This window comes from Stenotrophomonas sp. PA-6-5C (genome assembly GCF_021605635.1).
Taxonomy (GTDB): domain Bacteria; phylum Pseudomonadota; class Gammaproteobacteria; order Xanthomonadales; family Xanthomonadaceae; genus Stenotrophomonas; species Stenotrophomonas lactitubi.
On sequence record NZ_WKEE01000012.1, the window covers coordinates 1 to 56156 of the forward strand.

The window sequence follows — 56156 nt, forward strand, 5'->3', positions numbered from 1 at the left end:
GGCCTGGGCGGGGCCTGCGCCGACAGGCGTGTCGGCCTGGGGCGCACCGCCGCCGGCTTCGACCAGGTAGCCGATGAAGGCTTCTTCCAGTGTCTGCGCCCCGCGTTTTTCTACCAGATTGGCCGGCGTGTCGCTATCGAGCACCTTGCCGGCATGCATCATCGACATGCGATCGCAGCGCTCGGCCTCGTTCATGAAGTGGGTGGAGATGAAGATGGTGACCTTGTCGCGACGCGACAGCTCGACCAGCAGCCGCCAGAAGGCATCGCGCGCGACCGGGTCCACGCCAGAAGTCGGCTCGTCAAGAATCAGCAACTCCGGCTTATGCACCATCGCCACGGCGAGCGACAGCCGCTGGCGCATGCCCAGCGGCATGCTCTCGGGCAGGCTGTCCTGCACCTCGCCCAGCCCGAAGCGCTGCTCCATCTCGGCCACCCGCGCGTCGATGTCCTCCTCGGGCACCTGGAACAGCCGGGCGTGCAGTGCCAGATTCTGCCGGACGGTCAACTCGCCATACAGCGAGAAGGCCTGGGACATGTAGCCGACCCGCCGACGGGTTGCGATGTCCCGCGGATCGATCTCGTGGCCGAACAGCCAGGCCCGGCCCTCGCTCGCCTCCAGCAGCCCGGTGAGCATCTTCATGGTGGTGCTCTTGCCGCAGCCATTGGAGCCGAGGAAGCCGAAGATCTCGCCGCGGCGAATGCGGAAGGAGACGTGGTCCACCGCGACGAAGTCGCCGAAGCGCATCGTCAGCCCATCGGCTTCGATGGCGATGTCGTCTTCCGAGGCTTGCAGCGGCGGGATCACCACCGGCTGGTGGCCACGCTTCTTGTCTTCGGGCAGCAACGCGATGAATGCGGCCTCCAGCGAATCGCTGCTGGTACGCGACAGCAGTTGCGCGGGCGTGCCGGTCGCCAGTACCTGGCCATCGTCCATGGCGACCAGCCAGTCGAAGCGCTGCGCCTCGTCCATGTAGGCCGTGGCGACGATCACGCTCATCGCGGGGCGATCGGTGCGAATGCGCGCGATCAGGTCCCAGAACTGCGCACGGGCCAGCGGATCGACGCCCGTGGTGGGCTCGTCCAGGATCAGGAGGTCCGGGTCATGGATCAGTGCGCAGCACAGGCCGAGCTTTTGCTTCATGCCGCCGGAGAGCTTGCCGGCCGGGCGCGCCAGGAACTTGTGCAGGCCGGTGGCTGCAGTGAGATCGTCGATGCGCCGGCGCCGCTCGGCCGCGTCGTGGCCGAACAGGCGCGCGAAGAACTGCAGGTTCTCTTCCACCGACAGTGTCGGATAGAGGTTCTTGCCCAGCCCTTGCGGCATATAGGCGATGCGCGGGCAGACCGCGTTGCGGTGGCGCCGGCTCGCCATGTCGCCACCCAGCACCTGCACGTGTCCGCCCTGCACTGCGCGGGCGCCCGCCACCAGCGACAGCAGGCTCGACTTGCCGACGCCATCGGGGCCGATCAAGCCCACCATGCGCCCCGCTGGGACGTCCAGCGTGATGCCGGCCAGCGCCCGGATCTTGCCGTAGTGCAGTTCCACCTGCTCAAGGCGGACGACGTCCGTGCTTGTGACCAGCGCCGATTGCGTCATGGCTGGACCTTCAGGGCGAGTCGGGCTGGCCACTCCTGCGAGTCATCGAGCCGCACCCAGGCCTCACCGGGCAAGCCAGTCTTCACGTACTCCAGGTGCTTGCGCAGCAACTCGCGGTCGATGTGTGCGCGCACGCGGAACATCAGCTTTTGGCGCTCGCTGGCGGTCTCCACCGTCTTGGGCGTGAACTGGGCAGCGCTGGCGATGAAGGAGACCTTGGCCGGAATCACGTAGTCCGGCGCCGCGTCCAGCACGATGCGCACCTCCGAGCCCAACGCCAGCCGTCCCGCCGCTTCAGTGGGCAGGAAGAAGGTCATGTAAACGTCCGACAGGTCGATCATGTTCATCACCCGGCCGCCGGCACCCAGCACCTCGCCCGGCTGCGCCACACGAAACTGCACCCGGCCGTCGCGCGGCGCCTTGAGCTGGCTGTCGTCGATCTCGGACTGGATGCGCTCCAGCGTGGCGTCCGTTGCGGCGACCTGGGACTGTGCGCTGGTCACTTGTGTTCGCGCGGCCGTGATGGCGGCATCGGCGGAGGCCACGCGCGCCCGGGCCGCAGCGACGGCGGCATCGGCGCTGAGCGCGCGGGCGCTGTCATCGTCGAGCGTCTGCGTGGAGGTGGCGCCTTCCTTGACGAGCGTCTCGGAACGGACGAGCCGCCGCCTGGCGGCATTGAGCTCGGCTTCGGTCTGGCGCATCTGGGCCACCAGCGCAGTCTTGTCGCTCTCGCGCATCGCCACCTGGGCCTGGGCGCTGGCCACGGCGTTGATCGCCTGTTGGCGCTGCGCCTGCGCTTCGCGCAACTGCGCCTCCAGGGTCTGCACCTGCATGGTGGCCAGTGTCTGGCCCGCCTTCACGAAGGCACCCTCGTCGACCAGGATGTCGCTCACCCTGCCTGCCAGCTTGGTGGCGATATCGACCTCGGTGGCCTCGATGCGTCCGTTGCCGCCGATGACGGAGCCGTCGTCTTGCCCGAGGGCAAAGTGTTGCCACGCGTACCAGCCAGCGGCGGCCAACGCGATCGCCACAACGGGGAGAATCAGTTTTTTGTTCAGAGATAGGGCCATGGTCATCAACGCGAATAAGGGGCGGTAGGAAGGGGCTGCGTGGACGACAGCGGCGCATCGCCGGAATCCTGCGTTCCACCGCCCAATGCGGCGTACAGCGCAATGCGGCTCGATAGCAATGCGCGACGTGTCTGAACCAGTTGCTGCTGGGATGAGATCAGGTTGCGCTCGGCATCCAGCACGTCGAGAAACGGAGACGCGCCGTTGTCGTAGCTCAGGCGGGACAGCCGCGCGCGCTCGATCTGCGTTTGGACGGCGCGCTGCTGGATACCGACCTGGCGTTCGAGCCAATGCTGCGCCGACAGCGCATCGGCCACGTCGCGAAAGGCGTTCTGCACCGTCTGCTCGTACTGCACCACGGCCAGGTTCTTGCGCACCTCGGCCAGCTCCAGGTTCGAGCGATTGCGTCCTGCATCGAAGATCGGCAGCGACAGGCTGGGCGCGAAACTCCAAGCGCGGTTGGCGCCTCGGAACAGCTGGTCCAGCTCCGTACTGGCGGCGCCGCCAAAGGCGGTGAGGCTGATGCGCGGGAAGAACGCCGCGCGTGCCGCACCGATGTTGGCATTGGCGCCCCGCAATTGGTGCTCTGCGGCAACGACGTCGGGCCTGCTGTACAGCAGGTCCGAAGGCAGGCCCGGTGACACCGGAGCCAGGATGTCCGCGTCGACTGCAGTGGCATCGTCCATCGGAATCGCGGCATCCGACAGATCGCCCACCAGGATGCTCAGGGCCAATCTTTGCGCGTCACGCTCCTGCTGCACCTGCACGACCAGGGACTCGGCCTGGGTCAGCAGGGTCTGCACCTGCGTCAGTTCAAGACGGGAAGCAGAGCCCACCTCCAGGCGCCGGGTGAAGATGCGCAGCGACTCGCGCTGGCTGGTTTCGCTTGCCTGTGCCAGCCGCAATCGCTCCTGCAATTCGCGCAGGCCCAAGTAGGCATCGGCCACCTCGGCGACGAGCGAGACGCTCACCGCACGACGGGCCGCGTCGGTGGCCAGGAAGCTCTGCAGCGCCGCTTCATTGAGGCTCGCGATGCGCCCCCAGAGGTCGATCTCCCAACTGCTCAGGCCCAGCCCGGCCTGGTACTGGCTGGCGGTGGCCGCTCGGCCGCTCAGGCTCAGGTCGGCCGGCGTGCGCGCCCGCGTGGCGTCCAGGCCCACGCCGATGGTAGGCAGCCGGTCGGCGCGCTGCACTCCGTAGGCGGCCTGTGCCTCCCTGACCCGCAGCACCGCAGTGCGCATGTCCGGGTTGTTCGCGAGCGCCTGCGCGATCAGCTGCGCCAGCACGGGGTCGGTGAAGTAGTCACGCCAGGCCAGGGTCGCGGCTGCGGTAGAACCCTGCGCCCCGGATGGCGTGCCGTGCGCGTACGCCGCGGGCATCGCCACGGCCGGCTTGTCGAGCGCAGGTGCCATCGAGGCGCAGCCGCTCATCAACAGGGCGGCGGCGCAGACGGCCAGTCTTAACGAATGGCTGTGCATGTGAGATCGAGTCCATCGAACAAAAGCAGGAGGCTGTGGCATCGACGCACAGCGCGGGCAAGACACGCTGTGGGGATTGCCCCTGAGCGTGGTGGGTGTGGACAACGGCGTCATGGCGGCGTCTGCCTGTACTGGTGCGCCAGCATCAGAGCTATGGCGCAGGACGCGACCCGTGCCTGGCGGCTGTCGGCGCGGCTGGTCAAGATCACCGGAACCTTGGCACCAAGCACGATGCCGGCACTGGCCGCCTGTCCGAGGTAGATCAATTGCTTGGCAAGCATGTTGCCGCTCTCCAAGTCGGGGACCACCAGGATGTCGGCCTGTCCTGCCACTGCCGAGACGATGCCTTTGGTTCGTGCCGCCACGGCCGAGATGGCGTTGTCGAACGCCAGCGGTCCATCCAGCACACCGCCGACGATCTGCCCTCGGTCGGCCATCTTGCACAGCGCCGCCGCGTGCAGCGTCGCGGGCATGGCCGGGTTGACAGTCTCCACCGCCGCCAGAATGGCGACCTTGGGATCGGCCACGCCGATGACGTGGGCCAGCTCGATGGCATTGCGCACGATGTCGGCTTTCTGCGCCAGGTCCGGTGCCAGATTGATCGCGGCATCGGTGACGATGAAGGGCCGGGGGTAACCAGGCGTTTGCAACACGAAACAGTGGCTGATGCGTCGCTTGGTGCGAAGCCGGCTGGCCGGTGCGAGGATGGCGGCCATCAGCTCGTCGGTGTGCAGGCTGCCCTTCATCAAGGCCTCGACCTCGCCATTGCCGGCCATCTCGACCGCGCGTTCGGCAGCTGCGTGGCTGTGCGGTACGTCGATGACCTCGATGCTGGTCAGATCCAGCCCGTGTTGCTGGGCAACCACGTCCAGCTTGGCGCGCGGGGCCACCAGGACAGGCTCGATCAGTCCGGCCCGGCGTGCATCCAGCGCGGCTGACAGGCTGGCTTCGTCGCAGGGATGTACGACCGCGACACGGATGGCGTCCAGCGTCTGAACGTGAGACAGCATGCGCTGCATGCTGCCGCCCACATCCACGCTCAGCCCGATATCGATCTGATCGTCGCCGCCGGGCACATCGCTGGGTGCCACCTCCACTTCGCCGTCGGCGACCGATATGCCGTCCTGGTTGGAGCAGGCACAGTGCAGGACCATGCGACCCGTTGCCGGATGGTGCTCGGTGACGGTTACCTCGGCCCGAAGGCGATCACCCAGACGGACCGGCGCCAGAAACCGCAGGCGCTGTCCACGGCAGACCAGACGGGTGCCGGACAGGCACTCGCCGATCGCCGAGGCGATCAATCCCCCGAGCCAGGTGCCGATGCCGACCCAGGCACTGCCACGCATGGAGGCCACGGTTCGCGTGTTCCCCTCTGCGGGAACGGTGTCACTGGCAAGCGCCACACCCAACTGAAGGTTGTCCAGGGTGAGCACACGCTCGACGCGCGCGGAGTGGCCCACGGAGATGCCGTCGGTACCGCGCTGCACTCCAGGCGGCGGGGATTGTTTGCTGGGATCGTTTGTCATGGTGTCGCACTCTGGTTGGCATATGGAGCAGGAGGATCTGTCGCCGGCGCGGCACCGCGCCCTGAGCACGGATCCCCCGAAGGCTCCCGTGCAACGGGGAACGGCTGTCTGGCCGACGTCTGAACAAGATCACTCACGCGTTGTGCTCCCTGGCCCCGGAATCGCCCGCTGGTGCTCGCGAAGAATGCGTCGCACCTCCAGGATCGCCTCCGGGGTCTCTTGCACGCTGTGGGAAAACGGGATGACCAGCTCCGATTGCGCGCCGGCAAGATGTGCGCTGCGGTATGGCACGAGGCCGTCATCGGAATCGACGAGGGCCCTGTCCGGCGTGTGGTTCGCAACGATGCTGTGGTAGCGCACGCTGGCAGAAATCGGGAGCTCGGCTGCGGCGCGGATGAAGGGGTCAGAATCCCTCAGGTTGTCGACCCCGTTGGGTAAGTAGGTCGGCAAGCTGGCTGGCGTGACCTCCTTGTCACCGATGACCTGCTGCAGTCGTACCGCCCGATTGACCACTTGTGCCGGCAACGTGATGAGTCCGGAGAGGAACCGCGAGAGCCGGTTGCCCGCGAATGGGGTCCCTCTGTGGGGCGCCGCAATGAAGATCGCGCGCGTCACGCCCGGGTATGGCTCGAAGCTCAAAAAGCCCTCGACCGCGGTTCGGAATCTCTCGAACCGCTCGCCCTCCAGTTGGCGGCCCGCCTTGACCGTATCGAGCAGCACACTGCCGGAGGACGAGACCAGCAATCGGCCCAGCACTCCGCCCATGCTGTGGCCGACGACGACAATGTCGCGCGAGGCGGCGGTGGCGCCCGAAGGATCGAAATGCTGGAAGGTCGCGGTGAGCGCGCTCCGAATCGCCGCGTGGTTGTACGCAAGAGGCGCATTGGTGGGGTAGTACACCTGCCAGACCTGGTAGCGCTGGCGCAACGCTTCATCGCCCATGATGTCATTGGCGACGTTGATCCAGGCCTCGGGACTGCTGGCCAATCCGTGCAGCATGATGATGACCCGGCGGTTGGGGTCGAAGGGCTGCATCAGATAGACATGCGGGGCGTCCAGGCTGCGGCTCCTGCCCAGGACCGTGCGCAGGGCCTGCACGGAAAACCCCGAGCGCGCCAGCCACAGACCGTAGGCGGAGGTGAAGTTGGCTGCGAGCGGCACCGAGGTGCCCTGGATCTGCAGGCCGTCGTGCCGGTAGGGGTCGTATCCGACCAGGGTGACTTCGCGAGCGCGAAGCACCTGCTCCAGCGTGCTTCCCGGAAAGGCCAGGATGGCCGTGACCGGCCGATATGGTGTCTCGCTATAGGCGTGCGCCGAAGCCGCGCGGTCCTCGTCCCCAGCACCGGTCGCCACCACGAGTTCGGCCCCGAAGCCGTCACGCCGGTAGATGCTTCGGATGCCCTGGAAGGTGAGCCGCGACGCCGGGAGCAGTTCGCTTGCACGTGGTGGGGGGCCGTTCTGGTACACGCCGGACATGTCTCCACGCAGCAGCCAATCGCCCACCTGGATGCTATCTCCGACATGCTGCCGCGCGTCGCGGTACTGCTCGAACAACAGCGCGGCCGCCTGCTGCGCCGCATAGTTGTAGTAGTCGCGAACTTGCGTCTGGCGATCCTCGAACGCCCGATCCCCCGGCAGGCGTGGGGTGAAGAACAGATAGGCGTAGGCATGGCGCGCCACCTGCAGATAGGCCCCCAACAGGCCCTCGAAGCGCTGGTGGCCGGTCACGCCTTGCCGCTCCTGGCGCATGGCTTCCTGCAACCACAGCTCCGCTGCCGTGGCGAGTTGACGTTCCATGCCAATGACATCGCTGCGCGTCAGCAACTGGGCGCAGTCGCTGACATTCTCCCGGCATCGCTCTGGCGAGATCGCAAGACTCGTGAGCACGTCGCGGGCCGAGGCGCTGAGCTTGCCGGTGGTCAGCACATCCCCGCGTCGCTGGGAGATGTAGTCCTCGGGGCTGACGGTTCCCACCTTGACACCGGCGCACCCCACACACAGCGACGCCATGACGGCCAGCAGGAGGCACCTGACGGGGCGTCTTTGCCTGCCAAGTACTCTCCTACGTGTCCGGGGCTGCGTCGCCAGTGTGTTGTGTGCCACGTCGTGTCATTCCCCTGATGTCGCAGCCGCCGTCGGCTTCTCAACCTGGGGGGCGTTGCCTACCACCTTCTGGATCGTCACGTAGCGGTTGTTCAGCCGCCCTTGGCTGGCCGTCAGGTCGCGGCGCGCCTGCAGGAAGCTGCGCTGGCTGTCGAGCACCGTGATGAAGTCGGCCGTCCCGCCGTCGTAGCGCGCCTGGGCCAGTTGATAGGCGTCTGCCGCACTGCGCACCCGGGCTTGCAATTGCTGCGCTTGCTGCTGCTCCGCGTTGTAGGCGCTAAGCGCGTCATCGATCTCCTGCCACGCCTGTAGTACCGTCTGTTGGTAGCTCACGGCCGCTTCCTGCTGCTCCAGCTCGCGCAGTTGCACCACGCTCCTGCGCCGGCCACCGTCGAACAAAGGCAGGTTCAGGCTGGGCCCGACCGACCAGGCGCGGCTGCCCCAGTCGGAGAACTCGCCACTCAGGTAGGACTCGTAACCAAAGCGCGCGCCAAGCCGGATGCTGGGGTACAGGTCCGCCCGCGCCACGCCGATGCTCGCGGTCGCCCGATGCAGCCGGGCTTCGGCGGCTCGGATGTCGGGTCGGCGCAGCGCCGCTTCCGAAGGCAAACCCAGCGCGAGATCGGGAAGCGCCGTCGTGCCGTCGCTGGCAGGGGGCGCTGCCAGCGTCTCGCGCAGCGCGCCGGGGCGCTCGCCCAGCAACAACGCGATCTGGTTGGCGCTCGCGCCTTCCTGGGCCAGCAGGCCGGGCAACTGCGCCTTGATGGCCGCAAGCTCCGCGCGTTGCTGCTCCAGGTTCAGGTGGTCGATGACGCCGCCATCCACCCGGGCCTGCAGGATGCCCAACCGATCCTCCAACGCCGTGATGTCCTCGCGCGCCAGGAGGATCTGGCGCTGCGTGGTGCGCAGTTCGAAGTAGTTGCGGGCCACATCGCTGACCAGTGTCAGCCGAGCAAGGTCCAGCAGTGCCGCCTGGCGGTCCACGTCGGCATCAGCGGCCTCGATGGAGCGCCGCACGCGCCCCCACAGGTCTACTTCCCATGATGCGTCGAAGCCGGCCTGATACAGCGTGAACGGCTCGCTCAACACATTCACCAGGCTCTCGCGATCGCCGCCGATCGCGTCGATCATGCGGGTGCCGGCACCGTACTCGCTCTGGCGCTGGCGATTGGCGCTCCCGCTGACACCTACCTCCGGCCCGCGCTGGGCGGCCGTCGTGCTGCGCTGGACGCGGGCCTGCGCAAAGTGCAGCGCGGCGGTCTGCAGGTCCGGGCTGGAAACCAAGGCCCGCTGCGTCAGGTTGTCCAGCACCGGATCGTTGAAGGCCTGCCACCAGTGCGGGGGCAGGGGCTGGTCGGCAGCGCCCAACGCGCGCAGGGAATCCTCGGCGCTGCGCCAGCTCGTCCAATCGTCCGGGGCCACGGGCGTCGGTTTCACGAAATCCGGCCCGACCGCGCAGCCGGCCAATGCCGCTGCCAGGGCCACCGCCAATGCGCAGTTCGCCAGGCCGCGGCGTGTTGGATGAGGAATGTGGCGCTGCAAATCGAACATACGGGTACCCGTGATCAAGAGAGACGGTTGCGGAACAGCCACGCCGCCAGCGGCAGCGTGATGGCGGCCAGCACGAGCAAGGGGATGAACTCCAGCGCCACGTCGCCGAAGCCCGCGCCTTCGAGATAGACGCGGCGCACGATGCTCATGCCGAACCGCAGCGGATTGACATAGGTGGCAAGCTGCAGCACTTGCGGCATGTTGCGCACCGGCGTGAGCAGGCCGGACAGCAGCATCAGCGGCATGATCAGCAAGAACGTGTAGAGCATCGCCTGCTGCATGGTCAGCGACAGGGCGGAGATCGACAGTCCGACCCCGACCGCCGCGATGGTGAAGGTGATGAGCCCGAGGTACAGCAGCCACACCGACCCGTTCATCGGGATCTCGAACCAGAACCGGATGATCAGGAAGATGACGGTGGACTGGATGAGCCCGACCAGGATCGCCGGGAGCGCCTTGCCGATCAGGATCTGCATCGGCGTGAGCGGCGTGACCAGCAACTGGTCGAACGTGCCTTGCTCGCGCTCGCGGGCCACCGACAGCGCCGATAGCAGCAGGGTCTGCATCATGCTCAATGCCGCGATCAGCGCCGGCATGAGGTTCCAGCGCGATTCCAGGTTGGGGTTGTACCAGGCGCGCCGCTCGATCGTGACGCCTTGTGCGCCGCTTCCGAGCGAGGCGTTGTAGTCGGCCACGATGGAGCCGACGTAGCCGGCGGCCGAGCCCGCGGTCGACGAATTGCGCCCGTCCAGGATGATCTGCAGAGGTGCCCGCTGTCCGGCCGCCAGGCGCGTATGGAAGTCCGAAGGAATGCTGACCACCATCAGCGCCTTGCCGGCGTCGACCTGGCCGGCGATCTGCTCGGGCGAGGTCAGCGTGGCCTCGCGTTCGAACACGCCGGTGCCGTCCAGCCGCGACAGCAGTTCGACCGACGCCGCGCTGCGGCTCTGGTCCAGCACGGCATACGGAACGTACTTGAGGTCGTAAGTCGCGCCGTAGCCGAACAGCAGGGCCTGCAGCAGCGCGGGCAGGAACAGGATGGCCCGGCTGGAGGGCTCCTTGACCAGCGCCAGGATCTCTTTTTTGACCAGGGCGCCGATCTGCGCGAGGGTGGCAATAAAGGACGTCATGGCGGTCAATCCAATGTCTTGCGCAGCGTGCGCCGCGTCGCGTAGGTCAGCACCACGGCGTATGCCGAGAGGATCAGCAGGCTGCGCACGATGGTGGGCCAGTGGTCGCCCGCTAGGAACAGCGTCTTGATCAGGCCCATGAAATGCGTGGCCGGCAACAACTGGCTGATCACCTGGATCACCACCGGCACGTTGCGCAGGTCGAACACGAAGCCCGACAGCATCATGGCGGGCATGAAGCTGGTCAGCAGCGCCATCTGGCTGGCCTGGAACTGGTTGCGCGTCTTGCCCGAGATGAACAGCCCCAGCAGCAGCGACACGGCGAGATACAGCATCGACGCCAGGACGATGATCCACAGCGAGCCGCGCATCGGCACCTCGAACAGGAACCGGGCGGCCAGCAGGCACAGCGTCAGGTCGATCGCGCCGATCGCCAGATAGGGCGTGAGCTTGGCGAGCACGAGTTCGGTCGGACGCACCGGCGTGACGAACAGCGATTCCAGCGTGCCGCGCTCCCACTCCCGGGCGATCAGCAGCGAAGTCAGGAAAGCCCCCACCAGCGTGAGCACGAGCACGATGAGGCCGGGGACCAGGTACCAGGAGCTGTTGTTGGCCTCGTTGAACCAGGTGCGCTGCACCACCTCAACGCTCGCGCCCGCTGGGGCCTTGCCGCCTGCGCGGTCTCCCTGGCGCTGCGCCCAGACGCCGATTGCACCGCTCACGTAGCCCTCGACAGCCGACGCGGTGGTCGACTCCACGCCGTTGAGCACGATCTGGATTGTCGCGTCGCCGGTCGCCAGGCGACGCGAGAAGTCCATCGGAATGCGCACGATCGCGTCGATCTCGCCGGCCCGCATGCGGGCTTCGGCCTGCGTCATGCTGGTGGTCAACGTCGGAGACAGGTAGGCGGAGCCTTGCAGGCCTGCGACGACCTCGCGTGCGGTGGGTGAGCTGTCTTCGAGCACCACCGCGATCGGCGCATTCTTCACGTCGAACGACAAGCCGTAGCCGAACAGCAGGATCAGTGCGACCGGAAGCAGCAGGCCGACGGCCAGGTTGCTCTTGTCGCGCAGCATCTGGCGCACTTCCTTGCGCAGCAGTGCGGTGAACCGCCTTGCGAAGCCGGAGGTGGTCACTTGTCCCCTCCTTGCGCGTGCCTGCTTTGGGCGCGGCCCTGTTCGACGACGGCGATGAAGGCACTGTTCATGTCGCCACCCGCTTCGCCGCCGGCTTGCTCTCGCACCTCTTGCGGCGTGCCGAGTGCCAGCATCTTGCCGGCGTCCTGGATCGCGATGCGGTCGCAGTACTCCGCCTCTTCCATGAAGTGGGTCGTGATGATGACGGTGACGCCCGACTGGGCGAGCGAGGTGATGGTGCGCCAGAACGAGCGGCGCGCCAGCGGATCGATGCCGCTGGTCGGCTCGTCCAGGAACAGGATCTCCGGCTCGTGCAGCAGGCCGGCCGCCATCGCCAGGCGCTGCTTGTAGCCACCCGGCAGTACCCCGCTCACGGCAGCGGCGTCCAACCCGAACTGTTCGATGGTCGCGGCCACCCGATCACGCATGGCAGCACCGCGCAGTCCGTAGGCGCCAGCGAAGAACTCCAGGTTCTCGCGCACGGTCAGGTTGCCGTACAGCGCGAACTTCTGCGACACATAGCCGATCCGTGCGCGCGCCTGGGCGCGTGCCGTGCGCAGGTTCAGGCTGGCCACTTCCAGGTGGCCGCTGGTGGCCGGCAGCAGACCACAAAGCATGCGGAACGTGGTGGTTTTGCCCGCGCCGTTCGGGCCGAGCAGCCCGAAGATCTCCCCGCGCGCAACCTCGAAGGATGTGCTGGCGACCGCGGTGAAATCGCCAAATTTGCGCACCAGGTCGCGCACGACGATCACCGGCTTGTCGTCGCTGCGCGCCGGCGCGACCTGCGGCGACGGCGCGGGCGCCTCGGCAGGGGCCTCCTTGTCCGCACCCTCGGCCTGCTGCTGGCGCAGCATCATCATGAACGCGTCTTCCAGGTCCTCGCTGCGCGGCCGGTGATCCAGGTCGCCGAGCAACGCATCGACGGCATCCGCCTGCGCCTCGGGCTGGCGAATGAACCACACCTCGCCGGCCTTGGGCACGGCGTCAATGATCAGCGCATCCTCATCGATCAGCCGCGCCTGCAGATCGCGCGCGGGCGTACCGGGTCGCGGTGTGGCGACGAAGGTGAGGCCGCGTGCGCGGCTGCGCAGCGCGTGCGGCGCCCCTTCGGCCAGCAACCGGCCCTCGTGCATCACGAACACCTGCGCGCAGCGCTCGGCTTCATCCATGTAGGCCGTGCTGACGATCACGCTGAGGTTCTCGTCCTCGACCAACTGCTGCACGATCTTCCACAGGTCGCGGCGCGACAGCGGATCGACGCCCACGCTGGGCTCGTCCAGCAGCAGCAAGTCCGGCGAGCGCACCAGCGTGCAGGCAAGACCGAGTTTTTGTTTCATGCCGCCCGACAGCTTGCCGGCCGGCCGTTCGGTGAAACGGGCCATGTCCGTCATTTCCAGCATGCGCCCGAAGCGCTCGCGGCGCACCTCCTGGGGCACCCCGTGCAGGTCGGCATACAGGTCCAGGTTCTCCTGCACGCTCAGGTCCTCGTACAGGCCGAATCGCTGCGGCATGTAGCTGATGCGGTCCTGGACCGACTGCGGATCCTTGGCGACGTCGCAACCCAGTACCTGCAACGATCCACCGTCGGGCGTGAGCAGTCCCGCCATCATGCGCATGAGCGTGGTCTTGCCGGCACCGTCCGGGCCGACCAGGGCGGTCAACTCGCCCGCCCTTATCGTCATCGACACGTCGTTTACCGCGCGCAACGGGCCGCCGCCCGGCGCATCGAAGGTCTTGCACAGGCCCTGAGCGTGGACCGGTGGGTGAACCGTTGCATTGCCCTCGTTCATCGCGCAGTGCCAGCCACCGCCAGATGGACCGTTGCCGGCTGCCCCAGCCGCAGCACGTCCTGAGGGTCGTCGACCAGCACTCGCACCTCGTAGACCAGGCTGGTGCGCAGTTCTTCGGTCTGCACCGATTTGGGCGTGAACTCGGCCACCGAGGAGATGTAGCCGATCTTGCCGGGGATAGGCTCGCCGGGGCGCCCATCGGCGACCACCTGTGCCTCCATGCCCGGCTTGACGCGGACCAGGTCGGGCTCGCCCACATAGGCGCGCACCCATTTGGGCTGGGTCAGCGCCAAGGCCAACACCGGACGTTGCGGCGTCGCCATGTCGCCGGGCTCCAGCAGCCGCGACCGCACCACCGCATCCGCGGGCACCTTCAACTCGCCCTGCGCGATCTGATGCTGAAGGAGCGCCAACTGTGCCTGCGCCGCTTTGAGCTGCGCCTGGGCGCCCGCGACTTCCTCCGCCCGGGGACCCAGTTCGGTCAGACGCAAGGCTTCGCGCTGCTCGGCGACCTTGGCCTGGGCGACCTGGTGATTACTCCTGGCGCGATCCAGGTCCTGAGCGCTGACGCCGCGCCCTTGGGTGTTGGCTGCGATGCCTTGCAGACGCTTGAGATCCTGCTCGGCTTGGGACGCATCCGCCTGCGCCGCGGTGACCCGACTGCGGGCCTGTGCGATCTCCTGGGGACGCGAGCCGGTCCGCAGCCGCAGCAGGGTCTGCTGCTGAACCTCGATCTGCGCCTGCGCCTGCTCCGCCTGCAGGGCCAGCGTGCGCGTGTCCAGCAGGCCCACAACCGCACCGGCCTTCACCCGGTCGCCTTCTTCGGCTCGCACTTCCGCCACGCGGCCACTGCCATCGAAGGCCAGCGAGATCTGGCGGATGTCCACATTGCCGTGCAGCACCAGCCCATCGTCACCGTCGCGCTGACTGAAGTGCCACGCAGCCCACGCCACGAGACCAACAGTGACGGCAGCGGCAAGGAGGATAAAAGGTTTCTTCATGTCAAAGGTCTCAGGAATCAGGATCGGACGGCAGAAGACTGCGGCGGGAGCGCCTTCATTAATTTGATTTTAGTTTTAAATTGGGTGAGAATGCAATCCATATCTGCTCTAGAGAGTCAAGGGATGAACAAGCCCGCACGCGGTCTTCGCTCGGATGGCGAAGCGACACGAGCCCGAATCCTGGAGGCCACAGGCGAACTATTCGCCACGACGGGCTACGCCGAAACCACCAACAAGGCCATCGCCGCCGAAGCGCGCGTGGATCTGGCCTCCATCAACTATCACTTCGGCAACCGCAGTGGTCTCTACCAGACCGTGCTGGCCGAGGCCCATCGGCGGCTGTTGGGAGTGAACGATCTGCGCGAACTGGTCGAGAGCGAGCTGGCGCCAACGTCGAAGCTGCGTTTTCTGATCGAGCAATTGGTCCAACGTGCGACCGAAGAGCCTCAAGCCTGGCACCTGCGAATCCTGGCCAGGGAAGTGCTGGCGCCGAGTTCACATCTGCAGGTGCTTTTTCAGAACGAAGCACTGCCGAAGATGGTGCTCGTCAAGCGCATGCTCAGTGAAATCACGAAGATCCCGGCTGAAGACCCCGCACTGACCAGGTGCCTGCTGAGTGTCGGCGCGCCTTGCCTGATGCTGCTGGTAGGTGGGCGCAGTTTTCCTGGACCTTTGCAGGAAGTGTTTCAGATGCCGCCAGCCACAGTTGTGGAACACCTTTTCCACTTCGCAATGGGGGGCATGCAGGCAATCGTCCAAGAATACGAGCAGGCGAAAAGCTGAGTCAGTCGTGAAGCTAACGCTAGGCTTAAACGGTAGTCCAACGAGGGATGACAGCGCAGGGAATTGGCATCTGCAACTAAAAAGGCGCTACAGATGGAGTTACGACACCTTCGATGCTTCGTTGCTTTGGCCGAGGAACTACACTTCACACGGGCTGCCGAGCGACTGCACATCGAGCAACCCCCCTTGTCCCGAGCGATTAAAGAACTGGAAGACGAGTTAGGAGTCGTTTTCTTCGACCGGGATAGACGGGGGACCCGCTTGACCCCAGCCGGTGCCGCCTTCCTGCAAGACATCCGTCGACTATTCATTATCCTCGAGCAGGCGCAAGACAACGCAAGGGCAATCGCGGCAGGTTTGCGAGGGAGTCTACGCATTGCTATATCTGACGGCGCTATTGATTCACGGCTGTCAGCTTTCCTAGCGCGTTGTCGCGCAGAGGAACCGGAGATCGAGATTCGCTTATGCGAAGTCCCCTTGGCCGAGCAGGTGCGAGGCCTGCGGGCCGGCGATTTTTCAATTGGCTTCGCACACGCTGCAGATGTCGGCGATGGCATCACTGCCCAAGCTATCTGGCACGACCCATTGGTAGTTGCCGTACCCGCCCGGCATGAGCTCCTCATCCACAAGGAGGTGCCGCTCGATGAACTCGGCAGCCATCCGCTCGTCTTGTGCGACCCACAGATATGTGAGGGCTACTGCCGAGAATTAGCACGGCTGCTTGGCCCTTTGGAAAATCGGCAGAACGTTGTCGAGCACGCAACCTCGTTAGACATGATGCTTACGCTGGTCGGCGCCGGTTATGGTGTCGGCTTCATGGCAGCCACCAAAATTCCGATTAGCCAACGACCGGACGTCGTGATTCGTCCCTTGGCCGTGGAGTCGGCGATCATCACAACTTATCTGCTTCGGCCCGACAGCGGCGATGTGCCGGCCTCACTGGAGCGGCTTATCGTTCGTCTACGCGAAGGTTTGGACGGATAGCTTCTCAGAAGTCAGCCTCAAACCTCGGCAGTAGGGGCCATATTGCGCTCCGTTGCAGCCATCAGTTTGGTGCCACTGATCCTGAGTGCCGCAGCAATCTTAAGTACCAAGCCTAAGGAGGGCAAATGCTCCCCCCGCTCGATCTTGCCCATGTGCGAACGCTCAATTCCGGCCAGTGCCGCCAGTTCCTCCTGAGCAACACCCTGATCCACACGAAACGCGCGTACGGCCTTCCCGAATGCCAGGGCTGGCTCGGCTTCATACCTGGTGGTGCCTGGGGGACGGCCTCGTTGAACAGTACGCTTCTGCATCAACAGAAGCGTCGAGCAGTCACGATAATTTAACCACGTTAAATTTAACTCACGGGTATCATACGGGGCTGTTTTCTTACTCAATTCTCTTCTTGGGGGCTCTTATGCACGACGCCACGCGTCGCCACCCCCGTCTCAGACTTGCCGTAGCACTGGGCGTACCCTCATCGCATCTTTCAGCGCTTCTCGCGCGACAACGCGCGGAAGAGCCAGACGTCGCCCTCTCGTTTTTTGAGGTTGCAGATGACGTTCTGCTTCAGGGACTTCGTGAAGGCCGCTACGACGCAGGGATGTCGCTTCAGGGGGCCAGCGACCCAGCCCTCAAGACGCAACCTTTGTGGGCCGAGAGCATGGCTGTCGCCGTGCCGCCGCGGTTGTATTCACAACTCGACAGGGCAAAGCTCACCATCGCCGATCTTCAGGACTACCCGATCTATCGCTGGCAGGCCGAGGATTGCCCTCTGCTGGACGAAAGACTGGCCTCCGTCATGCCACTGGACCAGGAGAACATCCTGCGGGTGACTTCATTCGAGATGCTGGCGCTATGGGTTGCAGCCGGCTACGGCGTCGGGGTATCCGCGCAATCGCGCATCGACCAAGGTCAGGGATGGGGGATCACCATGCGGCCGCTCTCTGACGGTCCCTATGAGATGGTGACGTATCTGCACCAGCCCCACGCGCAAGCCGACTCCATTTCGGAGCGGTTCGAGCGCAGAGCGCTGCAAATCACCGCGGCCGGCGCCACGTAACAGCGCCCCTATGGCCGGGGCCATTGACCCGACCATAGGATGATGATTGTGGGTCAGCCCCCCTCAAACACCACCGCGTTGTCCACCAGCTTACGGACGCTCTGCCGCACATCCTCGGGGATAGGCTGCAGGGCAACGGCCTCGGACTCCTCCTCATGGCGAGGATAGCCGCCCATAATGATCCGGATGATCACGGGCACATTGGTCGGCATAACCACATCAATGGCCGCGCGATCACCCAGGTCGGGGTGCGGCTGGGTCAGCATGCGGTATAGGTCCCACGAATCCGCGTGCGGGCACTGGTTCATGAGCGCCTGGGCCAGCCTGTGCTTGAGCGGCAGCAACTGCCAATCGGGAACCCGCTGCCCCCGGTTGCCCAGGCTGATGGACAGTAGCTTGCCCGCTTTCAACTCGCGGTTGATCTGGTCCTTGGACTTCCCGGCCAGCTTGCCGAACAGCGGGACCGGCAGATTGTTCGGCGACTCGTAGATGGCCAGCATTTCCGCGCGCTCGCGCTGGATGGCGGACACTTCCGGCTCCGGGGCATGCATAGGGGGTGGCGGCACCTGCGACAGTCGTCGGAACGTGCCTCCACCGTTGTTCGGGGTCACGACGATCGGTGTGGCCACTACTGGCGGCACACCAGGGATAGCGGGCTCGGCCACCGAGGGAACCGCGCCCACCGCTTCCTCCACTTCTGCCATCGCCGGCACCCCATCGATACGGATGGTCAGGTGCGCGCTCGCGGCTTCCAATTCGCCCTGTTCGAGCAAATCGAGGCGATCAGCCCAGTCCTGCATCATCCGGCGGCGCGGCTCCACGTACTTGGCGTGGTTGTAGGCCGAACTCACCTTGTTCGGATCTGAGTGCGAAAGCTGCGCGTCCACCCAAATCTTCGGGTACCCGATCTCGTTGAGTGCTGTCGAGATGGTGCCGCGGATACCGTGGCCGGTCAGGCGTCCTTCATACCCCATGAGCTGCACGGCCTTGTTGAGGGTGTTCTCGCTGATGCGCTTCTTGAGTTCGCTCCGATGCGACAGCAGGTATTTCTGCGCCGGCCGCATCACACCCAGGAGATAACGCACGATCTCGATGGCCTGCAGCGACAGAGGCACGATATAAGGTGGCACGTCCTGCGGCCGCTTGCCGGCCTTGCGCATTTCGTCCTGGAGCTGCTTAACGACCTGCGGCGGGATGATCCACAAGCCGCGGTCGAGATCGAATTGCTCAGGCTCGGCCAGCCGCAGCTCGCCCGTGCGCACCCCAGTCAGGAACAGCAGCCGGACGCCAAGCTGGGTCTGCCAGCCCCGGGGGTTGTAAAGCCGGAGCTTCTGAAGGAACTCGGGCAGCTCGGGTAGGTGCAGATAGGGGTTGTGGGCCACCGGGGGCTTGGGTTCGGCCACCACGTCCAGGTCCGCAGCCGGGTTGACTTCCAGCCCCTCGGCGATGACCAGGGCATAGCGGAACATCTGGTTGAACCAAGTGCGAACCTTCTCGGCGGTGGTGAACGCTTTGCGCTTCTCGATCGCCGCCACGACGCCCACGAGCTGGGGCCGGCGAATGTCGTAGATCGACATCTTCCCCAGGGTGGGCAGAACGTCCTTGTCGAAGATGCGCAGGATCTGCGAAAGCGTGCTTTGGCGGCCTTCCTTGAGTTCCTTGCGGCGATGCTCGACCCAGGCATCGAAGACATTCTTGAAGGTGTATTCGCCCGCCAGCTTGGCCGCGTGCCGGCGCTGGTCGCGTTCGATTTGGGGATCGATCCCCCTGGCGAGCAAGGCTTGAGCCTTATCCCGCTCGGCGCGAGCCTCGCGCAGGCTGAGGGCAGGATAGCCACCCAGGGACATGCGTTTCTGCTTGCCAAGCCAGTAGTATCGGAAGATCCACGACTTGCCGCCTGCGGCAGAGACCATCAGGCCCAAGCAGTCGTTGTCGGAGAGGGTGTAGCGCTTGCCGGTGGTCCGTGCCTGCCGGGCTGTCAGATCAGAGAGTGCCATTTCGAGGCTCCTAAGTTATGACTTAGGCCCTATGCTCGCCATGGTTCCCGCTCAGCCCCAGCAACTATCCGGTAACCGTCCCACCCGTATTCTTGTGCCTCAATTGGTCACTCAAAAATGGTAGCTGTGGGTGGATTTCCGTGGCGCTCGCTGGAATGAAAAAAGGGGCCGAAGCCCCTATTTTCAATGACTTACAGACGTCAGTAGAACTCTGTAGATCATAATTTGGAGCGGGAAACGAGACTCGAACTCGCGACCTCAACCTTGGCAAGGTTGCGCTCTACCAACTGAGCTATTCCCGCAGATTCTCCGACCTGCGTCGAAGGAGCGCTATTGTGTCGAAATTCCTTCACGCCGTCAACAGCTCGCCTACCCGATGCACCCGCCCACGAGACCTCGCCATGTCCGCCTGTTCTGGCTCCTTGCCGCCCTCACCTGGCTGGCGGTGATCGCCGCACTGGTCAACGCGGGCTTCACGCCGGACTACTGGATGTTGCGGCACTTCGATGGCGGAACCCTGCCCTACCCGACCAGCAGCGTTGTCGTGTTCGCGCTGTTGAGTACGGTCGAGCTGGTGATCGCTGCGCTGATCGTGCGCCCCTGGAGATTCGATCGCCTGTGGCTGCGACTGTTGATCGCCTTCGTCCTGCTGCTGGCGTGGACCTTCCCGTGGCTGGCATCGATGATGCACCAGCCACCGGTACAGGGAATGCACCTGCTGTGGTTGCTGCTTCTGGATGTGGGATTGCTGCTGGCGCTGTGCGTGGTGTCACTGGTCAGCGCGTGGCAGGCATTGGCCAGAAGGAAGCAGGCAGCCCGCGCGCTCCCATAGAGCGCACGCCGTTACTTCCGGAACTCCACCCGCACGTGCTGGCCGACACGCGCCTTTGCCGCACTCTCGAACTCCAGCACGCACTCCACCACCTTGGCCACGCCGCGCCCTGCGTCCTCCGGCAAACGCGCCGGCGCGAACACCGGGCTGATGCGGACCACACGTGCCACCGGCAGCGGTTTGCCCTCGGTGCCATCGCTATCGATCACCACCGTCGCACGCATGCCCACCTGCACCGCATCGGCATAGGCCGCGCTCAGTTCGGCTCGAACCTGCAGGGGCCGCGCCGGCAGCAGTGACATCGCCGGCTTGCCGGCCTGCACGAACGCACCCACGCCGGGCACCTGGCCGACCACGGTGCCGGCATCCGGCGCAGTCAGCGACATCTGCCGCAGCTTGAGCCTGGCGTGCTCCAGCTTGTGCTGGGCCATCTCGACCTGCGCGCCAGCCACATCGACATCGGCGCGAACGCCAGCCAGCTGCTGCTTTGCCGCGTCGGCCTGCTGGTTGGAAGAGACGCCTTCGCTGGCGCCGGTGGCAAGACGCGTGGCGTTGCGCTCCAGCTCGCGCAGCTGTGCCTGGCTGCCCTTCAGCCGGTCGGTAGCCAGCGCGAGATCGGCGTTGGCCATGCCCACTTCCTGTTCAAGCAGTGCGCCATCCAGGGAGAGCAGGACATCGCCCTTGCGGACCACCGCCCCCTCCTTCACCGGCGCGGTGCTGACGGAGCCATCCATAGATGGGACCAGTGCAATCAGCCCGCCTTCCACATCGATGATGCCGCGGGCGACGGCTACCTTGTCCGCGGTAGCGGGCGTGGTCGCCGCCGGCCGCGCGGGCGCAGGTGCATCCTTGCTGCAGGCACCCAGCAGCAGGGCCGCGCCCAAGGAGATGCTGAGGGAGAACAACGTCGGCATTCTGGTCATCGGTTGGGCTCTACGGTTTCGTTCTGGCGACGGTCATCGCGGACCGTGCCGTCTTCCATGGCGATCACCCGATCAGCATGGCGGATCAGGCGTGGATCGTGGCTTACGCACAGCACCGTGGCCTGATGTGCGCGTGCATAACGGTGCAGGATGTCGATCACGCGCTGGCCGTTCTCGGCGTCCAGTGCGCTGGTGGGCTCATCGGCAAAGATCAGCGTGGGTGACTTGGCGAAGGCCCGGGCAACCGCCACGCGCTGCTTTTCGCCGCCGGACAACTGCGCCGGACGCAAGTGGCTGCGATGCGAGAGACCGACCTCGTCCAGCGCCTGCCGCGCCAAGGGCTCGCTGTCGCGGTTGCGCATGCCGCGATAGCCCAACGGCAGTTGCACCTGCTCCAGGGCCGTCAGCGCAGGAAACAGATTGAAGCCCTGGAACACGAAACCGACATGATGCAGGCGGAAGCGCTCCACCTCGCTTCGCGTCATGTGGCTGACGTCCTGTCCCAGCGCATGCACGCGGCCACCATCCGGCGTCGACAGGCCGGACATCAGCGACAGCAACGTGCTCTTGCCGCAGCCGGACGGGCCCGACACCAGGGTCAGTTCGCCGGGATAGATGTCCAGCGACAGGCCACGCAGCACGGGAACGCGCACATCGCCGGACACGAAGCCCTTTTCCAGTGCGTCGGCACGCAGCGTCGGGGACATGATGGAGGTGTTCGTCATCGGTCGCCCTTCAACGCAACAGCAACGATGGATCGGAACGGACGACGCTGCGCACCGCCATGATGCTCGACAGCATGGCCATCACCGCGACCAGCGCCACGCAGCCGAGAACCACCATCGGCGTGAGCTGTACCGGCACGCGCTGGGTCTGCGCCGCCAGCAGCACCACCGTGCTGAAGGCTGCGGCCAGCAGCATGCCGACACCACCGATCAGCACGGCCTGTTCGAACACCACCCGGGCCAGTGCATAGCGGCCTGCTCCGAGCGCGTTGAGGGTGGCGTACTCGCGTACCGACCCGGCCACCACCGCCGCGAACGACTGGTTGGTGATCACCGCGCCGACGAAGCAGACGATGACCGCCATGAACAGCACCGCGATGCCGGCTCCGGTGTCGAACAGCCAGTACTGCTGTGAGAGGCTGGCGAACTCCGGTGCTGTCCAGAATTCGACAGGTGTGGCGCGGCCCGTTGAATCGTTGAGGCGATCGCGCACGCGACCGGCCAGCTCCGGGGAACGCGTGCCCGCCACGAAATAGGTGCTGCCTTCATGCGGGTCGGTTCCGGCGATGGCACGCGCGGTATCCAGGGACGCCAGCACGTTGACGCCGCCGAGACCGCGCAGGCCGGGTTGCGCGGCGACCACGCGCACCCCCTTGCCGTTGATCCAGGCCCGGTTGCTGCGCAGGTCTACGCCCAGCGTGTCCAGATCCGCACTGTCGACGATCACCGCACCGGGTTCGCGCAACTGTGCACGCAGCTCAGGCGGCAGGATGCGCGAGAACATCATCGCGTCGTTCGCCGTGGAGATGCCGGACAGATACACCGACACGTTGCCTGTGCCCTGCGCGCTGGAGCGCCACTCGCCGTCGACCCATTCGTAGGGCTCGACGCGGGTGACATCCGGGTCCATGCGCAGCCGGCTTTCGACGTCCGCGCTGATCGCATGGCCGTAGTTCACGCTCTGCGTACCGGCAAAGCCAGCCCAGACATCGGCGGTCGATGCCTTCACGTAGATTGCAGCGGTACCGAAGATGCCCAGCACCAGCGCTGCCTGCACGATCAGCAGGACACCGGCGAAACACATGGCCAGCACCACCGGCAGGAACCTGCGCCACTCGTAAACCAGCGTCTTACGGGCAAGCGCGATCATTGCGCGTCGCCTTCAGGCTCGACCGGCAAGGGTGCGCCGCCCACGGCGCGATACAGCGATGCGAAGGCGAGCACGCGCGCACCCTGCGCACCAATCAGATCGGCATGCACAGACAACACCGCACGCTGGCTTTCCAGCCCGTCGAACTCACTGGAGAGGCCAAGCTGCACCTGCCGGGCCTGTCGCGCGACCTGCTGCCGGGCAGTTTCGTCGGCCACCTGCAGCGATTGGATGCTGCTGTCCTGACGGGCCAGGCTGCCCAATGCACCTTCCACTTCAGCCACGCCTTGCAGCACGGCTTTGCGATAGCCCAGCAACGCCGCGTCCAGCTGCTTGTCGTCGGACTGGTAGCGCGCGCGCCGCTGGCCCCAATCCCATAGCGGAATGTCGATGTAGGGACCGATCGATGGGCTGGAATCGGAGTTGGAGCGTGCGTTCTGGGTGAGGTTGTAGGCGTACAGGATGGAGCCGCCCAGGCTCAGTTTCGGGAACATCGCCGCGCGTGCGCTGCCCTTTTCTGCGGTGGCCTGCAGTACATCGGCCTCGGCCAGCAGGATCTGCGGACGATGGCGCAGCAGATCGGCCGGCACCTGCTGCAGGGTGAAAGCACTCAACTGCGGTGGCGTGCGGTAGGCATTCCAGGCCGGATCCGGCCCATCGCGCCCCAGCAGCAGGGCCAGCGCACGCGCGGCGTTGCCTGCGTTTTCATCCACCTGCGCAATGGCTGCGCGCGTGGCGGCCTTCCGCGCACGCAGACGATCCAGTTCGCCAGGCTCGTCCAGATGCAGGCGCTGCCGCACCAGACCCAGCTGCTCGCCGCGTGCGTCAATGGCCTGCTGCCTGCCCAACAGATCCGCTTGCGCCTGCGCGACGGAAAGATCCAGGTAGCTGCGCACTACATCAGCGATCACCGCCACCTGCGCTGCGTCGCGCAGTGCCTCTGCATTTCCGTTGGCCGCCTGCGCGCTCAGCCGGGCACTTTCCGCTGCGCCAAACAAGCCAAGATCCCAGATCGCTTCGACACCAGCGTGGAAGTAAGTATCGACCGCGGCAGCGTCCTGCACCTGCTTGGCACTGGCCGTTATCTCCGGACGGAAACGTGCATCGGAGGTGCCGGATACCATGCGTACCGCCTGCAGCCGCAGGGTGGCCTGCTGCAGGTCCAGATTGCCGGCGATGGCCTCTTCCACCAGCGCGTTCAAGCGCGCATCGGCCAGCACCTTCCACCACTGCCGTGCATCGACCGCGACGCCCTGCGCAGGAGCGGGTTGATTCCAGACCGTTGGAGTGCGAGCAGGCAGATCCGGAACCGGCACCGACATGCAGCCTGCCAGCATCACGCTGGCCAGCAGCACCCCGCTACCCAGCACGATGCGCGGCAGGGAGACATGCCTTTGAGCGGACACTGCAGGGGAAGTGAAACGACTGGCCACCCGCCCACCTTCGTGGAGAGAGAAGCCGAGGAGGCTACGCCGCGATTGTGGAGTGGACATGGAGAATCGGTCGGAGCTGCGTTACAGCGCTTATGCGGTGCCTGCATTGCGAACCCTCGGCCTTTCCCCAGCCTTTCACGGGCGCCGCCAAGCTGAACGCTGGACTGTTCGCGGGCACTGCGGCACATTGGCTTGAACGCTTCCACCGGACGGCAATACGCTTGAAATCCAGTCCTCGCCGCGCGCTCGGCATCTTCATTGCCGTGCTTATCGTAGGCACGATGGCGATCTGCCTGGCGACGCCACTGGCATCGAACGCGACCATGCTGCTGATGGACCGCAGCAACTTCATTCCCGCGCAGTCGTCGATCTTTTCCTTCGAGCCCTACGTGATCAACGACGGCTCATCGAACTACTGGCTGTATGGCCAGGACCAGACCTACTACTACCACTTCACCTACCAGGCCGACGTGCCCTATCTGTACATCCCGCGGAAGAATAGCTGCGCCGGCTTCGACCGTGCGGACGTGCGTACCTGGTGCAGCGCGAGCCGCGGCATTCCGCGCTAGCGAGGCTGCATCTGCATGGCGGCGCGCAAACGAAAAACGCCCCCTTGCGGGAGCGTTCTTCTTGAATCTGGAGCGGGAAACGAGACTCGAACTCGCGACCTCAACCTTGGCAAGGTTGCGCTCTACCAACTGAGCTATTCCCGCAGATTCCGTTCGACCTGCGTCGAAGGAGCGCTATTGTGTCGGGATTGCTGCACGGCGTCAACAGGATTCTGCCGCCCTTTCACGGGGCAGCGTTCAGCTTCCGGGTCACACCCGCACGCCCCGTCGGTGGAAGTAGATCTGTTCGGCCAGCCGGCGCACCGGGCCGGTACACAGCAGCGCGTCAACCGGCCAGTCCCGCTGCAGGTGGTCCATGGCCCAGCGCAGCACGCGCTTGCGGTGAAAGGTGGGGGCCGCCTGCCGTGCCACCTGCTCGGCGGCTGGTCCCTTGCCACGCCGGTGCAGGCCGATCGCATCGCCGACCGCCCAGCCGTGCCGCCATGACGAGTGGATGCCGCCGGCCGACAGTGGCGAAACAACACCGGCCGCATCACCGGTAAGGATCACGCCCGGCGCGGTGATCGGGCCATCCGGCAATCCGCAGGGCACCAGCCCCGCGCGGGTGCCGGCAGCCTCGGCCGCGCGAGGAAGGCCGACCACGTCGCGCACATGTTCAAGGAAACCCTCGATATCCGGCGGGCGGGCGTGGGCCGGATCGTGGCGCAGGGCCAGCCCCACCTGCACACCGGTGGGATTCTGCGCGGCCCAGCCGATGTAGCCGGGTGCGAAGCGGCGGCTGACAAAGCAGTGCAAGGCGTTGCCTTCCGGCAGCTGCACGCCGGCAAACTCGCGCTCGACGCCGTACAGGTTGTCGCGCACCTGGCCCAGCCCGGTACGCTGCGCGACGCGCGATCGTGCACCGTCAGCACCGACCAGATAGCCCGTGCGCCCCACCCCTTCAACCTGCCATGCGTCGCCGTCCCGGCAAGCCGCGGTGAACGACTGCTGCAGGCGCAGGTCCACGCCGCTGGCGCGCAGTTCGCTGGCCAGCCAGCGCATCAGGTTCGGTGTATCGGTGGTGAGGAAGTAGTAGCCCGGTGCGGTCAACAGCACGTTGCGCAGGTTCGGCGCGTACAGGCGCACGCGCGCTACGCGCTGCACAAGGTGTTCGGGCATGCGACCAAGCCAGGTGTGCTGCATGGCCTCCTTCACCACGATGCCGGTGGTGTGCAGGCGTTCGCCGGGGTCGGCCTTGCGTTCGAGCACGCAGACGCGCAGGCCGTATTGGGCAGCGGCGAGTGCGCAGGCAGCACCTGCAAAACTGGCGCCGACGATGACCACGTCGTAGTCGTTGGCAGGGGGAGTGTGAGGCATCGCGGCATCACCACTTGAAAAGGGAGATGCAGCATCGAGCCTCCGCGTGGTGGGGCGATGGAGTGCCGGTGAAGTGGGGATGAAGCGCGCTGGAGACAAACGAAAAACGCCCCCTTTCGGGAGCGCTCTTCTTGAATCTGGAGCGGGAAACGAGACTCGAACTCGCGACCTCAACCTTGGCAAGGTTGCGCTCTACCAACTGAGCTATTCCCGCTTGGGAGGCGAAATTTTACCTATTCCAAGGATTGCGTCAAGCGCTTTTTTTCAGGGATTTGCGGGAGTGGCCGACATTGCGTATCCACGCATGGCGTGGATCTACCGCAAACCCACATTCCCGTAGATCCACGCCACGCGCGGATGGAGGCACCCCGCGTAGAACGCATACCCGGTAGATCCACGCCATGCGTGGATGGAGACGTCCCCGGCGTCAGAGCCCTTTCCTGCGGAAAGGGATCCGGCACCGGCAATTCCTCAGCCGTTGCCCAGCTTCTTCTGCCGCGAACGCTCGCGCGCAGCACGCTCATCATCACGCAGGCTCGGCCAGGCGGCGTGCAGGTACTGCAGGCCCGACCACAGGGTCAGCACCGCGGCAATGGCCAGGGTCCAGTCACCGATATGGAATACCGGCGGGCCCATCCAGATGTCGTTGACCGGCACATTGGGCGCCACCGAATACAGCAGGCACAACAGCGCGACCATCTGCGCGGTGGTCTTGACCTTGCCGATCATGGCCACGCGCACTTTGGCGCGCTGGCCGAGTTCGGCCATCCACTCGCGCAGCGCCGACACCGCGATCTCGCGACCGACGATCACCGCCGCCCAGAACGCCATCCACGGGGTCGGATGACCCTGCACGATCAGGAACAGCGCCACCGCCACCATCAGCTTGTCCGCGACCGGGTCGAGGAAGGCGCCGAACGCCGACTCCAGGCCGTAGCGACGCGCGATCCAGCCATCAAGCCAGTCGGTGATCGCGGCCAGACCGAAGATCGCCGCCGATGCGAAGTTGGTCCAGGTGTAGGGCAGGTAGAACACCAGCACCAGCACCGGGATCATCACGATCCGCAACAGGGTCAGCCAGGTGGGCAGGGTCAACGTCATGCGGCTTGGTTCTCTCTCTACTCGGCCGGATCAGGCGCGGCCAACCCGTGCAGGTTAGCGTAGATGCGCGCTGCGAGGGCGTCATTGATGCCCTCCACCTTGGCGATTTCCGCTTCTCCGGCGGCTTTCAGGCCGACCAAGCCGCCGAAATGCTTCAGCAGGCTGGCGCGCCTGCGCGGCCCGATGCCGGGGATATCTTCCAGTTTGCTGGTCATCCGCGCCTTCTGCCGGCGCCCGCGATGGCCGGTAATGGCAAAGCGGTGCGCTTCATCGCGCACCTGCTGGATGAACTGCAGGGCGGGATCAGCCGCACCCGGGCGCAGTTCGCGGCCATCGGGCATCACCAGGGCTTCATGGCCGGCACGGCGTTCCACGCCCTTGGCCACACCCACCAGCAGCACGCCTTCCACGCCCAGATCGGCCAACGCCGCCTGCGCCTGCGCCAGCTGGCCAGCGCCACCGTCGATCAGCAGCACGTCCGGCAGCACGCCCTGCTCTTCCACCGCGCGGCGGAAGCGGCGGTCGATGGCCTGGCGCATCGCGGCGTAATCATCGCCTGGCTCGATGCCACTGATGTTGAAACGGCGATACTGCGCACGCACCGGGCCGGCAGCATCGAACACCACACAGGAGGCCACGGTGGCTTCCCCCATGGTATGGCTGATGTCGAAGCACTCCACCCGCTTCACCGGTTCGGCCAACCCCAGCATCACCCGCAGCGCTTCGCTGCGCGCGTGCTGCGCGGTGCGGCTGTTGATCTCGGTGGCCAGGGTCAATTGCGCGTTGCGGCTGGCCAGTTCCAGGTAGCCGGCGCGCTCGCCACGGACGTTCCATTTCAACTGCACCTTGCGCTCGGCCGAGGCCGACAGTGCAGAACCAATCAAGTCGGCATCAGGAATTTCGCGGTCGAGCAGGATCTCGCGCGGCGGATCGAATTCAATGTAGTACTGCGAAACAAAGGCCGCCAGTACTTCGTCCGGGCTTTCCTCACCGTTGGTGCGGGGGAAGAACGGCCGGGTGCCCAGGTTGCGGCCGTCGCGGAAGGCCAGCAGCATCACGCAGGCCTGCGAGCCCTGCATGGCTACCGCCAGCACGTCCAGGTCGGCCGCGCGACCGTCCACGTACTGTCGGGTCTGCATGCTGCGCAATGAAGTGATCAGATCGCGCAGGCGCGCGGCCTGCTCGAATTCAAGCGCTTCGCTGGCTGCCTGCATCTGCTCGCCCAGTTCCCGGGTCAGCTCGTCGCTCTTGCCTTCCAGGAACATCGCCGCGCGGCGCACCGACTCGGCGTAGTCCGCGGCTGGCACCAGCTCCACGCACGGCGCGCTGCAGCGCCCGATCTGATACTGCAGGCAGGGCCGGGAGCGGTTGCGGAACACGCTGTCTTCGCAGCTGCGCAGCTTGAACAGCTTGTGCATCAGGTTCAGCGTCTCGCGCACCGCAGTGACGCCCGGATACGGCCCGAAATAGCGCCCGGGAATGGCGCGCGGGCCACGATGCAGGGCGATGCGCGGCCAGTCCTCGCGGGTCAGCAGCACATGCGGATAGGTCTTGTCGTCGCGCAAGGACACGTTGTAGCGCGGCGACAGTGATTTGATCAGCTGGTTTTCCAGCAGCAGCGCCTCGGCTTCCGAGCGCGTCACGGTCACGTCCATGCGCACGATCTGCGAGAGCATCGACATGATGCGCGCGTTCTTCGGACTGCCGTTGAAGTAACTGCCCACGCGGTTGCGCAACGCGCGGGCCTTGCCGACGTACAGCAGTGTGTCGTCGGCGGCATACATGCGGTACACGCCCGGGGCGGTACTCAGCTGGGCCGCGAATGCCTTGCCATCGAAGGGCGGGACGGGAACAACGGTCATTCGCTGATCGGCACTTCGCTGAGCACGCCGCTGTCAGGGTCCAGACGCAGTACGGCGTGGGAATCCGTCTCGGCGATCCATACGGCACCGGCGCCGACGGCCAGACCGGCCGGGCCGTGCAGGCGCCGCGGCAATGGCTGGGTGGTCAGTTCGCCGCCGCCCAGGCGCAACGTGCGCAGGCGGCCATTGCCGGTATCGGCGATCCACAACAACGGCGCATCCGGACTCAATGCGATCGCCTGCGGGAACTGCAGGCTGGCCTGCGCGCGCGGGCCATCGCCTTCACCGAAGCGCCAGGTGCCCTGCCCGACCAGGGTCTGCACCAGATCGCCGCGCAGCTGCAGCGAACGGACCGAAGAGCCCAGTGCGTCGGCCACGTACAGCACCTGCTGGACCACGGCCACGGCGGTGGGCTGGGCGAACGCGGCCAGGTGGCCGCTGCCGTCGCGCTCGTCGATGGCGCCGCTGCCGGCGCGCCACTGCAGGCTGCGCTGGCCGAGGTGATAGCTCCAGATGCGGTTGTCGCCGGCCATGGCGATGTGCAGCTGGTTTTCGGCGATGGCCAGGCCAACCGGATGATCCAGCGACACCTGCCGAGGCTGCGCCACCGGCCCTTCCTCGGGAGCACCCGGACGACCGTTGCCGCACAGGGTGTCGACCAGGCCGGTCAGCAGGTTGATGCGGCGCACGGCGTGGTTGCCGGTGTCGGCCACGTACAGCGACTCACGCTCCAGCGCCAGCGCCAGCGGCCGATGGAAGGCGGCTTCGGCGAGATTGCCGTCCATGAAGTCGGCGGTGCCCAGGCCGAACTGACGCAGCACGCGGCCGCCGTGACTGCATTCCAGGACGCGGTGGTGGCCACTGTCGGCGATGTACAGCCGTTCCTGGTTCACCGCCAGACCCATCGGGAATCGCAGCGCCTGGCGCGGCTCGGGGTGCAGTTCGCTGCCGCCGCGCGAAGGGGCCGACGGCGCACCCTCGCAGAGGGCATTCAGGGCCCGCTCCAGCTCACCGGGCGTGCCCTGGCCGATCAACCGCTGCTGTTCGCGGCCCTGCGCGTCCAGCAGCACCATGGTCGGCCAGGCGGTGACGCCGAAGCGGCGCCAGCCATCCCAATCGGCATCGAGCAGCACCGGCATGGTCAGGCCCTGCCGGCGCAACAGTTTCAACGCAGCAGTGGCATCACGCTCGAAATCGAAGCGCGGTACCTGCAGCACCAGAGGTTGCAGCTTGCCAGGGTGGCGTGACAGCCACTGGCTGAATTCGGCCAGCCGTTGCGCGCTCCACGCGGAAGCCGCGTTGACGAACAACAGCGCGACCGGCCGGCCACGCAGTTCCGTCAGGGTGCAGGGCGCGGCATTGAGCCAGGCGGCGAACTCGGGCAGGTCCGGGACGGGCTGGATGTTCATGGCCCGATTATGCCGGAGTCGGCGTGATGCAACAGGCGTGCCACGGTACGTTCGGCAGCGGCGTCGACCAGCGACCAGACCTGTTCGAAATGATCGCTGCCACCGGTATAGGGATCGGGAATCGCGCGTTCGCCCTGCCCGCCCGACCACGGCAGGTACAGCGCCAGGCGCTCGCGCTGGGCCGCGCTGGCAAGGCGCGCGGCGTCACGCAGATTGGCCTCGTCGGCGCACAGTATCCAGTCGAAGGTGTCGAAGTCCTGCGGCCGCAGCTGCCGCGCGCGCAGGCTGCCAAGGTCCACGCCATGCCCGGCCGCGCACGCGATGGCTCGCCGGTCGGGTGGCTGGCCCACATGCCAGTCGCCGGTGCCGGCCGAATCGACCTGCACCCGCCCGGCCAGCGCCGAGGCATCCAGGCGGGCGCGCAGCGCACCTTCGGCCATCGGCGAGCGGCAGATGTTGCCGAGGCAGACGACCAGCAGCTTCATCGCGCCGCCATCGCCTGCAGCAGCGTTTCGGCGCGCTGCAGGTCTTCAGGGGTGTCGATACCCGGCGGGAAGGGCTCCGGCGAGATCGCCACGGCGATCGGGTAGCCCGCTTCCAGCACACGCAACTGCTCCAGCGATTCCACCTGTTCCAACGTGCCTGCGGGCATCGAGGCGAACTGCTGCAGGAAGCCGGCACGGTAGCCATAGATGCCGATGTGGCGCAGCCACTGGTGGCCCTCGGGCAGGATCTCGCGGCTGCGGGCGAAGCCATCGCGGTGCCAGGCAATGGGCGCACGACTGAAGTACATGGCCTCGTTGCGGACGTTGCGCACCAGCTTGACCACGTTCGGGTCGAACAACGTGTGTGCATCCTCGACCGGCGTGGCCAGGGTCGACATCGGCGCGCGGCCCTCCTGCAGTGCCGCGGCCACGGCGCGGATGCCGGCGGCCGGTGCGAACGGTTCATCACCCTGCAGGTTCACCACCACGGTGTCATCAGCCCAGCCAGCAATGCGCGAGCATTCGGCCAGGCGATCAGTACCGGAGGCATGCGAAGCAGCGGTCATCGCCACCTTCACATCCGCCAGACCGGACAATGCGTCGGCGATGCGCTGGTCGTCGGTCGCGACCCATACCTCGCTCGCGCCGGCATGCAGCGCGCGGCGGGCCACATGCAGCACCATGGGTTCTCCGCCCAGCAGGCGCAGCGGCTTGCCCGGCAGCCGCGAAGCGGCATAACGGGCCGGGATGGCAACAACGAAGTCGGTCATGCAGGGGTACTCGGCAGGCGCAATAGATCAGGAATGCGGCCGGCGGCATGCGTTTGCAAGCGCCGCACGGCCCCTCAGTTCGGTCGCAGCTTGTCCAGGCGATCGGTCAACGCGATCCAGAAAGCAGCAGGCATCTCGGCACGCAGCGGCACGGCGTACTGCCAGTCGTTGGCGAACGCGCGGCACTTCACGGCATCCTTTTCGGTCATCAGCACCGGCAACTGGCTGCCAAAGGACAGATCCTGCGGCTGGTAGGCATGATGGTCCGGAAAGGCGTGCGGCACGACGCCGATCGCACGCGCGCGCAGCATGTCGAAGAAGCGTTGCGGATGGGCGATGCCGGCCACGGCATGCACGCGCTGGCCCGCGAAGTACGCAAGGGGGCGCGCCCGTCCGCCAGCCAGCGGTTGTGCACTGTCGATGTGCAGGGCCATCGGCCATTGGCCGAAGCCGCAGGCCTGGGCAGCCGTCGCTTCATCCGCCTGGCCCAGGTTGACCACCCGGAAATCGCATTCGGCGGCGCGGCTGACCGGCTCGCGCAGCGGGCCGGCCGGAATCATCCGTCCATTGCCATAGCGGCGCTGGGCATCGACCACCTCGATCTCGATGTCGCGCGCCAGCCGGTAGTGCTGCAGGCCGTCATCGCAGACGATCACGTCGCAGCCGGCGGCAATCAGCGCCTTGCCCGCCGCCACGCGATCGCTGTCCACGCGTACCGGCACGCCGGTTTTCCAGGCGATCAGCACCGGTTCGTCGCCACCAAGGGCGGTCGGCGTATCGGCTTCCACCCAACGTGCCTTGTCCGCTTCTTCGCGACCATAGCCGCGACTGGCCACGCCGGGCTTCCAGCCGGCGGCGCGCAGGCGCTCGACCAGGGCGATGGTCAGCGGCGTCTTGCCGGTGCCGCCGGCGGTGATGTTGCCGACCACGATGACCGGCACCGCCAGCGCATGGCGCTTGCGCCAGCCACGCCGGTACAGGCGCCGGCGCAGCGCGGTGACGCCCGCGTACAGCGGTGCCAGCAATCGCATCGGCCACGGCACCGGGCTGCCGTCATACCAGTACGGCGGGGTCTGTGTACCTTTGTCCGCCATCAGTCCTGCCTATCGCGGAACTGCATGTTGTGCAGGTGCTGGTACAGGCCACCCATCGACAGCAGTTCCTGGTGGGTGCCGCGTTCAACGATGCGGCCATGGTCCATCACCAGCACCTGGTCGGCATGCTCGATGGTCGACAGGCGGTGTGCGATCACCAGCGTGGTGCGCTCGGGCATCAAGCGCTGCAGCGCATCCTGCACCAGGCGCTCGGATTCGTTGTCCAGCGCCGCGGTGGCCTCGTCCAGGATCAGGATCGGCGCATCGCGCAGGATCGCGCGGGCGATCGCCAGGCGCTGGCGTTGGCCGCCGGACAGCAGCGCACCATTCTCACCTACCGCCGTCTGCAGCTGCTGCGGCATGCGTGCGATGAACTCCCAGGCATTGGCAGCTTCGGCCGCCGCCCGGATCTGCTCGTCGGTTGCATCCATGCCGTAGGCGATGTTGGCCGCGATGGTGTCGTCAAACAGCATCACCTTCTGGCCGACGATGGCCACCTGCCTGCGCAGATCGGCCAGCGGATAGTCATCCAGGGCGACGCCGTCGAGCAGGATGCGGCCACCGTTGGGTTCGTAGAAGCGTGGCACCAACCGGATCAGGCTGGTCTTGCCGCTGCCGGAACGACCGACGATGGCGGTGACCGTACCCGGCCTGGCAACGAAGCTGATGTCGTCCAGGGCGATGCCGCTGTCTTCACGGTAACGCAGCATGACGTGCTCGAAGGCGAGTTCGCCGCGTACGCGCTGCACCGTGTGCTTGCCTTCGTCGCGCTCGACCGGCATGTCGATGATGCCGAACAGACGCTCGGCAGCGGCCACGCCGCGCGAGATCGAGGTCTGCACGCTGGTCAGCCGGCGCAGCGACGGAATGATGGCCATCATCGAGGTCATCAGACCCATGAACTGGCCCGCATTGAGCTTGCCGGCCAACGCCTCGCGGGTGGACACCCATACGATCACCGCCAGCGCCAGCGCCGCCAGGAACTGGACCACGCTGGAGGCGGCCGCGCGGGTCACTTCCACCTTCATGTTCAGCGCCAGCATGCGGTTGGCCAGGCGCGAGTAGCGCGAGATCTCGTGCTGCTGGGTGCCGTGCACCTTCACTTCCTGCTGCGCGGCCAGCGACTGCTCCGCAGTCTGCGCCATGGTACCCATGCCGTCCTGGATGCCGCGGCTGATACGCCGGTAACGCTTGCCCACGTAGGAAACGATCACGCCGATCAGCGGCACCACCACCAGCATCGCCAGGGTCACCTTGACGCTCATCTGCAGCATCACCGCCAGCATGGCGATGATGGTCAGGGTATCGGCGACCACGGTCTTCAGCGCGTCGGCACTGGCCTGGGTGACCTGTTCGGTATCGAAGTTCAGGCGGCTGACCATCACCGGCGTCGCCTCGGCATCGAAGTGCGAGGACGGCAGGTGCAGGTACTTCTGCAGCACCTGTTCGCGCAGGTCGCGGACCACGCTGCGTCCGGTCTTGGCCAGCGTGTAGTCGCTGACCCAGGTGGCCACGCTGCGCATCAGGAACAGGCCGAGGATGGTCAGCGGCAGGATCACCGCCATGCGCGGCTCAGGGTTGACGAAGCCGCGGTTGACCAGTGGCTCCATCAGCTTGGTGAAGTGATAGCCGGCCAGGGCTTCGACCACCATCGCGATGACCGCGCCGATCATGAACACCCAGTAGGTGCGGGTATAGCCCAGCAGACGTTTGTAGATCGGCCACACTGGCGCGTGATGGGAACTCATGGACGCACCTCTGGCGCTGTTGCAATGGCGATACGACGGAAGCCGAGCTGGCCCAGCGCATCCTGCGCGGTGACCACGGCCTGGTAGGGAGTGCGGGCGTCGGCACGCAGCAGCACGGTCTGTTCACGATCGCTGCCAGCGACGGCCGCGATCGTCTGCTTGACCGACTCGACGTCGCTGCGCAGCACTTCCTGATCGTTGACGAAGTAGCGGCCATCCGCGTTGATCAGCACGCTCAGCGAGCGCGGCGGCTCGTTGGTCTGCTGCTGGCTGGCGGTTGGCAGCTGCACCTGCAGGGTCGAACGCGCATCGAAGGTGGTGGTGACCACGAAAAAGATGATCAGCACCAGGATGACGTCGATCAGCGGCACCAGGTCGATATGCGGTTCATCCTGGGACCGGTCGTTGCCGATACGCATCGATCAGGCCTTTGCCGTGGCGGCAGAGGACGCACGCGCGGCAGGCGCAGGGGTCATCACCCCGGGGCGGCCATCCAGCGTATCCAGCAATGCACTGGCTTCCTGCTCCATCTCCACCACGTAGCCGTGGATACGGCCCTTGAAGAAGCGGTGGAACATCAGCGCCGGGATCGCCACGATCATGCCGGTGGCGGTGCACACCAGCGCCTTGCCGATACCGCCGGCAAGCTGGTTCACATCACCCACGCCGTGGTCGAGGATACCCAGGAACATCTGGATCATGCCGACCACGGTGCCGAGCAGGCCCAGCAGCGGGCCGGCCGAGGCGATGGTGCCCAGCGCGTTGAGGAAACGCTCCATGCGGTGCACCAGGTGGCGACCGGTGTCTTCGATGCGCTCGCGGATCTGGTCGCGCGGGCGGTTGCGCGCTTCCAGTGCGGCGGCCAGCAGGGCGCCCAGCGGCGAATTGGCCCGCAGGGTCTGCAGGTGCGCCGGGTCGAGCTTGCCGCGCGCGGCCCAGTTGCGCACTTCCTGGCCCAGGCCAGGCGGCAGCACCTCGTTACGCCGCAGGGACCAGAAACGCTCCAGGACGATCGCCAAAGCCAGTACGCCCAACAGCAGCAGCGGCACCATCGGCCAGCCACCGGCCTTGACCAGTTCCCACACGTTTCAACCCTCCGGCCCAACGGCCGCTTGTTCGATCGGCGATAGGATAGCAGCCGACCGTGCCCGCCCAGCGGCATCCCACCACCGCGCTGCGTGGATACGCTGTTCACGCAGCTGCAGGCCTTGTGCGCCAAGCCATACGCGGATCGCGCCGGACTCGGCGGTGGACAGCACTTCGGCGCCGGCCGCCTGCCAGCGCTGCACCACGTCACGCTTCGGGTGGCCAAAGCGGTTCTGGTGCCCGGCCGAGACCACCGCCAGCTGCGGCGCCACCGCCTTCACCCAGCCCGGAGTGGAGCTGCCTCCGCTGCCGTGATGCGGCACCAGCACCACGTCCGCACGCAGGGCGCCAGCAGCGCCCGCCAGCAGCGCCTGCTCACCTGGCCGGCCGATGTCGCCGGGCAGCAACACCACCCCATGTGCGCCGGCAACCCGCAGCACGCAACTGGCCTCGTTGTCGGCGCCCTTCATGCCAGCGACCGGGACAGCGTCAGGCGGGTGCAGTACCTGGAAATCGACCCCGTCCCATTGCCAGCGCAGTCCCTGTTGGCAGGTGCCGGCAGTGGCAATCGCACTGCCCCGTGGCGCCAGTACCTCCAACCCCGGCAGTTGCCGGCGCAACGCGGCGAGGTTGCCGCTGTGGTCCAGATGATCGTGACTGATCATCACCCGCGCCGGCGGCAACTGCCCCAACGCCCGTAGCGTCGGCAGCAGCGTCCGCTCCTCGCCTTCGCTGCCTGCCGGAGGCCCGACGTCGTACCAGAGTGCGTGGTGGGCGGTCCGCAGCAGCACTGCGGTGCCCTGGCCGACATCGTGCACCACCAGTTCCAGCTCGCCCTGCTGCGGCGCCGATCGTGCCGGCCACAGCAACGGCAGGCACAACAATGAGCCGGCGAGCACCGCGCCAGCACCGCGTGGCAACAGCCACCAGAACACCCCCAGCAACGCCGCCGGCAGCGCCCAGGCGGGCCCCTGCGCCAGCCACCACATCGCCTGCGGGTGCTCGGCCAACGGCTGCATCAGCTGCCAACTGGCATCGAACACCCAGGCTGCCGCGCGCCAGGGCCACTGCCCTGCCCCGCTGCGCAGGGCCTCCAGAGCGGTTCCCAGCAGAGCCAGAGGCACCACCAGCAGGCTCCACAGCGGAATGACCGGCAGATTCACCAGCGGCCCCAGCCGCGCGGTGCCGCCAAACAGCGCCACTGCCAGCGGCAACAGTGCGACGCTGGCGACCCCCTGTCCTGCCAAGGCGCCGCGCAGCATTGCGACGAACCCCTTCGGCCGCCCCTGCGGCAGGCACCACAACAACCACAGGACGCCGCCGAAGCTGAGCCAGAAGCCCGCAGACAGCACCGACAGCGGGGCCGGCAGCAGCATCGCCAGCGCGGCCAGCGCCAGGCCCTGTGCCACCGTCACCGGGCGGCGGACGACACGCGCCAGGGCCACCACCGCGATCATCAACGCGGTGCGCACGGTCGGCAGCTCGCTGCCTGCAACAACGGCATAGCCGGCCGCTGCCACCGCCGCCGCGCAGGCCGCCGCCTGCGGTCGTGGCCAGAACCCGGCAAGCCCAGACCAGGATCGCCAGAGCGCGGAACACAGCAACGCGGCGAAGCCCGCCACCAGACCGACATGGAAGCCGGAGATGGCGATCAGGTGGGTGAGGCCCAGCGCGCGCAGCTGCGCCCAGTCGACATCGGACAGACCCCGCGTATCACCCAGTGCCAGGGCCTGGATGAACCGCGCCGACGGGTGTGCGATCTGCCTGGCGATGGCCGCACTGGTGCGCTCGCGCCAGGCGGGCAGGCCATGCGCGGGGCGCAGCTGCCGGGTGGCGCTCGCATCACGCACGCTGCCGTTCCCAGCCAGCCCGTTCAGCAGCGCATGCCGCTCGCCATCGAAGCCCCCCGGGTTGATGCGCGAGCGTGGCGGCCGCACGCGCAGCGACAACTGCCAGTCCGCGCCAGCGTGCAGGCGATGCCTGTGATCAGTCCCGGCGTCGACCGGCCCGCGCCGGGGCGCGTGCCAGAGCACCTGCAGCCGCTTGCCACGCAGCGTCGGCATCGCATCGGACGCATCGACACGGAACTCGAACCGGGTGTATCCAGGCGCTTGCTTCGGCAGGTCGACAACCTGTCCCCGGACGAGCACATCCCGCGCAGCAGCACCGGCCGGAAGCTGCGCCTGCAGCGCCCAATACCCATGGCAGCACGGCCAGGCCAGGCCGAACAGCAGCGCGGCCGCGGCACGCCCGCGCCAGCGCAGCACCCAGCCCAACGCCGCCACGGCGGCCACCGGAACAGAAGCCCATAGCGGTGGCAACACAGGCAACAGCACGCAAGCCAACGCGCCGGTGACCAGAGCGGCTGCGCATGCGGGGCCCAGCAACGGTGACAAGGTCCGATCGGCAGCCATCGACACAGCGTGCCGAGGTATGGCCTCACTCAACCATCAGGCAACGCCGTGTGGTGCTGTCAGCGCCCCACTAGCGACGCACGCTGCCGCGGTGGAAGTTGACCCGGAAACTGGCGCCGCCCCCAACGGCCTCGCCCACGCTCACCGTGCCGCCGTGGTGCTGCACGATTTCCTTGACCAGATGCAGGCCCAGGCCGCTGCCGCTGCCGGCGGCGCGCAGGCGGTGGAACGGCTCGAAGATCGCCTCGCGGTCACCGACCGGCACACCGGCACCCTGATCGCTGACTTCCAGCAGGCCCTGCCGGTCCAGACGCACGCAGATGGTGCCGCGCCCACCGCCGTGGACGATGGCGTTGTGCACCAGATTGGCGATCACCCGGCCAAGGGCCAGGCCATCACCATGGATCCATACCGGCGTCTCCGGCGCATCCACCTCGAAGCCATAGCCGGCGCCAACGACCAGCGGCGCGAGGTCGGCGGCCGCTTCGCGCACGACATGCGCCAGGTCCAGCCGCTGCAACGCGGCGATGTTCCTGTCCAGGCGCTGCAGGTCGAGCAGGTGCTCGGCGACGTTGCCGAGGCGGGCGACATCGGTCAGCAACTGCGATTTCAGTTCCCCCTGCGGCAACTGCGACAAGCGCGCCTGCACCACCGCAATCGGCACCCGCAGTTCATGCGCAGCATCGGCCAGGAACTTGTCGCGTGCTGCGTAGCCCTGCTGCACCTTGTCGATCGCATCGTTGAACGCTTCGACCAGAGGCGCCACCTCGGTCGACACCAGCTGCGCGTCCAGGCGCGCACCAGGCTGGCCGATATCCAGCTCCTTGGCCTGCTGCGCGGACCGGCGCACGCCACGCATGGCGCGATGGATCACCGTCGGCATCACCAGCAGCGTGACCACGATCAACGGCAGGAAGAACCACAGGCCGATCAACCGCAGCACCATCAATGCGCCATCCAGCAGGCCGCCCTTCGGCGCTCCGCCCACCATCACCGTGATGCGGCGGCCGTCTTCGTTGCGGATCATCACCCGCGCCACGTCCAGGTAGGGCGGTACCAGCGAACCCAGCTCGGTGGCGCCCAGTGTCGGCAGGCGGGCCAGCAGCGGCGCGTGGATGGCAGGCAGCGTGCCGCGCTGCAGCCATGCACCGCGATCATCCACTGCGGCAAACCACAGGTTGCCGCCGGCACGCGCGTCGAGCTTCTGCCAGCGTGTTTCATCCAGCACCAGCCGGCCGCCTTCGCTGTGCACGGCGTTGGCCGCGCTCTCGGCCATGAACATGTCCATGCCCCAGGTGTCCTTGTCGCCCCAGGTCAGGATCAGCGCGACGACGGCGAACAACACCGTGAAGGCCTGCGCCAGGAACAGCCGCCACGCCAGCCCCAGCGTGATCGAACGGATCGGTCGCGCCATCTCAGGCCTCCGCCAAGAGGTAACCGACGCCACGGATCACGTGGATCTCCACGCCTGCCCCGGCCTGCTGCAGTGCCTTGCGCAGCTTTGAGATATGCGCGTCGAGTGCATTGGACTGGATCTCATCATCGAACCCGTACACCGCCGCTTCCAGCGCACTGCGGGTGACCGTGCGACCCTGCCGCATCGCCAGCGCCTGCAGCACCAGCACCTGCCGCCGCGGCAATGCGACCGGCTGTCCATCCACCTGCGCCTGCAGCGATTCGAAATCAAACTCCAGCCGGCCCAGCCGCAACCGGGGGGTCACCATCGCCGACGGTCGACGCGATACGGCGCGTATGCGCGCCATCAGCTCTTCGATCGCCACCGGCTTGACCAGGTAGTCATCGGCGCCGACATCCAGCCCCTCCACCTTGTCCGACAGCCCACCTTTGGCGGTGAGCATGATCACCGCCAGGTTCGGTCGCAGGGCACGGGCGGTTGCCACGAAGCCCACACCATCACCGTCCGGCAGCTGCCGATCAAGCAGCATCAGCTGGTGCACCGGCTCACGCAGGGCGAGCGCCGCCTCGGCCAGGCTGCCGACCACGTCGGCGACCACACCCTGGCGCTCCAGCCCGGACTGCAGGGCTCGCGAGAGATCGGGATCATCTTCGACCAGGAGAATGCGCATCGGGGGCTCGGCAACCGGAAACGGAGCCGATCATAGTGCCTTCGGCGTGCAAGTGGCGCCGATTCCAGCAGATTGCGCCTGCGCAATGTTCCGACAATGTTGTGCGCGCAGCATGCATCGCCATCCCCGCAAAGTAGTACGTTGATGACTTCACTGCCCCCCGCCCTGCTGCGCCCCCTGCTGTGCACCGTCGTTCTCTCCACGCCGCTGCTGGCAAACGCGCAGGAACAGCGCCCGGGTGTCCAGGCCGGCATCACCTTCGGCGCGACGACCGGTGCCTACGCGCACTATGACGACAAGCCGCTGGTGCTGCCGGCGCTGTCCTGGCAGGGCAAGCGCTTCTTCGCCAGCCCCGGCTCGCTCGGCATGAACCTGTACAAGGCCGATGGCCTGCGCCTGTCGGCCGTGGCGACGCCCTACACGTTGCGCTTCAAGACCGACGACGTGAACGATCCGCAGCTGCGCCGCCTGCACAGCCGGCAGATGTCGGCGATGGTAGGCATCAATGTCGACTACAGCGCGGACTGGGGTGCGATTGCGGCCAGCGTGAAGCGCGAAGTGAGCGGGCATGGCGGCGGTGTTGAATCAAGCCTGCATTACAGCTATCCGATCCAGGCCGGTCGCTTCACCTGGGTGCCGCGCGTGGGCGTGGTGCATTCCAGCGCCCGCCTGCTCGACTACTACTACGGTATCAGCGGCGAGGAAGCCCTGCGCTCCGGGCTGGCAGCCTACAAGCCCGGCAGTGCCACCTCGCCGAGCCTGCAGATCGCGGTCAGCACGCCACTGGGTACGAAATGGCGCGCAACCGGCGTGGTCGCCAACCAGTGGTTCGGTGATGCCGTCGAGGACAGCCCGATGGCACGACGCAGCAGCCAGACATCCGCTTTCATCTCGCTGATGCGCGCGTTCTGACCGAACCCGCATCCATTCCACCAACAAGCAAGGATCCAGCATGGCCGCTGTCACCCCCACCGCCGATGCCAACGCGATCCTGCGCGCGCCGGATCTGGACAGCGCCGAGCGCGCCTACCTGGGCCTGCTGCCGGACATGGATCATGTGGACGCACTGACCCGACGTGCACTTGGCCTGTCGCGCGCTGCGGATGCGGCGCGCGGCTACGCCCTGTCGATGACCCTGGTTGGCCTGCGCCTGCAGGAACTGGAGATGGGTGAGCCGTGTGCGGCCCAATATCGGCAGGCAACGCTGCGCAGCCTGCGGCAGGCCTTCACCGCTGCCTGAGCACTGCGTCAGCGGAAGGTTGTCCAGGCCAGGACCGCAGACAAAAGTGCGACCCACACCACCGCTTTGAAGGTGCCTTCCAGCATGTTGCCGCCGAACAGCAGATCGATGATCGGGTTCGGCCGTGAAACGGGAGCATGGTCACTCATGGTGGCGTCCTGTGGTTTGGGAACTGCGTCACCGATGATACAAAAGCTTGACAATCCTGTTGCTGATTCCGGTATGGTCGATGCAACGCGGCGTTCAAGGATGATCGATGCTCAAGCGTGCACTGTTTCCCGTAGTCGCTCTGCTGCTGGCCGCACTGGTCATCATGCTCTCCTGGCAGAACCGCCAGTTGCGGCAGGTCAACGAACAGATTGCGGCGCAGCTGCAGCAGACCCAGCTGGATGCACATGGTCCTGCAATCGGCACCCGGCCTGAGCTGTTGACGCTGCGGACGACGCAGCAGACCCATGTCGATATCGGTGGCGCCCGCGCCGTTCCGCAGATCCTCTACTTCTTCTCTACTGCCTGCCGCTACTGCCTGGCCTCGGTGCCACAGCTGCAGCAGATCGCGGCGGCGCGTGGCAGCGCCGAACTGATCGGTGTCGGCTTGCCACCCTACGATCAGCTTGCCGCGTACGCCGGCAAACACGCGCTGGCGTTTCCGATCGCTGTCGACGATCAGGGCGAGGTCTCCAAGCGCTACCGCGCCACACTGACACCGATGCTGATGGTGCTCGCCGCAGATGGCAGCGTCGCCTACAAGCATGTCGGCCAGCTAGACACAGAGACGGTACAGGCCGTCGCCAACGCAATGAATCCGGGAAGCCACACCAACTGAAGGAGATACACATGATCGGGAAGAAAACGCTGTTCTCGTCCGTCGCCGGTATCGTCATCGTTGCTGCAATGTCATTCGGGGCCGCACAGGCTTTCGCCACACCGGTGAAGACCGGCTTTGCACCGGGTTGCGTGGATACCCCCGGGTGCATGTTCGGCGGCAATGGCCGCGCCGGCGGCACGCGCATCTGCTGCGTCGCCAACTGATTCCGCTTCGACACCGCCCCGCAAGCGGTGACCTCATGTTCCATCGCCATTCCAAGGAGATACACATGATCGGAAAGAAGAAGCTGTTCTCGTCCATTGCCGGCATCGTCGTGGTTGCCGCCATGTCATTCGGTGCCGCACAGGCCTTCGCCACGCCGGTGAAGACCGGCTTCGCACCGGGCTGCAAGGAACATCCCAGCTGCCCGTACGGCAATGCCGGCTCTCACGGCCTGCTGGTCTGCTGCGATCCCATGTGATCCACCTCGACGCTCTGCAAAGGAGATACAGATGATCGGAAAGAAGAAGCTGTTCTCGTCCGTTGCCGGCATCGTCGTGGTTGCCGCCATGTCGTTCGGCGCCGCGCAGGCGTTCGCCACGCCGGCCAAGGCCGGATTCGCCCCGGGTTGCGAGTTCACCCCGGGTTGCCCGTATGGCGGTTCAGGGCATTGGTCCGGCCCTCGCCTGTGCTGCGATCCGCTCTGAGCCTGCTTGAAGGTTCCAGCCATGTCGTGACCTGAGCCCAGGCTTCCCGGCCAACGGGGTCACTTCCGGGCAAACGGGCCGGACTGCCTTCACAGGCGGCCCGGCCTTTTTCATGGCTTTGACCTGCAGCAGCCACGACCCAGCCCGGATTCATCCTTGCTGGCTCTCGTTGGCACGCACTTTTCCCGCCTTCGTCGGATACCGGTTTCACACCGCAGGCCGCAGTGCAACGCTGGACTCCCTTCTCCGGAGCACCGTGCCATGCCGATGCTTGCCTTGCTGCTGTTGATGGCCGGTCTATGCAACCGCGACGCCGGCACCGGAAGCGATTCGCTGCAAATGCAGATCCTGCAGGCCGATGCCCAACGCGCCGCTCGCGAGCCGGCCACGCACGGGCAGGCGGAGCGCCAGAGCGTGCAGATCCTGCGCCTGAGTGCGGATCGCGTGCTGCAGGTGGCCCATGGCCGCGTGCACGCTGAAGCACCTGCGGGACAGCGCGGGCAAGCGCACTCCCGGGGCCTCATGCAGCTGTGGCAGCGTGTGGATGGTCATTGGCAGCTGCAGCGCAGCGCCAGTGTCGAGCAACGCGGTTGACTATGACAGCAACCGGCCAGGCGCAGACGAGCGCGAATCGCGGGCACAAAAAAACCGGCCCAGGGCCGGCTTTCATCGTGTCCACCGCTGCTCCGGCGATGCCAGGAACCGGTGGTGGGCGGTACAGGGTTCGAACCTGTGACCCCTACCATGTCAAGGTAGTGCTCTACCGCTGAGCTAACCGCCCAAAAATTCCGTACAGCCCGCAGGCTGGTGCTTCTACGTAAAAACCCGGCGCCAGGGCCGGGCTTTTCATGCTCACGACAGCCCCCTGGGGGACTTCGTGGTGGGCGGTACAGGGTTCGAACCTGTGACCCCTACCATGTCAAGGTAGTGCTCTACCGCTGAGCTAACCGCCCGTTTGTTGCTTCTGCAGCGCCGCGATTGCGTCGGTGCAGGCCGCGTATATTACGGACGACGACCGGCAAGCGCAATACTTTTGTGAAGAAAACCCGCTTTACCGCGTTCAGCCCAGGCTGGCTTCCTTCAGCTGCCTGATCTGGTCGCGGACCCGGGCGGCATCTTCGAATTCCAGGTCCTTGGCATGCTGGTACATCCGCTGCTCCAGGGCCTTGAGACGGGCTGCCAACTGCACCGGACTGAGCGAACGGTAGTCGGCCGTGTCTTCGGCCACACCGGAACGGCCCTTGCCCTTGCCCTTGCGGGACTCCTTCTCGGCAGCATCCGAGCGCGCGCCCTCCAGCACATCGACAATCGGCCGCAGGACCGAGCGCGGAATGATGCCGTGTTCCTGGTTGTATTCGACCTGCTTGCTGCGACGGCGGTCGGTCTCGTCAATCGCCGCCTGCATCGAACGGGTGATCCTGTCCGCATACAGGATCGCCTTGCCGCGTACGTTGCGGGCCGCACGGCCGATGGTCTGGATCAACGAACCGGTCGAGCGCAGGAAGCCCTCCTTGTCCGCATCCAGGATCGCCACCAGCGAGACCTCGGGCATGTCCAACCCCTCGCGCAGCAGGTTGATACCGACCAGCACATCGAACTTGCCCAGGCGCAGGTCGCGGATGATCTCCACGCGCTCGACGGTATCGATGTCCGAGTGCAGGTAGCGCACACGGATACCGTGCTCGGTCAGGTACTCGGTGAGGTTCTCGGCCATGCGCTTGGTCAGGGTGGTGACCAGCACGCGATCACCGGCCTTGATGCGCTCGTTGGCCTCGCTCATCAGGTCATCGACCTGGGTGCCGACCGGGCGGATCTCCACCACCGGGTCGATCAGGCCGGTCGGGCGTACCACCAGCTCGGCCATGTCTTCGCCAGCCTCACGGAACTCGTAAGGGCCCGGCGTCGCCGACACGTAGATACTGCGCGGGCAGCGCGCTTCCCATTCCTCGAAACGCAGCGGACGGTTGTCCAGCGCCGACGGCAGGCGGAAGCCGAACTCGACCAGGGTTTCCTTGCGCGAACGGTCGCCCTTGAACATGGCCCCGATCTGCGGAATGGTCACGTGCGATTCGTCGATCACCAGCAACGCATCGGCTGGCAGGTAATCGAACAGGGTCGGCGGCGGTTCGCCCGCGTTCTTGCCGGTCAAATGCCGCGAGTAGTTCTCGATGCCATTGCAGAAGCCTACTTCGGCCATCATCTCGAGGTCGAACTGGGTCCGCTGGGCCAGGCGCTGCGCCTCGACCAGCTTGTTCTGCGCGTACAGCTGCTCCAGCCGCTCCTTCAGCTCGACCTTGATGGTCTCCACCGCTGCCAGCACCCGTTCGCGCGTGGTCGCGTAGTGAGTCTTCGGGTACACCGTGAAGCGCATCAGGTTGCGCATGGTCTCACCGGTGAGCGGATCGAACATCGTGATCTTTTCCACCTCGCCATCGAACAGTTCGATGCGCAGGGCCTCACTGTCCGATTCTGCCGGGAATACATCGATCACTTCACCCCGCACGCGGAAAGTACCGCGCTGCAGCTCGTACTCATTGCGGGTGTACTGCAGCTGGGTCAGGTGATTGATCAGGTCCCGCTGGTCGATGCGCTCGCCCTTGGACAGGATCAGGCGCAGCGACAGGTAGTCTTCCGGTGCGCCCAGGCCGTAGATGGCCGACACGGTCGCCACCACGATCGCATCCGGTCGCGACAGCAGAGTCTTGGTCGCCGCCAGCCGCATCTGTTCGATGTGCTCGTTGATCGAACTGTCCTTCTCGATGAAGGTGTCCGACGACGGCACGTAGGCTTCCGGCTGGTAGTAGTCGTAATAGCTGACGAAATACTCCACCGCGTTGTGCGGGAAGAACGCCTTGAACTCACCGTACAGCTGCGCGGCCAGGGTCTTGTTCGGCGCCATGATCAGCGTCGGCTTCTGGATCTGCTGGATGACGTTGGCGATGGTGTAGGTCTTGCCCGAGCCGGTCACGCCCAGCAGGGTCTGCTTGGCCACGCCAGCCTCGAAATTGCTGGTCAGCTTGGCGATGGCATCGGGTTGGTCGCCCGCCGGCGAATACGGGGATACAAGTTCAAAGCGATCGCTCATGGTGCAGCCAATGCACGGGCCCTCCAGTATACCGGGGGGCTTGGTGACGGACGGCTGAGGGGTGTGCCTACGCGGCGGCGTTGCCTTGCCTGATAGATTGCGGCGGGAGCGGCGCGCAGTCTGGCGCTCCCTGCCCTGTCCGGTGCGCTGCGATGTCTGGTATTGCCCTGATCCGACCGGGTGGCGCCCGTGGCGCCGGCCTGCTGCAGGCCATGGTGGTGCTGCTGGTGCTGGCCACGCTGTGCGCCATCGCCTGGCCGGACCTGCAGGCCCTGCTGGACCGCCAACGAGCGGCCAGCGCCCGGCACCTGCTCAGCAGCCATCTGGCGTTCGCGCGTATGGCCGCGATCCGGCGCCAGGTGGAAGTGAGCATGTGCGCCAGCCGCGACGGGCTGCAATGCGCCGGCGCGGATGACTGGCAGCACGGCTGGATCATCCACCTGAACCGCCCTGAACACGCCGGCCCGCTCGCGGCCGAAGACGTGCTCCACCAGCATGCGCTGTACCCGCCCTCCGGCTGGCGGATCAGGGCAAGCCAGGGCCGGCCCTTCATCCGCTTCCTGGACAACGGCCGTGCGCTGGGCACCAATCTGTCGCTGTGGGTGTGCCGGAACGATCAGCCGTTCGGCCGCGTGGTGGTCAACAACAGCGGGCGCATCCGCTCCGAGCGCCAAGGCAGGAAGCCCGATCCCTGCGCGCAGCCATGACCCGCACCGCCAACGGCTGCGGTGGCGCCTCGCCGATCGCGGACAAAGAAAAAGCCGCGATTTCTCGCGGCCTTTCCGGATCTGGCGCCCGAAGTTGGACTCGAACCAACGACCCCCTGATTAACAGTCAAGTGCTCTAACCGGCTGAGCTATTCGGGCGGGGAGGCGCATTGTAAAGGTGGTTTTGCCGAAGGGCAACACCTTGCGCACCTGTCGCCGTGCCCTGCCCGCCCGATGCCTACCAGCACTCGCTCAAAGTGCCTTCGGCGGTCTTGCGGTTGGCCTGGTCCAGGGTCAGCGTGCCACAGCTGTCCTTGGTCTGGGTGCCCTGCGGCGTGGCGGTGATCTTGAAGGTCGACGCCTTGGCGTCGATCGCCAGCTTGTAGCGCGCCGTGCCGCCTTCGCGCGGGGACACCTCGTAGGGCAGCTTGAAGCTGGCATAGCTGTTCTCCGACGAATGCTGGCGCTCGGCGCGCTGCGCGTACTCCACCATGTCGGCCTTGACCGCCGTGCGGTGGGTCTTGCGCACGTGGGCCAGGTAGGACGGATAGGCGATCGCGGACAACACCGCGATCACGCCGATCACCAGCATCAGTTCGATCAGGTTGAAGCCACCGGCCAACCGGCGGGAAGGGAGCGCGCGCATGCGGGACGTCCTGTTGTTGCGGGTCAAGGTCATTTCACCTGCCGCCACGACTGGCGACCGCAGGGGTATGGGGCATACATCGGCTTGCCACCGGACACGCCGATTGCCATCCAGCAGGCCGGCACCTCCGGCGACCGCGGAATGGCCACCACCGACACATCCTTCACCGGTGCGGTACCGCCGGTATCCAGCGCCACGCCGGCGGTGCCGGCCGGCGGCTTGGTGCCGGTCGGGCTGCCGGTGCGCATCTGCGACATGGCACCGGCGCCGGTCAGCGACTCCAGCGCGAACAGCCAGTTGGAACCGGTGGTCGAGCACCCGACCGCCTTCTGGTTGGGCACGTAGGTGGGCAGAAACAGAATGCCGCTGACCAGGGTGGGGTTGCCCACGAATCGCTCGCCCAGGCCGGTCGGCAGGTTGATCGCCCAGCCGCTGGACCCGACCGGCGCGGTTCCCTGGGTCAGCGACCGGGTCAGGTCGGTGGTGACCACGCTGTAGGGCACCAGATTGGACGGATCCAGGCTGACATTCGGCACCTTGCCACTGACGTCGTTGACGCCATACATCGACTGCATGGTGAAGTCGGCGGTATCGGTCATGAACGAGAAGCTGCCGGTGCCGAAGAACAGCATCACGCCGCCGGAGCGGCCGGTAGCCACGGCCAGGCCGCCGGTGATCGGCTGGCGGTAGGTGGACGCGCCGCCGGAGGGGCCTTCGGCGTGCGTGGCGGTGGTGAACACCGGCGTATCCACCGACGTGGCGCTGCTGGTCAGGTCGAACTTCCACAGCGCGCCGCGCTGATCGGCGGCATACACCGTATCGGCCGCGCCATCGCGCCCGCGCTCATCTTGGCCGGTGCCGCGCCAGCGATCGATCACCACGATGTTGCCCAGCCCGTTCTTGCCGGAAATCGCCGTGGAGGCCTCCGCCGCTTCGATCATGTTGGTGGTGCCAGTGGCCAGGTCGACCACGAACAGCACCGCCTTGCCGCTGGCGCTGCCGTAGCCATTGCCGAAGATCGCCTTCCACACCACGTCGGTGCCCGAGCGCACCGGCACGATCACCGGCTTGCCGAGCACGTGCCCGATGTTCTCGCGCACTTTCTCGCCAAGACTGGTGTTGACGTCGCTGATTTCCCACAGCACCTTGTCGGTGCCGAAGGCGTTGGGGTTGGTCACATCCAGGGCGAACACCGAACGCCCACCGGCGCCGGAGGTTCCCACCAGGGTGGTGTGCCAGTCCTTGCCGTAGTAGCTGTCCGACACCGTCACCGGGCCGTCCACGAAATAGCGGTGCTGGAATTTCTGGTTGTTGCTGCCGGCCTTGTACGGGAACAGCAGGTTGCCCATGTGACCCAGCGAGGTGGCCGGGACATAAGCGAACTTTTCCTTGCCGCCGTCGCCATTCAGCGTGCCGTCGATGGCCATGCCGCCGTCGAACGCGTGCAGCATGCCGTCATTGGCGCCCACGTAGACCATGTACTTGCCGTTCTTGGCCTTGCTGGTCAGGTAGGTCGCATAGCCGGTGGAATAGTCGCCGCCGAGCTGGCGGAAGCCGTAGTCGTCCTGCGGCGAGCTGATCACCGGGGTGGAGTTGACGATGTCGCCCAGCGGCGTGCCGCGGTCACGGAAGATACCGCCGCTGCGGCGTACTTCCTTGGTGCTGTCGCCACGCAGGTAGTTGACCGCGGTGCCGACATCGGCGCCCAGGCCCTTGATCTCGTCCACGGTGCAGATCAGCATGCCCGGGTACAGACCGGACGGCTTGCCGCACAGGTCTTCCAGGGTCAGGTTGCCGCTGCTGAAGTCAGCCAGCGTGCCCGCCTTGTTCATGACGATGTTGCGGCCGGCCGAGGTGATCGCACTGCTGGCCTCCCACGCCGCGGTGTACTCCACCTGCTGGGTCTTGGCATTGACCGACACCTTGGAGGCGGTCAGGCGGCTGGACCAGTCGGTGTTGTCGTTGGTGACATCGTAGGACGGGGTGACCGTGAGCGAACCGGCACCGATGCGCGCACCGGTCAACGCCAGCGTACCCGACGGCGACGAACCGGCGGCCACCGCCGACAGCACGCGCCGCATCGCATCGGTCACCTGCGCCGGGGTCTGCGCATTGATGTACTCACCGCGGCTGTTGATCGCCGCGTGCCAGATTTCATCGATCACGTTGCCATCGTCGACCGTGGTCGGGTTCGAGCCTGCGTTCCAGTCCGGCGCGTAGGTGTAGGGATCCTTGGTCTGGTTGGCCTGGTTGCCGTAGATGCGGCCCTGTGCGCCCAGCGTGACGCCGTAGAAGTTCATGTGCAGGTCGGCCTGGCAGTCCAAGCGCTTCCAGTCGGGGCTGCTCTTGTCCAGGGTGGCGCACTTGCTGCTGACCGGCACCTGCCCCGCCGGGAAGGCGGTGCCGCTGCGCAGCGGCGTGTAGTCCTTGCTGGAGTAGTACGCCGCGGCGATATCGGCGATGGTTTCGCTGTATGCGTCCTCGAACGGCGCGCCGCCCCACGCCTTGTCGACGTTGCCGTAGGAGGTGGAGGGCGTGTTGTCCTTGTCGGCCTTGTTGGTATAGCCGTCGGTGAACAACATGCCGCCGTTCTTCTGGCAGGCCAACTGCACCGGCGCCTTGTCGTCGGTGCGGCGGAACTGCTTGCCGAGGAAATCCACGGCCAGGCGGTTGGGCGTACCGCCATTGGGTGCCAGCTTGTAGATCTGCTTGTACAGCTCGGTCTTTTCCGTGGACATGTCGTACATGGTCACGGCGGTGCGGCTGTTGATGGTGAAGTAACCCACCTTCATGTTGTTCACATCCACCATCGCATGGCTGGACGAACCGACCATGGCCAGCAGGCGGTTGCGGTGGTACTGGAACCAGTTGGCGAAGTTCTGCTGGGCGGCCTTGAACGCGGCATCGCTACTGTAGTTGCCGGACTTGATCTGGTAGCGGTACATGCTGCAGCCCGGCCCGCAGGCACCGGAGATCAACGGCCGGCTGGTGCCGTCGGTTTTGTACCCGGTCGGTGCGGCCGCGCTCTCAGGCAGATAGAACGTGGCGGGGAAGTACTGGATCGCATAGGTATTGGTCCCGGTATTGGACACCGCCGCGGTCTTCCAGCCGGGGTCCCACCAGCTGTTCACGTAGTAGCTGGTCCCGGTGCCCGACAGATCCGGAATGCTCATGCCATCGACGAACTGGAACAGCTCCCCGGTCGCGGCACGGTTTACCGTCAGATCATAGACAACAGCATTGCCCGGCTGTCCCGAGCGGGGATCTGCCAGCGTCTTGGCCGGGTCGGCGTCCTTCCACTTGGAGCCGTTGGCATTCAGCCACGGCTCGTACTTTTCACCCGGATTGAAGTAGCTGGCATTGTAGACGTGCGATCGCGCGAACCCATAGATGTCCAGCGGCGGAATCGCATCACCGGGGGAGTAGGAATCATTGAACTTGGCGTGCGGATACAGGTACAGATAGCAGTCTGTAGAGCCATTGGCACAGTTCACCCCAACATTGCTGAACACCCCGGCCGATTTGAAGAAGCTCTTGGTGGTGCTGTTCCACTGCATGCGCCCGTCGCCGCCGGGGAACATGCGCTCGAAGGTCATCGAGTTGGAGTCGTCGACGGCCATGATGAAGGCCGGCGGCGTCTGCGCCACCGTGTTGAGCGGCTGCTGGGCCAGCACGCCCTGGCCCTGCGCGGCCATCAGCGAATAGATGAAATAGCCGCCGCCGGTGAGCAGTACAGCCGCTGCCCCGGCCAGGGTCTTGGATTTGCGCGACATCATTGCGGCAGCCCTCAGAGCTTGAAGATGGTGTCGATGGCGGTACTGGACGTGCCATCGGAAGTGCTGTCGGCGGCGTAGCCGGTGATCTGGAAGATCGGCGTGGGCGCTTCGTTGGGGCCCCCCATGGCCAGCGAGCCCTCGCCCTGGATGCAGCCCTGGATCTGGCGCACCTTGACCAGCGGCTTGCTGCCCAGCTTGCTGCCTGCCACCCAGGCCACCGGATCGAAGCCGTCATCGCAGATCTGGTCGATATCGGCGCTGCTCACCACCGGATTCTTGCCGCCATCCTTGCGGTTGGCGATCTTCTCGACCGCATCCTCGGCACTGCGCACGGCCGCTTCGGAGTTCTGGAAGGCCACGCCGGACGCACGATAGTTGGACGACATCCTTTCCTGCATGCCGGCCACCTGCATGCCGACCACGCCAAGCAGCGCCAGCAGGATCAACATGATCAGCGCGACGTACAGCACCGCACCGCGCTGGCGTGCGGCAGGAACGGGGGGGCGGCGGGCTCGAGTGTGGATGTTCATCGGCATCAGTTCCCGTACAGGCGGTTGCGCAGGGCCACCGACAGCTCATAGCTGGCGCGGTAGCGCTTGTCGTCCTTGGAGCCCGGCGCGATGGTCACGCCCAGCACCCCCAGGTAGTTGTCGGCGCTCTTCGGTGCCTCGGCACCGGCCTGCTGCGGGCTGCGCGCCAGCAGGCCGATCTGCACCATGCCCACGCGGCGCCACTGGGCTACCGCGGCCGCGTCGGTGCCGGTGCTGACGTTGTTGGCCGGCTGCTGGCCGACGATGTTGCCGGTCGGCGGCTTGAGCACGCCGATATCGGTGGCCTCATCCAGGCCGTACAGGAACTGCAGGCTTTCGATGCCTTCCACCAGTTCCTCGGCAGCGCCGTAGGTGTTGTCGCCCTTGGCGCGGGCGCGGAACAGCGCCGGCTCGTTGGCGGTGTTGCTGGCCACGTAGTACACCACTGCATCGGCGCGATAGACCATGGTCATCGCATTATTGGCCGAGTAGTTGGACAGGTCGGTCTTCAGCGCCGTCAACGTGCCGCCACTGATGCTGCCGACGAACACGTCGGCGCGGGTGCAGTCGGCGATGGCGAACACCGAGGCGCCGCCATCGACGCCTGCGTTGAGGCGCTTGCCACCGGCGGTGCTGATGGTCAGCGTGGATTCTGCCGGGGCGGCGGCGATGCCGGTGACCGTCACGCCGTCGGCATCCAGATAGCGCAGCACCAGGATGTCGCTGCCCGGCAGCGGGGCCGGCTTGAGGCCGGTGATGCTCTTGGGGGCCGCAGCAACCGCGCTCCAGGTGGCGCCCAGGGTAAGCGTATTGGTTGGCGCGGTGCCGGTGGCTTCATAGCCCTGGATGGGCACCGAGAAGTCCAACGGCTCACCGCTGCCCGAGGTGACCCCGTCCAAGTGATAGCCGATCGCATCAATGGCCTTGACCGCGTGGGCTTGGTCGTTGACGCAGCCGAAGTGGCCGGCCATGCGCAGGTCGCGCTGCAGGAAATCGAGCGCGAAGCGCGCATTTTCCTGGGTACGGGCCGAGCCCTCGGACAACTGCGATGCCGCGCGCGATGCAATGAAGATCTGCACCACGCCCAACATCAGCACCAGGCCGATGACCATGGCGATCATCAGTTCGATCAACGACAGGCCGGCTTGGCGCAGGCGGAATGGCGCGGTGGTGTTCATAGTTGGGTCGTCATTCCGAAGGAGGTCAGGCTGTCGGGGTCCTTGGCATCCCAGCGCTGATCACCCCAACTGATTGCCACCGTGACCACGCCTGCGGTGTAGGTGACCTGCGCGCTGGCCTTGTCGCCCAGGGTCTTGACCACCTGGCACTGCCAGCGCGCCACGTTCTGCTTGGCGGTAACGGCCTCACCGGTGGGCCATGCGCAGGCCCCCTTGGGCGTGATCGAGCCGGCCGCGAAGGACGCGTCCACGTAACCGGTGCCCTTCATGGTGGTGGCGCGCTGGGCGCGCATCAGGTCGATCAGGTCATAGGCCAGGTTGGTGGCCTGGGTACGGTAGTTGGCGCTCTGCACGAAGCGCACGTTCAGGGTCTGCAGCAGGGCGAAGCCGAGCAACCCGAATGCGAGCACCAGCAATGCGATCATCACTTCGAGCAGGCTGAAGCCGCCTTGTCGCCGGCCGAATCCGCGAAGTGTCCTGCGCCTCATTTGCACGTCGTCCGCTCCACCCGGACCTGGCCGGAAAGGTTCACTGTCAGTTTGCGTTTGGGATCGTCGGCCTTGCAGTCCGACGGCTGCAGCTCCAGGGACTGGTTGGCCGTGGCGCGGCGGCGGCCACGCGGATCGAAGGCGATGGCCTCGTTGGGCCCGGTGACGACCTGGGTGGTGTTGCCCGCCACGAAGCGCAGCACCGTCTCGCCGTCCTGGAAGGCGCCGCCGGCCGCATCGCTGTCGGCCCAGGCCATCAGCCCGTCGGACCACGTGCCGTCGCAAGCGAAGCCCTTGGTACTGGCGCACACGCCGGCACCGCGGCCGTTGCGGATGGCCTCGCTGCGGGCCAGCGACAGCACGCCGACGATCTCGTTGTTGGAGGTGCTGATGCGGTTGGAACGGATGAGGCCACGGAAGCTCGGAAACGCGATCGACGCGAGCACGCCGAGTACGACCAGCGTGACCATCAACTCAACCAGCGTGAAGCCGTTGGATCGGCGTGCAGACATGGAACGCTCCCCAGCGTGATGACATAGAAGATGAACGCCCTGCCGCCCGGCGGCAAGCGGCGGCAGGACGAACGGTCGCCCGGGGGCGACGGGCGTCAATCAGTTGACGGCGGCAGCTCCCCTGCCCCGCCCCGGCCCGGGTCCCGACGACCCGGGCCAGTTCCGTTCAGCCCTGGCCTGTCAGGCCAGCACCTGGTAGCAGGGCTGATACTCGCCGGAGATCTTCATCCGGCGCTGCTCTACGAAGGCACGCAGCAGCGCGTCCAGGGCCTGCATCATGTCGGGGTCGCCATGGATCTGGAACGGCCCGAACTCCTCGATGCGGCGCATGCCGTCTTCCTTCACGTTGCCGGCCACGATGCCCGAGAACGCCCGGCGCAGGTCGGCCGCCAGCGCGTGCGGCGCACGCCCGTGATGCAGGTCCAGCGCCGCCATCGCTTCGTGGGTCGGCACGAACGGCTGCTGGTACTCCCACGGAATCTCGATGGACCAGTTGAAGAAGAACGAGTCCTTCTGCGCCAGGCGATGCTCGCGCACGCGCTTGATGCCGGCCGACATCTTCTTGGCCACCGCCACCGGATCGCCGATGACGATCTCGTAGCGCTCGGCCGCAGCATCGCCCAGGGTCAGGCGGATGAAACGGTCGATCTGCTCGAAGTACGGCGCGGCCACGGTCGGGCCGGTCAGGATCAGCGGGAACGGCAGATCCTTGTTCTCCTCGCGCAGCAGGATGCCGAGCAGGTACAGGATCTCCTCGGCGGTACCCACGCCACCGGCGAACACGATGATGCCGTGGCCGATACGGACGAAGGCCTCAAGGCGCTTCTCGATGTCCGGCATGATCACCAGGTGGTTGACGATCGGGTTCGGGGACTCGGCGGCGATGATGCCCGGCTCGGTCAGGCCGATGTAGCGCGTCACCGTACGGCGCTGCTTGGCATGGGCGATGGTCGCACCCTTCATCGGACCCTTCATTGCGCCCGGGCCGCAGCCGGTGCAGATGTCCAGGCCACGCAGGCCCAGCTCGTAACCGACCTGCTTGGTATACAGGTACTCGTCGCGCGAGATCGAGTGACCGCCCCAGCAGACCACCAGGTTCGGGTCACCCGGGTTGAGGATGCGCGCGTTGCGCAGCAGCCCGAACACCGCATTGGTGATGCCCTCGGACGACTCCAGCTCGGCCGCATAGGCCGGGCCCATCTCGATGGCCATGTACGCCAGGTCGCGGACCACCGCGAACAGCAGCTCGGCGACACCGCGGATGATTTCGCCATCGACGAACGCCATCGCCGGCGCATTGGCTAGGTCGATGCGTACGCCGCGATCCTGCTGCGCCACCTGGATGTCGAAGTCGGGATAGAGATCGCGCGCCGCGCGCGGATCATCGGAAGCACTGCCACTGGTCAGCACGGCCAGCGCGCAGCGGCGCAGCAGCTCATGCATGCCGCCGCCGGAGGCATCGCGCAGGCGCGCAACCTCGGCCCGCGACAGCACATCCAGGCCACCACGCGGGTAGATCCGCGCGTCCTGCACCGGCAGCGTCCGCGCTGCCTTTTCATTCGTTGTCATATCCACTTTTCTGCTTCCTTTAAGGTGTCCGACTGTACTGCCGCCCCCTTAAAAAGCAAAACGGCCGGGAAGCCCGACCGTTGGATAGGTGCGTCCCGCGTTCGCCGCTTCGGGACCGCTTCGGCGGCATCTGCGCCGCGCACGTGTTCGGATGCTACGCCGATGCAGGCACCCCGGCAAGGACTTTCTCCTGAACGGAAAACGGCCGGGTTTCCCCGGCCGTTTCCTTTACTGCTTCAGGCTCTGACGGATCAGAACTTGTACTTCAGGGTCAGCTGCATCGACCAGCGCGACACACCGGTGTTGCCCTTGTCGTTGTTGTTTTCCTGGATCGACGAATCGTCAGCGCCGGTGAACGAGTACACATACTTGCCGGTAGCCGGATCGATACCGGCGTAGTTGGCAACGCGGCGGGTCGAGTAGAAGCCGTAGTCGTCGATCAGGCCCCACTTCTTGTTGATCAGGTTGCCGACATTCATGATGTCCAGCGCGATCTCACCCTTGTGGCTCTTCACGAAGCCCGGGAACTCCTGGCTGATGCGGACATCGAAGGAGTTGATCCACTTGGCACGGTGCTGGTTGGCCGGGACCACGCTGCCACGATAGGCCTCCAGTTCCGGATTCTTTGCCAGCCAGTCGAAGAAGCTCTTCTCCATCGCCG

Annotated in this window: 52 protein-coding genes and 6 tRNA genes (1 of these 58 running past the window's edge); 13 read left to right on the top strand and 45 right to left on the bottom strand. The window is 66.1% G+C overall.

The features are described 5' to 3' along the window. From GIW57_RS07210 to GIW57_RS07255, 10 genes are all read right to left on the bottom strand, one after another. Window positions 1-1596, bottom strand: a 1596-nt coding sequence (locus GIW57_RS07210; protein WP_236509718.1) for an ATP-binding cassette domain-containing protein, incomplete at its 3' end; no start/stop codon positions are given. Next, entirely contained in the window at window positions 1593-2666 is a 1074-nt protein-coding gene (locus GIW57_RS07215) for an HlyD family efflux transporter periplasmic adaptor subunit (protein ID WP_034033044.1), read from the bottom strand. The genes GIW57_RS07215 and GIW57_RS07210, both read right to left, overlap by 4 nt. A 5-nt stretch (window positions 2667-2671) precedes the next feature. Next, the gene (locus GIW57_RS07220; RefSeq protein ID WP_034033021.1) at window positions 2672-4144 is read right to left on the bottom strand and encodes an efflux transporter outer membrane subunit; all 1473 of its coding nucleotides are present in this window, start codon (window positions 4142-4144) and stop codon (window positions 2672-2674) included. 110 nt (window positions 4145-4254) lie between these two features. Further along, window positions 4255-5670, bottom strand: coding sequence for a bifunctional enoyl-CoA hydratase/phosphate acetyltransferase (locus tag GIW57_RS07225; RefSeq protein ID WP_034033023.1), 1416 nt, complete (start codon window positions 5668-5670; stop codon window positions 4255-4257). Window positions 5671-5799: 129 nt separating this feature from the next. Then, complete coding sequence (locus GIW57_RS07230; protein WP_050159452.1) at window positions 5800-7680, bottom strand: alpha/beta fold hydrolase; 1881 nt, start codon at window positions 7678-7680, stop codon at window positions 5800-5802. 99 nt (window positions 7681-7779) lie between these two features. After that, on the bottom strand, window positions 7780-9324 hold the full coding sequence (locus GIW57_RS07235; RefSeq protein ID WP_236509720.1) for an efflux transporter outer membrane subunit: 1545 nt from the start codon (window positions 9322-9324) through the stop codon (window positions 7780-7782). A gap of 14 nt (window positions 9325-9338) precedes the next feature. Continuing rightward, a complete protein-coding gene (locus GIW57_RS07240; RefSeq protein ID WP_034033026.1) occupies window positions 9339-10454 on the bottom strand; it encodes an ABC transporter permease in 1116 nt (371 codons plus the stop codon). 5 nt (window positions 10455-10459) lie between these two features. Continuing rightward, window positions 10460-11590, bottom strand: coding sequence for an ABC transporter permease (locus GIW57_RS07245; protein ID WP_034033027.1), 1131 nt, complete (start codon window positions 11588-11590; stop codon window positions 10460-10462). After that, a complete protein-coding gene (locus GIW57_RS07250; RefSeq protein ID WP_034033029.1) occupies window positions 11587-13380 on the bottom strand; it encodes an ATP-binding cassette domain-containing protein in 1794 nt (597 codons plus the stop codon). The genes GIW57_RS07245 and GIW57_RS07250 overlap by 4 nt, the downstream gene beginning before the upstream one ends. Beyond that, a complete protein-coding gene (locus GIW57_RS07255; RefSeq protein WP_236509722.1) occupies window positions 13377-14282 on the bottom strand; it encodes an HlyD family efflux transporter periplasmic adaptor subunit in 906 nt (301 codons plus the stop codon). Before GIW57_RS07255 ends, GIW57_RS07250 begins: the two co-directional genes overlap by 4 nt. Here GIW57_RS07255 and GIW57_RS07260 point away from each other — a divergent pair. After that, window positions 14274-15164, top strand: coding sequence for a TetR/AcrR family transcriptional regulator (locus GIW57_RS07260; protein WP_236509724.1), 891 nt, complete (start codon window positions 14274-14276; stop codon window positions 15162-15164). The genes GIW57_RS07255 and GIW57_RS07260 overlap by 9 nt on opposite strands. A gap of 93 nt (window positions 15165-15257) precedes the next feature. After that, complete coding sequence (locus GIW57_RS07265; RefSeq protein ID WP_034033034.1) at window positions 15258-16148, top strand: LysR substrate-binding domain-containing protein; 891 nt, start codon at window positions 15258-15260, stop codon at window positions 16146-16148. Between the two features lie 17 nt (window positions 16149-16165). Here the strand turns inward: GIW57_RS07265 and GIW57_RS07270 are convergent, their stop codons facing one another. After that, a complete protein-coding gene (locus GIW57_RS07270) occupies window positions 16166-16459 on the bottom strand; it encodes a helix-turn-helix transcriptional regulator (RefSeq protein WP_034033038.1) in 294 nt (97 codons plus the stop codon). A 104-nt stretch (window positions 16460-16563) separates the two neighbouring features. Here GIW57_RS07270 and GIW57_RS07275 point away from each other — a divergent pair, with 104 nt between their 5' ends. Then, window positions 16564-17208, top strand: coding sequence for a substrate-binding domain-containing protein (locus tag GIW57_RS07275; RefSeq protein ID WP_034033039.1), 645 nt, complete (start codon window positions 16564-16566; stop codon window positions 17206-17208). Window positions 17209-17261: 53 nt separating this feature from the next. Here the strand turns inward: GIW57_RS07275 and GIW57_RS07280 are convergent, their stop codons facing one another. Both GIW57_RS07280 and GIW57_RS07285 read right to left on the bottom strand, forming a co-directional pair. Beyond that, window positions 17262-19205: an integrase arm-type DNA-binding domain-containing protein gene (locus GIW57_RS07280; protein WP_034033041.1), complete on the bottom strand. Its 1944-nt coding sequence runs from the start codon at window positions 19203-19205 to the stop codon at window positions 17262-17264. 226 nt (window positions 19206-19431) lie between these two features. Continuing rightward, a tRNA-Gly gene (locus tag GIW57_RS07285) sits at window positions 19432-19507 on the bottom strand. Between the two features lie 74 nt (window positions 19508-19581). Here GIW57_RS07285 and GIW57_RS07290 point away from each other — a divergent pair. Then, on the top strand, window positions 19582-20037 hold the full coding sequence (locus GIW57_RS07290; RefSeq protein WP_236509726.1) for a hypothetical protein: 456 nt from the start codon (window positions 19582-19584) through the stop codon (window positions 20035-20037). 11 nt (window positions 20038-20048) lie between these two features. Here GIW57_RS07290 and GIW57_RS07295 read toward each other — a convergent pair whose 3' ends face one another. From GIW57_RS07295 to GIW57_RS07310, 4 genes are read right to left on the bottom strand one after another with little or no spacing between them, the layout of a single operon-like run. After that, window positions 20049-20960, bottom strand: a complete 912-nt coding sequence (locus tag GIW57_RS07295) for an HlyD family efflux transporter periplasmic adaptor subunit (RefSeq protein WP_236509728.1) — start codon at window positions 20958-20960, stop codon at window positions 20049-20051. Then, on the bottom strand, window positions 20957-21685 hold the full coding sequence (locus tag GIW57_RS07300; RefSeq protein ID WP_236509730.1) for an ABC transporter ATP-binding protein: 729 nt from the start codon (window positions 21683-21685) through the stop codon (window positions 20957-20959). Before GIW57_RS07300 ends, GIW57_RS07295 begins: the two co-directional genes overlap by 4 nt. Before the next feature lie 10 nt (window positions 21686-21695). Further along, the gene (locus tag GIW57_RS07305) at window positions 21696-22835 is read right to left on the bottom strand and encodes an ABC transporter permease (RefSeq protein ID WP_236509732.1); all 1140 of its coding nucleotides are present in this window, start codon (window positions 22833-22835) and stop codon (window positions 21696-21698) included. Next, the gene (locus GIW57_RS07310; RefSeq protein WP_236509798.1) at window positions 22832-24157 is read right to left on the bottom strand and encodes a TolC family protein; all 1326 of its coding nucleotides are present in this window, start codon (window positions 24155-24157) and stop codon (window positions 22832-22834) included. The genes GIW57_RS07305 and GIW57_RS07310 overlap by 4 nt, the downstream gene beginning before the upstream one ends. A gap of 332 nt (window positions 24158-24489) precedes the next feature. On the opposite strand from GIW57_RS07310, the gene GIW57_RS07315 reads away from it, so the two are divergent. Next, window positions 24490-24837 carry a hypothetical protein gene (locus GIW57_RS07315; protein WP_236509734.1) on the top strand — a complete coding sequence of 116 codons (348 nt, stop codon included), beginning with the start codon at window positions 24490-24492 and terminating at the stop codon, window positions 24835-24837. Window positions 24838-24905: 68 nt separating this feature from the next. Here the strand turns inward: GIW57_RS07315 and GIW57_RS07320 are convergent. From GIW57_RS07320 to GIW57_RS07390, 15 genes are all read right to left on the bottom strand, one after another. Then, window positions 24906-24981, bottom strand: a tRNA-Gly gene (locus tag GIW57_RS07320). Window positions 24982-25086: 105 nt separating this feature from the next. Continuing rightward, window positions 25087-26193 (bottom strand): NAD(P)/FAD-dependent oxidoreductase, encoded by a 1107-nt coding sequence (locus tag GIW57_RS07325; RefSeq protein ID WP_236509736.1) that lies wholly within the window; start codon window positions 26191-26193, stop codon window positions 25087-25089. A 138-nt stretch (window positions 26194-26331) separates the two neighbouring features. Next, window positions 26332-26407: transfer RNA gene (locus tag GIW57_RS07330), tRNA-Gly, on the bottom strand. 257 nt (window positions 26408-26664) lie between these two features. After that, window positions 26665-27294 carry a CDP-diacylglycerol--glycerol-3-phosphate 3-phosphatidyltransferase gene (gene pgsA / locus GIW57_RS07335; RefSeq protein WP_089240079.1) on the bottom strand — a complete coding sequence of 210 codons (630 nt, stop codon included), beginning with the start codon at window positions 27292-27294 and terminating at the stop codon, window positions 26665-26667. Window positions 27295-27311: 17 nt separating this feature from the next. Continuing rightward, on the bottom strand, window positions 27312-29156 hold the full coding sequence (uvrC, locus tag GIW57_RS07340; protein ID WP_100464607.1) for an excinuclease ABC subunit UvrC: 1845 nt from the start codon (window positions 29154-29156) through the stop codon (window positions 27312-27314). Then, entirely contained in the window at window positions 29153-30565 is a 1413-nt protein-coding gene (locus tag GIW57_RS07345) for a hypothetical protein (protein ID WP_236509738.1), read from the bottom strand. The genes uvrC and GIW57_RS07345 overlap by 4 nt, the downstream gene beginning before the upstream one ends. Further along, entirely contained in the window at window positions 30562-31050 is a 489-nt protein-coding gene (locus tag GIW57_RS07350; protein WP_236509740.1) for a low molecular weight protein-tyrosine-phosphatase, read from the bottom strand. Before GIW57_RS07350 ends, GIW57_RS07345 begins: the two co-directional genes overlap by 4 nt. Further along, window positions 31047-31820 (bottom strand): 3-deoxy-manno-octulosonate cytidylyltransferase, encoded by a 774-nt coding sequence (kdsB, locus tag GIW57_RS07355; RefSeq protein WP_236509742.1) that lies wholly within the window; start codon window positions 31818-31820, stop codon window positions 31047-31049. The genes GIW57_RS07350 and kdsB overlap by 4 nt, the downstream gene beginning before the upstream one ends. Before the next feature lie 74 nt (window positions 31821-31894). After that, on the bottom strand, window positions 31895-32914 hold the full coding sequence (gene lpxK / locus GIW57_RS07360) for a tetraacyldisaccharide 4'-kinase (RefSeq protein WP_108265378.1): 1020 nt from the start codon (window positions 32912-32914) through the stop codon (window positions 31895-31897). Next, the gene (gene msbA, locus GIW57_RS07365; RefSeq protein WP_236509743.1) at window positions 32914-34662 is read right to left on the bottom strand and encodes a lipid A export permease/ATP-binding protein MsbA; all 1749 of its coding nucleotides are present in this window, start codon (window positions 34660-34662) and stop codon (window positions 32914-32916) included. The genes lpxK and msbA overlap by 1 nt, the downstream gene beginning before the upstream one ends. After that, window positions 34659-35081, bottom strand: a complete 423-nt coding sequence (locus GIW57_RS07370) for a biopolymer transporter ExbD (RefSeq protein ID WP_025875217.1) — start codon at window positions 35079-35081, stop codon at window positions 34659-34661. The genes msbA and GIW57_RS07370 overlap by 4 nt, the downstream gene beginning before the upstream one ends. Window positions 35082-35084: 3 nt before the next feature. Next, on the bottom strand, window positions 35085-35747 hold the full coding sequence (locus tag GIW57_RS07375; RefSeq protein WP_025875219.1) for a MotA/TolQ/ExbB proton channel family protein: 663 nt from the start codon (window positions 35745-35747) through the stop codon (window positions 35085-35087). A 3-nt stretch (window positions 35748-35750) separates the two neighbouring features. Continuing rightward, window positions 35751-38162, bottom strand: coding sequence for a DNA internalization-related competence protein ComEC/Rec2 (locus tag GIW57_RS07380; RefSeq protein WP_236509745.1), 2412 nt, complete (start codon window positions 38160-38162; stop codon window positions 35751-35753). Window positions 38163-38232: 70 nt separating this feature from the next. Then, window positions 38233-39576 carry a HAMP domain-containing sensor histidine kinase gene (locus GIW57_RS07385; RefSeq protein ID WP_100464580.1) on the bottom strand — a complete coding sequence of 448 codons (1344 nt, stop codon included), beginning with the start codon at window positions 39574-39576 and terminating at the stop codon, window positions 38233-38235. Window position 39577: 1 nt separating this feature from the next. After that, window positions 39578-40249 carry a response regulator transcription factor gene (locus GIW57_RS07390; RefSeq protein WP_025875225.1) on the bottom strand — a complete coding sequence of 224 codons (672 nt, stop codon included), beginning with the start codon at window positions 40247-40249 and terminating at the stop codon, window positions 39578-39580. A gap of 144 nt (window positions 40250-40393) precedes the next feature. On the opposite strand from GIW57_RS07390, the gene GIW57_RS07395 reads away from it, so the two are divergent. Both GIW57_RS07395 and GIW57_RS07400 read left to right on the top strand, forming a co-directional pair. Then, complete coding sequence (locus GIW57_RS07395; RefSeq protein WP_100464576.1) at window positions 40394-41161, top strand: MipA/OmpV family protein; 768 nt, start codon at window positions 40394-40396, stop codon at window positions 41159-41161. A 40-nt stretch (window positions 41162-41201) separates the two neighbouring features. Continuing rightward, entirely contained in the window at window positions 41202-41489 is a 288-nt protein-coding gene (locus GIW57_RS07400; protein WP_089240061.1) for a hypothetical protein, read from the top strand. Between the two features lie 8 nt (window positions 41490-41497). Here the strand turns inward: GIW57_RS07400 and GIW57_RS07405 are convergent, their stop codons facing one another. Beyond that, window positions 41498-41638 (bottom strand): hypothetical protein, encoded by a 141-nt coding sequence (locus GIW57_RS07405; protein WP_165780968.1) that lies wholly within the window; start codon window positions 41636-41638, stop codon window positions 41498-41500. 107 nt (window positions 41639-41745) lie between these two features. On the opposite strand from GIW57_RS07405, the gene GIW57_RS07410 reads away from it, so the two are divergent. The 5 genes from GIW57_RS07410 to GIW57_RS07430 all read left to right on the top strand — a co-directional run bounded on the left by GIW57_RS07410 (window position 41746) and on the right by GIW57_RS07430 (window position 43598). Beyond that, the gene (locus GIW57_RS07410) at window positions 41746-42315 is read left to right on the top strand and encodes a TlpA disulfide reductase family protein (RefSeq protein ID WP_236509747.1); all 570 of its coding nucleotides are present in this window, start codon (window positions 41746-41748) and stop codon (window positions 42313-42315) included. 11 nt (window positions 42316-42326) lie between these two features. After that, complete coding sequence (locus tag GIW57_RS07415; RefSeq protein ID WP_025875233.1) at window positions 42327-42521, top strand: hypothetical protein; 195 nt, start codon at window positions 42327-42329, stop codon at window positions 42519-42521. A 65-nt stretch (window positions 42522-42586) separates the two neighbouring features. Beyond that, window positions 42587-42778: a hypothetical protein gene (locus tag GIW57_RS07420; RefSeq protein ID WP_032975717.1), complete on the top strand. Its 192-nt coding sequence runs from the start codon at window positions 42587-42589 to the stop codon at window positions 42776-42778. A gap of 31 nt (window positions 42779-42809) precedes the next feature. Beyond that, window positions 42810-43004: a hypothetical protein gene (locus tag GIW57_RS07425; protein ID WP_236509748.1), complete on the top strand. Its 195-nt coding sequence runs from the start codon at window positions 42810-42812 to the stop codon at window positions 43002-43004. Between the two features lie 261 nt (window positions 43005-43265). Continuing rightward, entirely contained in the window at window positions 43266-43598 is a 333-nt protein-coding gene (locus GIW57_RS07430) for a hypothetical protein (protein ID WP_100464564.1), read from the top strand. Window positions 43599-43710: 112 nt separating this feature from the next. Here GIW57_RS07430 and GIW57_RS07435 read toward each other — a convergent pair. The 3 genes from GIW57_RS07435 to uvrB form a co-directional block, all read right to left on the bottom strand. Further along, window positions 43711-43785 (bottom strand) — tRNA-Val (locus GIW57_RS07435). A gap of 97 nt (window positions 43786-43882) precedes the next feature. Beyond that, a tRNA-Val gene (locus GIW57_RS07440) sits at window positions 43883-43957 on the bottom strand. A 107-nt stretch (window positions 43958-44064) separates the two neighbouring features. Then, window positions 44065-46089: an excinuclease ABC subunit UvrB gene (gene uvrB / locus GIW57_RS07445; protein WP_236509750.1), complete on the bottom strand. Its 2025-nt coding sequence runs from the start codon at window positions 46087-46089 to the stop codon at window positions 44065-44067. Between the two features lie 212 nt (window positions 46090-46301). Here uvrB and GIW57_RS07450 point away from each other — a divergent pair, with 212 nt between their 5' ends. Continuing rightward, window positions 46302-46796 carry a GspH/FimT family pseudopilin gene (locus tag GIW57_RS07450; RefSeq protein WP_236509752.1) on the top strand — a complete coding sequence of 165 codons (495 nt, stop codon included), beginning with the start codon at window positions 46302-46304 and terminating at the stop codon, window positions 46794-46796. Window positions 46797-46878: 82 nt separating this feature from the next. Here GIW57_RS07450 and GIW57_RS07455 read toward each other — a convergent pair. The 9 genes from GIW57_RS07455 to GIW57_RS07495 form a co-directional block, all read right to left on the bottom strand. Then, a tRNA-Asn gene (locus GIW57_RS07455) sits at window positions 46879-46955 on the bottom strand. Between the two features lie 79 nt (window positions 46956-47034). Further along, window positions 47035-47442, bottom strand: a complete 408-nt coding sequence (locus tag GIW57_RS07460) for a type IV pilin protein (protein ID WP_236509754.1) — start codon at window positions 47440-47442, stop codon at window positions 47035-47037. 29 nt (window positions 47443-47471) lie between these two features. After that, complete coding sequence (locus GIW57_RS07465) at window positions 47472-51218, bottom strand: PilC/PilY family type IV pilus protein (RefSeq protein ID WP_236509755.1); 3747 nt, start codon at window positions 51216-51218, stop codon at window positions 47472-47474. 11 nt (window positions 51219-51229) lie between these two features. Continuing rightward, window positions 51230-51748: a PilX N-terminal domain-containing pilus assembly protein gene (locus GIW57_RS07470; protein WP_236509757.1), complete on the bottom strand. Its 519-nt coding sequence runs from the start codon at window positions 51746-51748 to the stop codon at window positions 51230-51232. A 5-nt stretch (window positions 51749-51753) separates the two neighbouring features. After that, window positions 51754-52926, bottom strand: a complete 1173-nt coding sequence (locus GIW57_RS07475; RefSeq protein ID WP_236509758.1) for a PilW family protein — start codon at window positions 52924-52926, stop codon at window positions 51754-51756. Continuing rightward, the gene (gene pilV / locus GIW57_RS07480; protein ID WP_236509760.1) at window positions 52923-53414 is read right to left on the bottom strand and encodes a type IV pilus modification protein PilV; all 492 of its coding nucleotides are present in this window, start codon (window positions 53412-53414) and stop codon (window positions 52923-52925) included. The genes GIW57_RS07475 and pilV overlap by 4 nt, the downstream gene beginning before the upstream one ends. Beyond that, window positions 53411-53926, bottom strand: a complete 516-nt coding sequence (locus GIW57_RS07485; RefSeq protein WP_236509762.1) for a GspH/FimT family pseudopilin — start codon at window positions 53924-53926, stop codon at window positions 53411-53413. The genes pilV and GIW57_RS07485 overlap by 4 nt, the downstream gene beginning before the upstream one ends. A 180-nt stretch (window positions 53927-54106) precedes the next feature. After that, on the bottom strand, window positions 54107-55495 hold the full coding sequence (ppnN, locus tag GIW57_RS07490; RefSeq protein WP_089240035.1) for a nucleotide 5'-monophosphate nucleosidase PpnN: 1389 nt from the start codon (window positions 55493-55495) through the stop codon (window positions 54107-54109). Between the two features lie 251 nt (window positions 55496-55746). Next, on the bottom strand, window positions 55747-56156 hold the final stretch of the coding sequence (locus tag GIW57_RS07495; RefSeq protein WP_236509764.1) for a TonB-dependent receptor. Its footprint extends 2809 nt past the window's final position; the window shows 410 of its 3219 coding nt (coding positions 2810-3219); its start codon lies beyond the right edge, outside the window; the stop codon is at window positions 55747-55749.

Excerpts from the sequence above, each read along its gene's own strand:
- GIW57_RS07215 (WP_034033044.1), bottom strand. The coding sequence starts at position 2,666 with ATGGCCCTATCTCTGAACAAAAAACTGATTCTCCCCGTTGTGGCGATC.
- GIW57_RS07220 (WP_034033021.1), bottom strand. The coding sequence starts at position 4,144 with ATGCACAGCCATTCGTTAAGACTGGCCGTCTGCGCCGCCGCCCTGTTG.
- GIW57_RS07225 (WP_034033023.1), bottom strand. The coding sequence starts at position 5,670 with ATGACAAACGATCCCAGCAAACAATCCCCGCCGCCTGGAGTGCAGCGC.
- GIW57_RS07230 (WP_050159452.1), bottom strand. The coding sequence starts at position 7,680 with ATGGCGTCGCTGTGTGTGGGGTGCGCCGGTGTCAAGGTGGGAACCGTC.
- GIW57_RS07235 (WP_236509720.1), bottom strand. The coding sequence starts at position 9,324 with ATGTTCGATTTGCAGCGCCACATTCCTCATCCAACACGCCGCGGCCTG.
- GIW57_RS07240 (WP_034033026.1), bottom strand. The coding sequence starts at position 10,454 with ATGACGTCCTTTATTGCCACCCTCGCGCAGATCGGCGCCCTGGTCAAA.
- GIW57_RS07250 (WP_034033029.1), bottom strand. The coding sequence starts at position 13,380 with ATGAACGAGGGCAATGCAACGGTTCACCCACCGGTCCACGCTCAGGGC.
- GIW57_RS07265 (WP_034033034.1), top strand. The coding sequence starts at position 15,258 with ATGGAGTTACGACACCTTCGATGCTTCGTTGCTTTGGCCGAGGAACTA.
- GIW57_RS07270 (WP_034033038.1), bottom strand. The coding sequence starts at position 16,459 with ATGCAGAAGCGTACTGTTCAACGAGGCCGTCCCCCAGGCACCACCAGG.
- GIW57_RS07275 (WP_034033039.1), top strand. The coding sequence starts at position 16,564 with ATGCACGACGCCACGCGTCGCCACCCCCGTCTCAGACTTGCCGTAGCA.
- GIW57_RS07280 (WP_034033041.1), bottom strand. The coding sequence starts at position 19,205 with ATGGCACTCTCTGATCTGACAGCCCGGCAGGCACGGACCACCGGCAAG.
- GIW57_RS07290 (WP_236509726.1), top strand. The coding sequence starts at position 19,582 with ATGCACCCGCCCACGAGACCTCGCCATGTCCGCCTGTTCTGGCTCCTT.
- GIW57_RS07295 (WP_236509728.1), bottom strand. The coding sequence starts at position 20,960 with ATGACCAGAATGCCGACGTTGTTCTCCCTCAGCATCTCCTTGGGCGCG.
- GIW57_RS07300 (WP_236509730.1), bottom strand. The coding sequence starts at position 21,685 with ATGACGAACACCTCCATCATGTCCCCGACGCTGCGTGCCGACGCACTG.
- GIW57_RS07305 (WP_236509732.1), bottom strand. The coding sequence starts at position 22,835 with ATGATCGCGCTTGCCCGTAAGACGCTGGTTTACGAGTGGCGCAGGTTC.
- GIW57_RS07310 (WP_236509798.1), bottom strand. The coding sequence starts at position 24,157 with ATGTCGGTGCCGGTTCCGGATCTGCCTGCTCGCACTCCAACGGTCTGG.
- GIW57_RS07325 (WP_236509736.1), bottom strand. The coding sequence starts at position 26,193 with ATGCCTCACACTCCCCCTGCCAACGACTACGACGTGGTCATCGTCGGC.
- pgsA (WP_089240079.1), bottom strand. The coding sequence starts at position 27,294 with ATGACGTTGACCCTGCCCACCTGGCTGACCCTGTTGCGGATCGTGATG.
- uvrC (WP_100464607.1), bottom strand. The coding sequence starts at position 29,156 with ATGACCGTTGTTCCCGTCCCGCCCTTCGATGGCAAGGCATTCGCGGCC.
- GIW57_RS07345 (WP_236509738.1), bottom strand. The coding sequence starts at position 30,565 with ATGAACATCCAGCCCGTCCCGGACCTGCCCGAGTTCGCCGCCTGGCTC.
- GIW57_RS07350 (WP_236509740.1), bottom strand. The coding sequence starts at position 31,050 with ATGAAGCTGCTGGTCGTCTGCCTCGGCAACATCTGCCGCTCGCCGATG.
- kdsB (WP_236509742.1), bottom strand. The coding sequence starts at position 31,820 with ATGACCGACTTCGTTGTTGCCATCCCGGCCCGTTATGCCGCTTCGCGG.
- lpxK (WP_108265378.1), bottom strand. The coding sequence starts at position 32,914 with ATGGCGGACAAAGGTACACAGACCCCGCCGTACTGGTATGACGGCAGC.
- msbA (WP_236509743.1), bottom strand. The coding sequence starts at position 34,662 with ATGAGTTCCCATCACGCGCCAGTGTGGCCGATCTACAAACGTCTGCTG.
- GIW57_RS07370 (WP_025875217.1), bottom strand. The coding sequence starts at position 35,081 with ATGCGTATCGGCAACGACCGGTCCCAGGATGAACCGCATATCGACCTG.
- GIW57_RS07380 (WP_236509745.1), bottom strand. The coding sequence starts at position 38,162 with ATGGCTGCCGATCGGACCTTGTCACCGTTGCTGGGCCCCGCATGCGCA.
- GIW57_RS07385 (WP_100464580.1), bottom strand. The coding sequence starts at position 39,576 with ATGGCGCGACCGATCCGTTCGATCACGCTGGGGCTGGCGTGGCGGCTG.
- GIW57_RS07390 (WP_025875225.1), bottom strand. The coding sequence starts at position 40,249 with ATGCGCATTCTCCTGGTCGAAGATGATCCCGATCTCTCGCGAGCCCTG.
- GIW57_RS07395 (WP_100464576.1), top strand. The coding sequence starts at position 40,394 with ATGACTTCACTGCCCCCCGCCCTGCTGCGCCCCCTGCTGTGCACCGTC.
- GIW57_RS07400 (WP_089240061.1), top strand. The coding sequence starts at position 41,202 with ATGGCCGCTGTCACCCCCACCGCCGATGCCAACGCGATCCTGCGCGCG.
- GIW57_RS07405 (WP_165780968.1), bottom strand. The coding sequence starts at position 41,638 with ATGAGTGACCATGCTCCCGTTTCACGGCCGAACCCGATCATCGATCTG.
- GIW57_RS07410 (WP_236509747.1), top strand. The coding sequence starts at position 41,746 with ATGCTCAAGCGTGCACTGTTTCCCGTAGTCGCTCTGCTGCTGGCCGCA.
- GIW57_RS07415 (WP_025875233.1), top strand. The coding sequence starts at position 42,327 with ATGATCGGGAAGAAAACGCTGTTCTCGTCCGTCGCCGGTATCGTCATC.
- GIW57_RS07420 (WP_032975717.1), top strand. The coding sequence starts at position 42,587 with ATGATCGGAAAGAAGAAGCTGTTCTCGTCCATTGCCGGCATCGTCGTG.
- GIW57_RS07425 (WP_236509748.1), top strand. The coding sequence starts at position 42,810 with ATGATCGGAAAGAAGAAGCTGTTCTCGTCCGTTGCCGGCATCGTCGTG.
- GIW57_RS07430 (WP_100464564.1), top strand. The coding sequence starts at position 43,266 with ATGCCGATGCTTGCCTTGCTGCTGTTGATGGCCGGTCTATGCAACCGC.
- uvrB (WP_236509750.1), bottom strand. The coding sequence starts at position 46,089 with ATGAGCGATCGCTTTGAACTTGTATCCCCGTATTCGCCGGCGGGCGAC.
- GIW57_RS07450 (WP_236509752.1), top strand. The coding sequence starts at position 46,302 with ATGGTGGTGCTGCTGGTGCTGGCCACGCTGTGCGCCATCGCCTGGCCG.
- GIW57_RS07460 (WP_236509754.1), bottom strand. The coding sequence starts at position 47,442 with ATGCGCGCGCTCCCTTCCCGCCGGTTGGCCGGTGGCTTCAACCTGATC.
- GIW57_RS07465 (WP_236509755.1), bottom strand. The coding sequence starts at position 51,218 with ATGATGTCGCGCAAATCCAAGACCCTGGCCGGGGCAGCGGCTGTACTG.
- GIW57_RS07470 (WP_236509757.1), bottom strand. The coding sequence starts at position 51,748 with ATGAACATCCACACTCGAGCCCGCCGCCCCCCCGTTCCTGCCGCACGC.
- GIW57_RS07475 (WP_236509758.1), bottom strand. The coding sequence starts at position 52,926 with ATGAACACCACCGCGCCATTCCGCCTGCGCCAAGCCGGCCTGTCGTTG.
- pilV (WP_236509760.1), bottom strand. The coding sequence starts at position 53,414 with ATGAGGCGCAGGACACTTCGCGGATTCGGCCGGCGACAAGGCGGCTTC.
- GIW57_RS07485 (WP_236509762.1), bottom strand. The coding sequence starts at position 53,926 with ATGTCTGCACGCCGATCCAACGGCTTCACGCTGGTTGAGTTGATGGTC.
- ppnN (WP_089240035.1), bottom strand. The coding sequence starts at position 55,495 with ATGACAACGAATGAAAAGGCAGCGCGGACGCTGCCGGTGCAGGACGCG.